The sequence below is a fragment of the Kitasatospora sp. NPDC048365 genome (genome assembly GCF_043200835.1).
GTDB classification, from domain to species: Bacteria; Actinomycetota; Actinomycetes; order Streptomycetales; family Streptomycetaceae; genus Kitasatospora; species Kitasatospora terrestris.
Map to the genome: position 1 here is coordinate 1 of NZ_JBICYJ010000063.1, position 47,472 is coordinate 47,472.

Below are 47,472 nucleotides of genomic sequence, written 5' to 3' on the forward strand. Positions count from 1 at the left end.
GCCGATGGCCGTCTTACGTTTTCAGGTGACACCCGCTACCGGGACGAAACCCCCGGAATGGGTGGAACCCGTACACCACTTCCCTGGACGCAACCCACGGCCGGGGCGCTGGTTCGCGAAGCGATGACATGGTCGGATTCTCTCCTCCCTGGTGCGGGTGCGGTGACCTTCCGCAAATCCAGCTGCTGAAACGAGTCCGGCAGGCCCGGGGTGAGATCCGCACGCCCTCACCGGCGACCGGCAGATGCCCCCGAGCGGCTCTGCTCCGGCGCTCCCCCATCTCCCAGCGGACACATAGCATCGCCTGGGGCCAGGCTGCCGGCACACGAGGCGCGAACGCCGCTGGCACAGGACGCTATCCAGGTCGCGGAGAACCTTTCGTCGACGGGGGCTGGATCCGGTCATGTTCAAGCTGGCGAGGGTGAGACACGTTGGGACAGCCCAGGACCCACGCGGACAACCACGGACAACCATGAACCTCCACGGACAGCGAAGAGGCCTGGCCGAACCCGTGCGGGCCGGGAGCACCTGTCGTTTCGTCAGGGTCGGCTTGCGCCACACTTCCAGCATGCCGAGCTTTCACGACAGGAAGGCGATCGGTGACGCCCACGAGCGACGCGTCACCGAGGAACTCAACCACCGCGGCTGGGATGTCAGCCCCTGGGGCCAGGGAGTCATGGGCGAGCCCGTCCGCCTGGCCCTCCGCAACACCGACAGCTTCCTTCGTTGGACACCCGACCTCATCGCGGCCCGGGACAGGCAGGTCGTCATGATCGACTGCAAGAGCCGGATGACCAGCCGGACAAGCAGTCGGCACGCCATAGAGAACGCCGCCGTCACCGCCCATCTCCAGCTCGTCGCCTGGAGCAGACTGCCGCTGTACTACGCCTTCGACAACCTCGACCTCCTCACCCCTGGCGACGCCCTCGGCACGGGCATCCACGGACCGCGGACCACCGCCGGCTCCGGCGCGCCCTACCTCCTCGTCCCCACCGACCGCGCCCTCGCCTTCGACCACGTCTTCGGCCCTCGGCAGCCCAGCGCGCTTCCGGATGCGGCCTGAGCTCCGCCCGCCACACCCGTCTCCCCGAGTCCTGCCCTTTTCTACCTGCGTGGCAGCCGCAGCTCGAAGTAGACGACCTTGCCGACTGCCTTGCGGGCGGTGCCCCACTTGTCAGCCAGCGTCGCAACCAGGTTGAGGCCCCGGCCCCACTCGTCGAAAGGCTCGACAGGCTCCAGCGAGGGCATGTCGTGGTTGTCGTCGCTGACCTCGACCAGCAACTTGCCCGTGCAGATCAGCTGGAGCTGCACCTCGGTCCTGGCCACCCGGACCGCGTTGGTAACCAGTTCGGAGACCAACAGTTCGGCCCGCTCGGTGAACCCGGTCAGGCCCCAATTCACCAGCTGCTCCCGGACCAGCGTCCTTGCCAGACGGACCGAGCGGGGATGCACATCGAGCCGCCAGGTGGCGACCTCGGTCGGCGGGACGCCGTCGAAGCGGGCCACCAGCAGCGCGGCATCGTCCTGTCGGCCCTGCGAGTGCAGGGTGTTCAGGACGGTGTCGCAGGCCTCCTCCGGGGTCTGCTTGGGATTGATCAGGTTGCCGCAGAGCGCGGCCAGCCCCTCCCCTATGTCGCCGCCCCGCGACTCGACCAGGCCGTCGGTGCACAGCACCAGCATCGAGCCGTCCGTGACGTCGATCTTCTTCGCCACGAACGGCACCCCGCCGACGCCGATCGGCGCGCCGGTGGGGATCTCCAGCAGCTCGCCGCGCCCGTCCGGGTGGACCAGCACCGGCGGGACGTGCCCCCGTGGCCACCGCGCGCATCGCCGAACTCACCGGCCTGAACACCCGCCCGGGCTGGCCGTCCGGGATGCGGCTGCTCGTACGCCGTAGCCGCCCCTCGCCTGACAGGCCAAGAAGCTCACCGACCTCGAAAAGCGCACCGGCTGGCGGTACGCAATCACCGCCACCAACATCCGGCACATGCGGGGCATCGCTGGCTCGCACCAGCCGCAGTGGCTGGACGCCCTCGGCCGGGCCCGCGCACAGGTGGAGGACCGGGTGCGCTGCAACAAGGCCATGGGCCTGCACAACCTGCCCTCCAAGGACTGGACCGCCAACCGGGCCTCGCCGGGGCCGAACCGGCGACGATGCGCTACCGGCTCTACCACCTGCCGGCGAAGCTCACCCGACACGCCCGCTGCCGCTGGCTCACCCTCTCGCAGACCTGGCCCTGGGCAGGCGCCTTCACCACCTGCTGGCACCGCCTCGGCGCCCTGCCCGCACCGGCCTGACCCACCACCCCATCCCGACGAGGCCCAGGAAGGAGGACAACCGCACCCCCTCGGTGCCGTGGAACCCGAGCGCAGCCGCAGCGACACGCGACGGCCCCACCCCCGATCACGAGGGACGAAAGGGGCGAACCGACCCCGCGGTCAGCGGCTCACAAGCCCTGACGAATCGAGGCTGCCGCCGCCGCCACGAGCCGACCGACATCACGAGTTCAAGTTCAGTACCCGCAGCCGGCATCCTCGCTGCGCACCGACCCCGACTACCCTACGCGCACGATCAGTTACCAGTGACAGCACTGCGCGACCGAGCGTGTTGCGCCATCCGGGCGCGCCCGGAAGCGCTTGATCCGCGCACACATGCAGCGAACCGAACCGGCCCAGCCCCGCCAGCCGAGCGGCGAGTAACTTCAATCTATCCAATCACCGAATAAAGCCACTCAGAAAGCCCCGAGCCAGGAATTTCCAATTCGGAATAACTGCCCGCGACGATCCAATCCCCATCCCACGATACCCGCCACTTCTCGTTCCGATAGTTCCAGAGCTCCAGATATGCCTCGCGAACGCCCTCCAGCGAGCCGAGCTCGTGTAGCGCATATTCTCGCGACACAAAGACCGGCTCATCCCCAATTGTTCCCGCACCCGTCCGAGGATTATCAAACCTAATCAACACGTACGGGGACGGGCCACGCCCAAGGTTGGATGGGTTGAGCATCCGAGAAAATCGCTCCGCCGCCTGAGCGGCCGACTCGAAGCCGGAAATCTCCATGGAGTATGCAGGAAAAATTCCCAATACCGCACGATTAAGCTCCGGGTCTTTCGGAAATAGCCGATGCGCCTCGGGGCGAACCCGACCAATCACGTCGAACCCGAACCCTGGCCATGAAAAGCCCGCCACGGAAGCCAGCGGCCGGGAATCCCCGACGAAATCCGGCTCACGCTCCCGGACAAATCGAAGTACGGCCCGACACAGACCCGCATCATACGAATCCATTGTGTTGAGTCGAAACGCATACTTGCGATCCAGACTGACCATTGCCAGGAGTGTGAACCCTGGGGCAGGGCTCCACTCCCACGCCTCAGGAATTCCAGGAACCTCCCTGGCCCCCGGCATCTCAGACAACCTAACCGAAATATCCATCCAACACTCCCAAAATCCACCTACCGGCTATACTCAGGCCCCGTATCCTGGCGATACCGGATGCCACTGTGGGCCATCCTGGATCCGTGAGACGAGTTTTCCGGCCTACCCATTGCCGTCATGCCGCTGACTTCATTATAGAAGTCGTTCCGCTCCGCTCGAGACGAATTATACCCCTCCATGTTCCAGTGCTCTACAACCATTGGAGAATGATCATAGGTAAGATCATTAAATTCAATCACCTCACCGCTCGAGTCACGCCAGGTAAGCTCACTTCTCGGTTTTCTACTTCCATCCGGCCTGGTCGGCCACCCACCAGCCGCGCGCCCCTCATCCGTGAAGCGAGTAACCATATACTCATGAGTCGGCGTGCGATATTGGCTCGGATATTCAGATTCGCGGTTATGTCTAGGAGAACCGCTACTCGGCATAGTCCCGAATCCACCGCTCGCAAGTCGCGGCTGCGCTCCGCTTGCACAAACGCATGTGGTCGAATGGGTCGGGTCTGTTCCACCGCAGTTGTGGACCAGAACTGGCACAAGTCCGGCTAGAACGTAGTAAGTGTGAAGCTCTTCGACAGTAAGGTTGTACAGGTTTGCGGCGCCGGGAATTTGTTCAACCACGACGACCCGAACATGTGCGCCATCGACAGAGATCAGGTCGTGGCCGGGTACAAGATTACCAGCAGGGATCCACGACCGTGTTGTTTCATCCCAGAAGGGGTGTTTCTGGTTGGTGTGGATCGTCCTTTGGGAACCATCAGCCGTTTGGACAGTTAGGTCAATGAGATCATTGTCGTGATTGATCCAGGTTGCATTGACTGTGCGCGGGCCGGCGCTTCGGCCAGTTCCAGGGTCGGCTGCTTCAATCTGGTCGCCAGGTGCAACATTAGCGATTGCCTTAGTGGTGCCATCACCCATGAGGACCGCCGTTTCAGGCGAGAAACTGCACGCGTCGGACCCGGATCCGTTGTTTCCTCCCGCCTGCTGGTGACTTTCTCGCTGGGGGGTGGATGAGCCAGCAGGAGCCTCTACCGATTCGATCTGGCGTGGGCGGTCCGGGCCATCGCCCGGCACGCTTTTGCCCGACTGGCGGGTGATGGTGTTGTTGGCCTTCGGATTATTGGTGTTGTTGGAGGTGGGACGGGGCGAGTTTGGCGCCTGCTTGGCTGGCGAGTCTATTCCCTTGGAACCACGCCAGCCGGTTTCACCGCCATGCGCCCGCGCGGGCGTCGCTCCTGACTTGGGAAGCTCTGGCTCGTTCAGGCTTCGCTCCCAGCGTCCCATTGCTTCTTCGTTGTGTCTCGCCTGCGACCGGGCTGTCTCTACTTCGGAGTCGCGGTGCTGCCGCTCACGCCGCTCGTTCTCGCGCTGCTCAGGGCCGTCTCCGTGGTTTTCGCGACGCGCGTCATGCGCACTGGCCTTCTTGGAAAACTTCTTTTCCTTGGGCGCGCCGAAGAGTCGCTTCAGCCCGCTGCCGCTCTGAGGAGGATTTCCTCCGAGGTAGTCAAGCGAGGTGATCTCGCCGTGGCCACCGTCGCCGCCAAAGCTGGTGTGTCCGGATCTGTCGGTGTTGGTGAGTGGGTTGGCGTCGCCGTAGGCGTAGCGGTTTGCGTGTGCGGCTGTGGTGGGCTCGAGGGTGAGGGTGTCGCGGCTGGTGAAGGCTCCTGCTGTTGGGTCGTACCAGCGGGCGTGGGCGTTGACGAGCTTGGTTGCGGGGTCGGTCCAGTTGTCCTGGTAGCCGATGTTGGTGGTGGGGCCGGTGCTGGAGAGGACTTTGCCCCAGGGGTCGTAGCTCGTGGAGCTCGTGGGGGTGGTTCCGGTGGCGGTGAAGGTGGCGATGAGGTCCTGGTGGCTGTCGGAGAGTGCCAGGACGGGGCCGTTATTGGTGGTGAGAGCGAGGAGTCGGCCGGCGGGGTCGCGGTCGAAGGTCTGCGTGCCGTCGTAGGTGACGTCGTTACTGATTCGGTCGTAGTTGAAGGATCGTCCGGCTGTTTCGGCGAGCCGGCCGAGGGCGTCGTAGGTGTAGGTGGAGCCAGCGGTGCTGGCGAGTTGTTCGAAGGCGTCGTAGGTGCTGGTGGTGGTGCCGGTGGGGGTGGTGGTTGTGGTGAGGGCGCCGCGGGCGTCGTAAGTGTAGGTGGTTGTTCCGGAGGTGATGCGGCGGTCGCGGTCGTCGTAGGTGTAGGTGGTGGTGCCGGATTGGAGGAGGTTGCCGTTGTTGTCGTAGGTGTAGGGGGTTGTGGTGGTGCCGTTCTGCCATGACGTCAGGCGGTCGGCCCAGTCGTAGCTGTAGGTGTTGGTTCCGCTCCCGCTGAGGCCTGTGGTGATTTTGGAGGTGAGGCGTCCGGCGGGGTCGTAGGCGTAGGTGATGGCTGCCTCGGCGGTTCCGGCCGGGTTCTTGAGCGTGTCGGTCTTGAGGTGGTGGAGTCCGTCGTAGGTGAATGCGCGGTTGGAGGCGTTGGTGCCGTAGGCGGCCGAGAGGAGCTGCCCGGTGTTGTCGTACTGGTAGGTGATCCGGGTGTTGGTGAGGGGCTCGTCGATGGTGGTGAGGCGGTCCTCGTTGTCGTAGGCGAAGGAGGCAGCCCCTGCTCGGTCCGACTTGCTGGTCATGTTGCCGTTGGCGTCGTAGCCGAAGGTTGCGCTGCCGCCTGTTCCGGACTGGCTGAGGACGAGGCCGCGATCGTCGTAGGTGAACGAGTTGGTGGTGGTCCCTGCGACTGCCGACAGAACGCGGCCGGCTTTGTCGTAGGTGAAGTTCCGGGTCGCGGTCACTGCTGCGGCGCCGGTTCCGGCGAGCGATGTGAGGTTGCCGCCGGGGTCGTAGGTGTAGGAGGTGGCAATTCCTCCGGGCGAGTTATGAGAGACGACCTCGTGGGCAGCGTTGTACGCGGTGGTGAAGGTCCTGTCCGCAGCGGCGGTTTGGCCAGCGGTCGGGGGTTCGATGGTGGCTTCGGGCAAGCCGAGCGTGTTGTAGGTGTAGTAGACGTCGGTGGCCGCGGCGCCGGTCGTGCGAGTCCGGGTGAAACGGGTCCGGTTCCCGGCGGGGTCGTGGCCGAAGGTGGTGGTGATCGAGGCGGTAGCAGAGGTGGGCTGGGTCTGGCGTATCAGCTCGTCCGCGGTGTCGTACTCGAACGTGGTGGTGTGACCGTTGGCGTCGACAGCGTTCAGTCGGTTGCCGTCAGGGTCGAAGGTGGCTGACGTCCTGGCGAGCTCGGTCGTTCCGTCCGGGGCAAGGTCGGTGGTCTGGATGACGTTGTCGACCTGGTCGTACGTGGTGACTGTCGCGGTGCCGTCCGGGCGGAGAACCCGGGTCTGCTCGCCTGTGAGGTTGGTGGTGTACCTGGTGGTGTTACCCAGGGAGTCAGTCGATGAGGTGAGTTCGGCCGCGGCGTTGAAGGCGGCTGTGGAGGCGTGCCCTCGGGGGTCCGTTGCCCCGGTCAGGTTTCCGGCGTCGTCGTAGCTGAAGGTTGTGGTGTTGGCCACCGGGGTCGGCTGCCGAACGATGGCGGTTGCCGTCATAAGGCGGCCCAGGTCGTCGTAGGTCGCCTGGTTGACCGCGCCTGTGGGGTCGGTGCTGGAGAGCAGCTCGCCGTTCAGGTCGTAGGAGCGGTTCCAGATCGGCGAGGTGCCGTTCACGGGGGGCTCGGTGAGCTTGACGAGGTTGCCGAGCTGGTCGTAGGTGGCTTGGGTGGTGCGGGCGAGTCCGGTCGGGTCGACGGTGGTGGTGATGGGGCGGCCGAGCGTGTCGTAGTCGACGGTGGTGGACGGGCGGATGGGTGTGGCGGTCCCGGGTGCCGTGTAGACGTTCTCGGCGGCTGCGGTTTGCTCGGAGTTGTTGTTGTAGGTGTAGGTCGTGATGTTGCCGTTGGGGTCGTCGACTGAGGTCAGGTCGCCGAAGGTGTCGTACCCGTAGGTGGTCAGCGGGGCGGTCTGCTGCTGGATGTTGCTGCCGGTGGAGGTGTTGTAGACGTCCGTCGTGACGGTGGGCTCGATCTTCTGGGTGAGCCTGTCCAGGGGGTCGTGGACGTAGGTGGTGGTGAAGGCGCCCGGGGTGCCGCCGGCGACGTTGCCGTTCGGTGCGGTCTCGCTGGTCTTGCGTCCGCGCTGGTCGTAGGTGAACGTCGTGACCTGGTTCTGGGGTGTGTTCTTGATCGTGCTTCTGGTGAGGTTGCCGGCGGTGTCGTAGGTGGAGTCGATTTGGCGCGACTCGCTGCCGGCGGCGATGGCAGCTGTCAGGACGCGGTCGTCGGCGTTGTAGGTGTAGGTGGTGGTGCGGTTGAGGCCGCCGGGGTCGAGGGTGGCGCTGGTGGTGCGGCCTGCGGCGTCGTAGCTGGTGGTGACGGTGGTTTTGCCGCCTCCGGTGACCTGCTGGATCAGTTGCCCTGCGGCGTCGTAGGTGTTCTGTTCGAGGACGATGTTGCGCTGGGTGCCGTCGGTGTTGCGGTAGCCGTCGAGGTCGGTCTCGGCGAGGGTGTCGTCGTCGTAGTAGTAGTGGTGGATGGTGCGGCCCATCGCGTCGGTCACGGTCGCGAGGCGGCCGGCCGGGTCGTAGGCGAGTGATTCGAGCAGCTGGTAGCGGGAGGGAACCGGGCTGGTCGGGCTACCGGTGTAGTTGGAGATCCCGGTGCGCAGCTTTCGGCTCAGGCCGTCGTAGCTGTAGTTCCACTTGGTGCCTGTGGGGTCGGTCTTTTGGGTGACGTTGCCGTAGTCGTCGTAGGTGTAGCTGGTGGTGCGGTTGGCGGGGTCCTTGGTGCTGGCGAGGAGGTTATTGGTGGTGTTGTAGGTCCAGGTGGTGGTGCGGGTGGGGTCGCCGCCGGTGGTGTCGGAGACGGTCTGGGTGGTTCGGTTGCCGTCGTTGTCGTATGTCGTGGTGGTCTTGCGGGTGTGGATGGTGCCGGTGACGGCGTCGGTGGCGGCGGGGTCGGTCTGGGTCAGGGCGTTGCCGAGGCCGTCCCATGTGTAGTTGGTGGTGACTGCGTTCTGCCCGGTTCCGCAGTTGGTGCAGTTCTCGGTGCGGGCGGTGAGTCGGCCGAGGTTGTCGTAGGCGTAGGTGGTGACAAGGCCTGCGGCGTTGCTGGTCCTGGTGAGGTTGCCTGCCTTGTCGTAGGCGTAGGCGATGGTCTGTCCACCTGGGGTGGTGGTTGTGGCGGGAAGTGCGCTGGGCTGGTTGCCGCTGGACCCGACGGCGGGTTCCGTTCCGGTGGTGTAGGTGCGGTTTGTGGTGCGGCCGTTGGTGAATCCGGGCGTGGCCGGAAGAGTGGTGCTGGTGGGGTTGCCGGTTTCGTCGTAGGTATAGGTGGTGGTGTAGGTGGTGTCGTCGGCGTTCTTGGAGCGGGCGTCGCTGGCGGTCAGTTGGTGGTCGTTGGCGGGGTTGAAGGGGTTGGCGGTGTCGAGGGCGTAGGTGGCGTAGGAGGTGTGGCAGTCGGCGGCCGTGGTGCAGGTGGTGGTGGAGACGGTGTTGCCGCGTTCGTCGTGGCCGGTGGTGACGGTGTGCCCGTTGGGGTCGGTGACGGTGTAGAGGTAGCCGTGGGTGTCGTAGGTGTAGCGGGTGTAGCCGCCGGTGGTGTCGTAGGTGGTGATGAGCTTGCCGGTGCGGGTGTCCCAGCGCCAGGTGGCGGTGCGGCCGAGCGGGTCGGTGATGGAGGCGAAGGTGACCTTCGTCCTGGCCGCGGCGCTTCCCATGGCCCTGTAGTGGGTGCTGACGGTGTCGTCGTTCAGGCGGCTGGGGTAGAAGGCGACCTCGGCGATGGAGCCGGTGAAGCGGCCGTCGGTGTTGGTGGGGTGGTTGGGCCAGCCGCCTTCGGCGGTGCCGGCGCCGATGTAGGCGTAGGCGGAGCCGTTGTAGTAGACGGTCCGGGCGGTGGTGCTGACGGCGGCCTGGGCGCCGTCGAGGTAGAGGGTCTGGCCGCTGTCGTCGCCGGCGAGGACGGCGTGGTGCCAGGTGTTGTCGGTGACGGTCTTGTTCGAGGTGATGGCGTTGGCGCCGTCGCCGGTCCACAGGGCTCCGTAGAGCTTGCCGTCGGTGCCGATGTAGAGGGCGGGGTTCCATCGGTCGACGGCGGCGGTGTGGGCGCTGCCGAGGGCGAAGGACTGGTAGGCGTAGAGGACGCCGGGCGTGGTGGTTTTGAACCACAGCTCGATGCTGTTGGGGCCCTTGATGGGGGCGGCTGTGGCGGGGAGCTGCAGGGTGGAGGTGGTGCCGTTGAAGGTGGCGGCGGTGGCGTCCCAGGTGTCGGTGGGGCCCGCGGTGCCGAGGGTGACGTTGTTGTAGGTGCCGTGGTCCTGGTTGGGCAGGGCGGTGCCGAGGGTGTCCTGGGCCTTGGTGGCGCCGGCGGGTTCGTCCAGGCGCCAGTAGCCCTTCGGGTTCTGCAGGGTGATGGCGGACCGGTAGTTCGCGGACTGGGAGACGCCTTCGCCGGGCGGGGCGGTGGCTTGGGTGTAGTGGCGGCTGATGACTGTGGCGCTGAGGGTGGAGTTGTAGAAGGCGAAGTCGGCGATCTGGCCGTTGAAGTGGCCGTCGGTGTCGGCGGGAGCTGAGGGCCAGTTCTTGGCGGTGCCGGCGCCGAGGTAGACGTACTGGTCACCGTTGTACTTCGTGTCGCCGACGAGCGGGGCCCCGCTGGCGACGCCGTCTACGTACAGCTGCTGGGAGGAGCCTCCGGTGTCGACCACGAGCGCGGCGTGGTGCCAGACGTTGTCGTCGACGGTCTTGTCGGAGACGGGGGTGTTGACGGAGGAGCCCGTCCACATCTGGCCGTGGAGCTTGTGGTCGGTGCCGACGTACAGGCCGGGGTTGTAGTTGCCGCTCGTGCCGGAGCCGAGGGGGAAGGACTGGTAGCCGTAGATGACGCCGGCGCTCGCGGTCTTGAACCAGACCTCGATGGTGGCGCCTTCACCGGTGCGCGGCACAGCGGTCGCGGGCAGCTGCAGGTTGGAGGTGGTGCCGTTGAAGGACGCGGCCGTGGTGCCGCCGCTCGAGTAGGGTCCGGCGGCGCCGAGGGTGACGTTGGTGTAGGTGCCCTGGTTCTGGGCGAGGGCCTGGGAGGTCAGGTATTCGGTGGCCTGGTTGCCGGTGGTGTCGTTCAGGCGCCAGTAGCCGGAGGGGCGGGCATCGACGACGGCGGCGTCGTAGGCGGCGGCACCGTTGGCGGCCTGCCGCCACAGGTCGCCGACCTTGTCGCCGTAGTAGAGGCCGTGGTCGAACGCGGCGACGCCTGCGATCTGGCCGGTGAAGTGGCCGGAGGGGTCGGTGGTGGGTGCGGCCGGCCAGCCGGAGCTGACCGTGCCCGCGCCGACGTACACGTGGGCGTCGCCGTTGGGGATGATCGCCGCGTTCAGCGTGCCGGCGGCGGTGCCGTCGAGGTAGAGGGTCTGGGAGGTGGGGTTCTCGGAGGACAGGGCGGCGAAGTGCCACTTGCCGTCGGTCACGGTGGCGGCGGAGGCCAGAGTATTGGCGCCGTTGCCGGTCCAGAACTGGCCGTGGAGCTTGCCGTCGGTGCCGACGTACAGGGCGGGGTTCCACTGCTGGCCGGAGACCGGCGCGGCGCCGATCGGCATGGACTGGTAGCCGATTAGCACACCGGCCGTGGTGGTCTTGAACCACAGGCTCAGCGTGCCGGAGCCCCCGGTCGGGGCGTAGGCGGCGGGGATCTCCGCCCAGGACGTCTTGCCGTCGAAGGTGGCGGCGGCGGAGCCGGTCATCGGCCCGGTGGCGCCGAGGGTGACGTTGGAGTAGGTGCCGTTGTTCGGGGTGGGCCGCGCAACGTTGATCATGTTGACGGCCTGGCTCGCCGAGCTCTCCGCGAGGCGCCAGTAGCCGGCCGGGCGGGAGCCGAGGACCGCGCTGCGGTACTCCTGCTCCGAGCCGGACACGGTCGGCGCGTTCAGCTTCCACACGCCGCCGTTGGCGTCGGTGACCTGGGTGGCCCGGTCCTTGAGCGTGTCGTAGGTGACGGCGAGCTTGGTCTTGCCGGACGGCAGCGCCAGGTTCGTCAGCTCCGAGGAGGCGTTCTGGGACGCGGCCCACTGCGCGGTGACGGCGGGCGCACCCAGCGCGTGCTGATAGAGCGCGACCTCGGCGATCTGGCCGGAGAAGCGGTTGACGCCACCCGCACCGGCGGCGGGCGCCGCGGGCCACGGGATGCCCTGGGTGTAGCCGGCGCCGATGTAGGTGAAGTCGCAGTCCAGGTGGTCGATCGCGCCGCCCAGGGTGCCGACCTGCTGGCCGTCCAGGTAGAGGGTCTGGGTGTCGCCCGCGCCGGACAGCACGGCGTAGTGCCACTTGCCGTCGGTGACCGCGGTGCTGGTGGTGATCGGGTTGAAGCCGATCGCGGGGCCGTAGAACTCGCCGCGGAGCTTGCCGTCGGTGCCGATGTACAGCGGCTGGGAGGCGTGGGAGGGGGCGGTGTCCAGCTTCTGGTTCTGGTAGCCGACCAGGACGCCGGGGGTGGTGGTCTTGAACCACAGGCCGACGGCCAGGTAGCTGTTGCGCAGCGAGCCGTCGGGCAGCTTGAGGGAGGAGGTGGAGCCGAACCCGGCGGTGGTGGTGGCCGATCCGGTCAGCGGTCCGCCCGCCGTCCCGAGAGTGACAGCGGTGTAGGTGCCGTTGTCGGCGGCCTGGTTGTCGATGATCTCGCTGCTGGCGGTGGTGCCGGAGGCTTCGCCCAGGCGCCAGTAGGAGGCGGGGGCTGCGTCGAGGACGGCACTGCGGAAGTGGGAGCCGGCGGTGTAGCCGTAGGTGGTGCAGGGGCGGGTGGTGTTGGTGCCGGTCGGGGGTGTGCAGACCTGGTTCAGCCGGTCGGGGTTGGCACTGTCGTAGGTGTAGGTCCAGGTGAGGGCGGTGGCCTGATCGGTGCCGGTGACCGGGTCGGTTGCGACGCTCGCGATGTGCCGGTTGTCCGCGGTCCAGGTCAGGTGCAGGGCGCGGCCGGAGGCATCGTCGGTGACCGCGGTCAGTTTGCCCGAGGTGTAGGCGAGGCTCTGGCTGTGCTGCTGCCGGTCGGTGATCTTCGACAGGAGGTAGCCGGTGCCGGAGGGCTGGCTGAAGGTGTAGACGGTGCCGGTCTTGTCCGCCAGCTGCCAGCCGCCGGCTGCGGTGCTGGCGAGGGTCTCGAACTCCCCGGAGGGGGAGGTGTAGAGGGACATGCCGGTGGTGGTGCGGGCCGCATCCGACCACGGCGTGGCGCCGGCGCTGTGGTACAGGTACTGGACGCCGGTGGCCTTGGCGACCGCGATGATGTCGCTGGAGGCATCGCCCGGTATGCCCTTGAGCGCGGCGAGGTCACGCATGCCGGACCAGCTGCCCGGGGTGCCGATGGTGCTCGGGCTGGCGAGGGAGGAATTGCCGAGCGTGGCGTTGCCAGTGCCAAGGTAGCGCAGCAGGTTACCGCTGGCACTCTGCACGGCAGCGATGTCGCCCTTGCCGTCGTTGTTGAAGTCGCCGCCGACGATGTCGGCCATGGCGTTCCAGCCGGAGCCGAGCGAGACGGGGTTGTTGATGGACTGGCCGCCGCTGTTGATGGGGAAGGCGTAGAGGAATCCGCTGGACTTCTCGATGGCGACGATGTCCTTGCGGCCGTCCGCGGCGAGCGGCGGGGTGACGGTCAGGCCCGTCATGCCGTTCCAACCCGACGCACCGATGGTCACCGCGTCGCCGAAGCCGCCGCCGGCCTTGCCGGGGAACATGCGCAGCGAGCCGTTCCAGTTGACGACGGCGATCACGTCGCCGATGCCGTCGCCGGTGACGTCGGCGCCGGTGACTTGGGAGACGCCGTTCCAGCCTTCGCCGAGCAGGCGGCGCTTGGTCTGGGAGTAGTCGGGGCCGGGGTAGAGCCAGAGCTTGCCGGTGGCGTAGTCGACCGCGACGACATCGTCGATGCCGTCGCCGGTCTGGTCGCCGATGCCTGCGAGCTGGGTGAGCTGGAAGTCGTTACGGCCAAATCGCTCGGTGCGGCCGCTGGCGGTGGTGAGGACCACCGATCCGCTGGTGTCGCCGTCCGGGACGACGCTCATGTCGTAGGCGGAGGCCCAGCCGGCTCCGAAGAGAGTGGAGGTGCGGGGGTCAAGCGAGTTGTAGGAGCGTGCGACCTCGAGGTCGGGTCCCACCGCAGAGACAGATGCATCGGTGGCGCTTGTGGTGTAGTTGCCGACCTTTGCGTCGAACGACCTGCCGGAACTGTCACTCGCGGTCTCTCCGAGGCGCGAGGTGATCAGCGGTTGCTGCACGGTGGTTGTGAACGATTTGAAGGGCGTGAACGCGCTTTCGGTCCCGTGGTCGCCGACCTTCACGGTCCACAGGTAGGTCGTGTTCCAGCTCAGCTTTCCGGCGGGAACTGTCCACGAGGTGTTCGATTGCCATCCCGACTCGACGACCAGCTGCGGGTCGCCTGCCTCGGGGACGCTGTAGACCTGGAAGTCGTAGTCCAGGCCGGTGCCCGGGGAGCTGTCTGGGTCATGCCCGAGTGCGTACAGCTGTGGCGACAGGACACCGACCACGGTGCCGTCAGCGGGCTCGAACGTGTCCACCTGGGGTGGGGCGTTCTGGGAGGCCACGGAGAAGCAGTTCTGCCAGGGGACACCGTAGTTGTCGTGGAGTGACGCTGTGCCGCCGACATAGCCGTCCCAGCAGAGGGAGAAGTTCTGACCTGTGGGAAGGGGCGGGATGATGCCGGTCATGGTGACGGATTCACCCGTCTTGACCAGCCCGGGGACGCCGGTCAGCGGCCCGCTGGCGACCTCCCGGATCTGCGAGTCGTAGATACGTGCCTTCAGCTGCATGCTGGAGGAGTTCCACCAGTTCGCTGCGACGTTCGTCAGCGTGACCTGCTGGGATCCGCTGGTGGTTGCCGTGGGTGAGACGTAGCTCCCGGCGAGCCCGATGTTCGCCGCCCAGTCGGTGTAGGTGACGTACAGGTACGGGGGGTAGCTGGAGTTGACGCTGGAGAATTTTTTCCACGAGTTGGAGTCCCAGGTGCTGGCGGTGACTGCGAGCCCGTAGTTGGCTCCGCCGTGTGCCCAGCTGTTCACCAGTTGGGAGCCTGCAGCCGAGGGGTCGTCCCCGAGGTCGATGTTCTCCCACGAGCTTCCGTTGGAGCAGCCGGTACCGGCGCCGAAGCTCCCCTGCCCGACGACGCCGCCGGCGAGGTTGACGCCTGGATAGGTGTTGATCGTGCTGGGGTTCCACGCGGAGGTGATCTGCTTGACGTAGACGTCGTGCCGGCCGCAGTCGTAGGACCAGATGTTGTTCATCGCGAGTCCGGCGGACAGGACGTAGTCGTTGTAGAGGGCGGATGAGACAGCGGGGAAGTAGAGGTAGCTGTTGGCGATGTGGCTGCCGCCGTCGTAGGTGCCGACCTTCAGTTCCGCGTCCGAGGAGTAGTTCGCCGTGAACGGAGACATCACGTAGGTCGACTTGCCTGCGTTCACGGTGGTGTTGGTCGTCGGGTCGACCTTCACCGGGAACACGCGCTGGGGGTCGTGGAGCCACGTCTGGTCCAGACTCACGACCAGCGCCGGCACGCCGTCGACCGTCGTCAGCTGGTAGGTGACCGCGTCGGAGTGGGCCGCCTCTCCCGACTTCGGGTCGACGGCGGAGTCCTCCATGTAACCGCGCGGAATCGTCAGACGGATGTTGCCCTCGGCGTCGGTGAACTGGGCGTTGCCGCTGCTGTCCAACGACGCGGTGAGACCGGTGAGCGCCAGCGGGAAGGTCCACGTCGAAGGGGCCGACGCGTCGTGCAGGATCAGGGTCTCCTTGATACCGACCGCGTTGCCTTCGTACAGCAGGTCGGCGCCCTTCATCGCATCGCGGAAGGTGAGCGTGTTGCCCTTCGCCTTGCCAACGGCGTTGCGGGCTCCCTTGAGGCTGTAGGACACCTGGTGGTCGGCGTCCACGGTCCACCTGGCCAGCGCCGGCTCGTCCGCCTTCCGCGCGAACGACGCCATCGGCTTGTTTGCAGCCTCGTGCCAGCGCTCGTCACGTCCCTGCGAGAAGGCAGTGTCGATGTCGTCCCACGAGCCGTCGGCCTTCTTGTAGTGAACCGGCCTCGTATACATGCGGACGGTCTTCGTGCCGTCAGGATTCAGAAAGACGGACGAGGTCTCGGTCCGTTCGGCGGGGATCTCCGTGCCGGCCGACGGGGGGCCCTGGACGGTGGTCGCGGACTCTTCACCTGCGCTCGGACCGGTCTTCTCTTCCCGGAACGTGTCCTTTGCCCGCTTCGCGCCACTCTCGTCCATGCGCCGGGTGGCGGCCTGAGGTACATCGACGCCGTGGACAGGCATTTCCTGTCCGAGACTGGTCGAGGGACGCTCTCCCGAACTTCCCGGCGCGTCAGACCTCTGGGGCTGTTCCCCAGGAGCCGGAACGTGTCCCCGGCCGGCAACGCCAGCGCCCTTGGCCTTGGCCTTGGTGGCATCCGACGGGACCTGGGCAGGCCGGCCGTCTGCCGAACCCGAGAGCTGCTTGGGCGTACTGGGCGTAGCCGCCACCTGAGCCTGGAGCGCCGTGAAGGCCCAGGCAGGCTCCGTGGAGAGCGGGACGAGGACCGCGACAACCGCCACCAGGGACCACAGGCGCGTGGCCAGAACGGAACGGTGACGCGACGACGACCGAGGCACGGTCAACTCCTTGGCAGGCAAAGCGAGCCCGGAACGGGCTAGGAACACGCAGATCTATCCGGTCTGCCTGCTTCAGCGCAATGCAAAGTACGAACCAAGACTCTCCCTATTAGGTGACTTCGCTACGGACACGCCCGATTTGGTCCATGACAGCAGGCAAAGATTTTAGAGAGTCGTGTCACGATCTATACGATTCCGTTACACAGAGCCAGGAGTTGACCAGCCGCGACTGCGCATAGAATCACCGGGTCGCGCAGGCGCCCTGAAACCGGCTCCACCCCTGCCGCGCAGGCGACCTCCAGCGATTGACTGTCGCCGCATGATTTGCTATGTCATTGCGTCGCGCTGGCGATCCATCGGCCAACTCTTGCCCGCTGCAAAGAAAGGGAGAAGTCGTGCCCTCCGCCAAGCATCTGTGGCACCGACGCAATGCCCTGGCAATCGTCCTGATAGTCCTGGCAGGCATCGCGCTGGCCACCTTCTTCCTAGACTCGGACGAGAAGAACCAGGTGAAGGTCGATGATGTTTCCGGGCGTGGCCTTGCATGCCTCATCACCGACCCGGCGGAAGCGACGACAAGTAGCGCGGGCGACCTGACCTGGCAAGTGATGAGGGAAGAAGCACCAGGTCAGAAGGCTAACGTTCAGCGACTCGACCTCCCACTCGAAGGGCCCGCATCTCCGCACGTGGCGTCACTTCTCAACCGGAGATGCGACCTCATTATCTCCACCGGCAGCAGGGCCAATTCTGCGGTTAGGGAATCAGCAGAAAGAAACCCTACCAAGCGATTCGCTGCCGTGGACCCGTCTGGCGCCGGGTTTCCTTCCAATGTTTCAGCGATCTCTGGGGATGCCGACGCAATTCGCCGTGGGGTCCGCGACCAGATCAAGCTTCTGCATGCCAATGGCTGACCAGAGAAAATAAAACAAGCACCGGGGTTGATGGCTATCCCCGCCAGATTCAGTCACTTGACGCCTGCCGATCCGGCATCACCCGATCACTGAAAAATGATGAAGAGGCGCGAGAGACTCGATCAATCCTCTACCTGACGCACACTCACGCGTAGAGTGCCCGAGGACCCGTCAAGTCCTGGGAGGGTCGTAGGCTGACGGACAACCAAAAGTGCGACTTGGAGAAGGAGATGTCCACTATCACCCTTGGCGGGCATCGGTCCGACCAGCCGAATCTGGTGATCGCAATGGGATCCCCGGCCAGCGTGCCTGACATACCGTCACGACAATATGGAACGCGGTGTCAATTACCATCGGCAAAGTGAACCGCTCCGAAGCGTCGGCCGCCCCGCCCCATGGCGCCTTCACCCAGGAAGGGCCCGCAGAGCGGTCATGACCTGGCTGGAGGCCTGCAGGCTGAATGAGGCGATTCGACGGACCCAGTAGGCGTGCGGCTTTCCCCCTCTGCGCCCGATCGGGTCGAGGCCACCCTGCTCCGTCGAATCCAGGACCGACTGCTGCCATACCCGGCGAGCGCGGCCGACTGACGGCAAGCAGTCCAAGCGGCCGGCTGAAGCACCCGCTGGCCGACGGGGACGCTCGGTCACGCCCGGACCCGGGTCAGGTCCGTCCTGCGGGCCTCCAGCCTCGGACCTCGAGGTGCGTGATCACGGCATCTGGTGCGAGTCGGTGGGTGGACACGAGCCACGCCTTGACCGCGGCGGCGACGTCGCCGCCTGCCGCGTCCACACGGCCTTTCCACTCGGTGGCGTCGAGGCCTGCTTGCCCGGGGCCGAGGCCGGCGCCGTAGGAGCGTTCCTCCGTGCCGTCGGCGCGTTGGACCACGCCTCGGCGAAGTCCCGGGGAGTCGTCGGGACTGCCCGCGTCGTAGACGAAGGCGCTCCTCTTGGCCCGGACCGTGAAGGCGACGCGGCCGCCGACCTCGGCCTGCCCGGCGATGACCGGGCGCAGGCGGGAGGCGCCGGAGGCGATGTGCTGCTTTCCGGCGCGGGCCAGGCTGCTGCGGTGGGTGTCGCCGACGACGTTCTTGGCGCGGACCCTGGCGTTGCGGCCGGTAGCGGTGGTGCGGCGTTGGACCAGGGTGTCGACGACGGCGTGGAGTTCTTCGGGGGTGGTGGCGGCGCCGGTGTGCATGGCCTCGAGGGCGCGGCGCAGCGCGGGTACGAAGGCGGCGCCTTTGCCTTTGGTGAAGAACTGGGAGACGAGGCTGGGGTCGCGGCCGAGGATCTGGGCGACGTGGCGTTTGGTGTAGCCGGCGTCGAGGAGTTGCTGGGTGAGCTGTGCGGCCTCGGTCTGCTGTGGCTGCGCTGCGGGGGTGTTGCGGTCTCGGCGTCGGCGGTCGGGCACGGGGGCTCACCTTCTTCCGGTGGAGGCTGTCGGTGTCGAGGGTGCGGGGGCGGGGGTGTTCGTGGTTTCTACTGTGGGGCGGGTTCGGTGTCGTGGAGGGCGCGGCCGGCGGCTTGCAGGGTGTAGAACGCGTCGTCCGTGGTGGGGGCGGGGACGGGTTCGGGGATGCGGCCCTTGAGGAGGTATTCGCCGGGCTGTCCGTGGTAGGGCCAGTTCGGTTCAGTAGTGGTGTAGATGGCGTCGGTGCGGAACGCGATAATGCTGCCGGGCGGCAGGTGGAGGGCGCCGACGCTGATGTTGTCCTCGCGCATGCGGGTGGAGAGCAGGGCGGCGCGGGCGGCGGACCAGACCCCGGCGGCCCATTCGGGGTGGGCGTTGGGGTCGCGGGAGAAGCCGGAGTTCTGCTGCCAGGTGACGTGGGTGTCGGTGACGCCGGTGATCTGCGCGCCGTCGGGGACCTGGTGCTCGGAGCCGAGGGGGGTCTGGCCGGTGATGATGCGGGGACGCTGGGCGAAGCCGCCGATGCCGAACAGCAGGATGCTGCGCACCGCGCGGGCCGCGAGGGCGGCAGCCTGCCGCTGCCGGGGGTCGGTGTGGACCTCGGAGATGGAGCGCAACGCGTTCCAGGCGTCGCGCAGGTGGGTGGACCACTCTCGCAGGGGGGTGCTGCTCTCCCACAGGAGGCCGTCGAGGATCTCGATGCGCCAGGGTTGGAGGGGGTTGCGCAGGGCGAGGTTGACTTCGGCGCCGCCGGCCCAGGTGGTGAAGGTGTGGCCGCCCTGGGCGGGGTAGGCCCAGGCCTTGTCGCCGGTGATCGGGGCGGGGAGCAGGCCGACGTGGTTCCAGCCGTTGGGGACGGTGACGCGGATGTGCCAGTGGGAGGGGGCGAAGAGGGCGTTGGTCTGTTCCTTCTCGCTCCAGGAGGCGAAGGTCGCGGCGGTGACGCGCTGCGGTTCGCCGACGCCGGAGGCCCAGCAGTGCTTGGCGTAGGCGAAGGTGCGGTCGAGTTCGACCCAGCGCGGGAGTTGGGTGGGGACCGTGGGCGGGGTGAGGAGTTCGGTGCGGCCCTGTCCGGCGGTGGCGTGGAGCAGGCCGCGGATGTCTTCGCTCATGACGGGGTATCCGTCGGCCCACTTGGCGCCGGTCTTGGCGGGGATGGTGCGGGTCCACAGGTCGCGGCCGGTCTGGGAGGGCGATCCGAGGAGGACGACGTCGTGCCAGTGGTGGCGCAGGTGCTGCCACAGGAGGACGAAGGCGTCGCGGACGGTGGCGGGGTCGGCTCCGGCCGGGTCGAACCACTCCCCCACGGACCGGATTTCGCAGTGCTGGTTGCCTCGCTGCCACCGTCCGACCGGGCGGCGTTCGTGGACGAGGTGGCCGGCCATCCGGTCGCGGGTGCGGCTGGTCTCGACCGTCCAGCCGTCCGGGAGGGGACCCGAGAGCCAGGCGGCGACGGCGTCGCGCAGGAACGGGTGCTGGTCGGCGTCGCGGTGCCAGGGGTCGCCGGCGGTGACGTAGATGCGCTCCACCGAGGCGGGCACGGTCGCGTAGACGGCGGTGATGATCTCGGCGACGGTGCGGGTACCGAGGTCGAGGCGGACCTGCTGGTCCCGGTGGACGAGGACGCCGGTCTCGGTGTCGAGGAACGCCATCTGGCGGGGCTGGTGGGTGAAGTTCGGGCGGGTGGAGACCAGGCCCGCCGTCGGGCGGGTCCAGCCGTCGCCCTCGGCGCCGTCGGGGATGGACGGCAGCTCCCTCGGCGCCCCCGGCTTCGGCTGCCCGGCCGCCGCAGGGGGCCGGGCGCCGTCGGGCGCGGCCGGGCCCGGGGCGGACGGCTGCGCCTCCACTGCCGGCGGCGTGGCGGGAAGGTGTGCCACGGTGCCGGGCTTCGGCTCGGCCGGCTGCTCGGGCACTTCGGGTGCCGCGCTGGCGGCGGTCGGCGGCGCGGTGGGGGCGGTGTCAGGGGCGAGGGCGGGGGCGAGCGCGACGATCTGACCGACACTCAGGCCCGCTGCGGGGGCGAGCCGGTCGGCGTTGGCCTTGGGGTAGGCGGCGAGCGCCTGGATCCGCCGGTCGCGGTCGGCCTCGAGTTGGGCGAGTTCCTTGCGCAGGGACGCGATGTCGTCACGCTTCGCGCGCAGCTCGGCCAGGCCCTGGTTGTAGGCCTTGCTGTCCACGGCGTGTCCTTCCTGGACGGACGGGAGGTCGGGTGGTGCTGGGGGTTCAGTGATGCGGCTTCTTGAGGTGCAGGCGCAGGCCGGCCGGTGCGCCCTTGTAGTCGCAGCCGTCCGTCGGGCAGGCGTGCCACCGTCCTTGGCGGACGGCTTCGTCGGTGACGGAGCGGGCGGGTCCGAAGCCGTGTTCCTGGAGCAGGCGGGGCACGGAGCCGTCGAAGCGGACGGCGAGGAGGGCGGCTTCGGCGATCTTGTCGTGGCCGCGGGCGAAGAACGCTCCGATGGCGGCTTCGGCTCCGCAGCCGCACCAGCAGGTGCCGGTCGGGACCAGGCGCGGCCGTTCCTGTTCAGCACTCATGCCAATCAAGATACAGCTTCTTGATTGGCATTCAAGATGCAGGGCCTGGACGGCAGTGCGGGGCGTGGCGCGGTGCGCCTCCCCCGGGGCGGGCCGCCCGGGCTTCCGGTGCGTGCACCGTGGCCGTGTGGCGGGGTGTCGTCGCTGTCCGTGGGTCAGGTGGCAGGGGCCTTATCGTCGTCATCGTCGTCCCAGGGGGGCGGGAACCAGAGTGCGTCGGTGAGCGGGTTGCCGTCGGTGAGGCGGCTGATCCGTCCGATGACCGCGGCGGGCTGGCGTTGCAGGGCGGCGGCGATCTGTTCGATGTCCGCCCCGCTGCGGGCCATGTCCGCGATGGCTTCCTCTTCCTCCGGTGTCCAGGGCAGGTAGGCGCGGGGGTGGTCGCGCATGACCTGGGCGCGGTGGGAGTTCGGGTCGGCGGCGGGCTTGCCCTGGCGAACGCTCAGGGGCGGGAGGAGTTCGATGGGGAAGGGCTCCAGGTGGAGCTTGGCGAGGTGGAAGCGTACGGCTTTGGCGCTGCGCCCCAGGTGGGCCGCGATGGCCTCGGGCGCGGCCCCTGCGGCGGCGTAGCAGTACGCGTCCTCCTCCGGCGTCCAGGCCCGGGCCCGGCCCGGGACGCCGCCCGGTGTCCGGGGCGGCGGGATCGCGGACAGGGGCCGGGGCCGGGCGCCCGCGTCAGCGCCGCGCGGGGCGGGCGGCAGCGGGTCCGGGCCGCCTTCGAGGAGTTCCAGTACGCGCCAGGTGAGGGCGAGGCGCATGCCGTCCTCCAGTTGCACCTCGACGGCGCTGGGGTCCAGCAGGCACGGGCCGTAGAGGACGTGCAGGCGCTGGCACGCGAAGGCCGTGGAGCCACCCGGGCGCGGCTGGTGTCGCAGGGTGCCGGTGCCGGGGTGCCCGTCGAGGGTCTCGGTGTCGGGGTCGCCGTGCCAGCGGCCGGCTTCGTCCTGGAAGGCGTAGAGGAGCAATGGGTCTCCCGGTCAAGGTGGTCGGTGGTCAGTGGGCGCCGGAGGCGGTGAGCAGGCTGTTCAGGAGGGCCGGGGCCGCGGGGTCCTCTGGCTGCAGGCAGGCGACGAGGTCGGTGTAGTCGGCCAGGGCCGCGTAGCCGGCCGGCTGGACGCCTCCGGGCCGCCCGCCGAGGGAGAAGCTCGCGGGAGCGTCCTTCGGGTGTTCGCGGGCGATCACGTGGAACACGTCGGGGCTCGGGGCGCTGTAGAGGACCAGGTGGGGGGTGACGGCGAGTGGGAACAGGAGCGTGGCGCGGGAGGTGATGAGGAGTTTGCGGTGCAGGTTCGCGGCGGCCCGCGCCAGAAGTTCCTCACGCGCGTAGGCCGCCCAGCCGGGTTCGCCCTCGGCGGGTTCGAGGACGGCCGCGGCCTCGGTCTCGGCGATCGCGTCGAGGACGGCGAGGTCGACCGGGTCGGCGTGCTCGCGCATCCCCAGGAGATCGGCGAGCATGCGCGCGGGTTCCGGGGCCGCATCGCGCCGGTGCTCGGTGCTGACGCCGGTCCTTTGGAGGACCGCGATCTGCGCGTCCCGCAGCCGCTCGTACCAGGGCACCAGGTAGGGCTTGCCTCCGTCCGGGCACAGCCATCCCTCGAGGGGCCTGACCTCGATGCGCTGGGCGGCGTAGGCGACGGCCGCGGTCGGGTACCAGTCGGGGCCGTCGCAGGGCCGGCCGTCGGCCGTGAACGGGACCGGCATCCGCTCGTCGTGGGGGAAGCCGGACAGGTCGACCAGCCACCGGCCCGCCCTCTTGCGGTCGAAGGCGGGGTTGTTGAAGTGCCTGGGCTGCGCGACGGGCAGGCGCGTGTCCGACGAGGCGGCGTTGACGAACGGCAGCGTGGTGCGCAGCGCGACGACGACCGAGTCGCGTTTGAGTTCCCTGGTGCTGGGGGTGCGGGCCCACAGCCGGACGCTGCCGCGGGCGGGTCCCGGGAAGGGGTCGTGGAGGTGGTTGGCCGCGAGTTCGGGGCGGGTCAGGCCCATGAGGTCGACGCCGCAGTGGGACGGGGGTGCGATGGGCGGCATGACCCGTGCGGTGTATTCGCCGAGCATGCGGGCGGTGTGGGTGGGCGAGGGCAGTTCGGCGAGGGCGCTTGCGGGGGGCGTCCAGGGCAGGACGAGCAGTTGCAGGCCCACGCTGTTGGGCAGGCCGAGGTGGCTCCAGGCGCCGACGGGGCGTCCGGTGCCGTCGCGGCCGGTCCGGTCGAGGATCTCGGCGGCCGTGTCCTGGTGGGTGCCGTGGCAGGTGGGGGGCAGGCCGAGGGCGTGGGTGGCGCTCGCGGTCAGGGCCAGGACGGGCGGGAGCTTGCGGTCCGATCCCTTGATTCCGTTCGTCGCCGCGCTCCACGGGGTGAGGCCGAGCTGTGCGGCGAGGTGGGGAAGGTCCTCGGGGCGGGTGAGGGGGCAGGGGCCGCTGCGCCCGTCGGGCAGGTTCACCGTGAACTCGCCTGCGGCGGCGGACAGGACGGCGACCGAGCCCGTGTGGCCGCGCGGAAGGGTGGTGTGGCGCGGCACCGGAGGCGGAGCGGGTTCGCTCCACTGCGGCAGGGCGGTCCACGGCACCGCGGCCGCCACCGGGCGGGCAGGGGCTGCTGCTGGGGGCGGCGGGGCGCTGCGGGGCGCGGGCACGACGGCCGGCGGGCGGACGGGTGCGGGGGCGGCGACGGCGTGGGGGTCTGCCCGGCTCTCCAGGTGGTGGAGCAGGTGGCAGTAGACCCGCCACTCCGGGCCCTGGCCCCGCCGGCCGCTCTCCCAGTTGCGGACGCTGGTGGAGCTGACCTTCAGCACCTTGGCGAACTCACGCGCCAGGTAGCCGGCCCCCTCGCGGATTCCCCTGGGATTTTCGGGGAACGTCGGCGGCGCCGGCAGATCCCGTTTGAGTGCCGTTTCCACGAACTCGGACAGCGTGAGCTCGAACAGCGTGGGGGTGCCCTGGTCGGTCACATCGGATTCCTGTCGACTAGGCGGCGTGCGGCGCCCGGCTTGGCGCGCTGCGCAGCAGTATGACCCGACGGCCCGTCAATTCGCTTTCTCGAAAAGTGCTTTCAGAACCGTTTCAGCAGCGTTCTACCTGCGGCGGCGCGACATCGGGGCGGGGGCGCGAATCGGCCGGCGCACTCCGCTCGCGTGCGCCTCGGACTTCCATCGATGGTCCGTGTTCGATTTTTCTGGCTTTCGGCCGTCTGTGTGGATACGCCATGGTGGTGTTCTTCCGCCCGGCCGCGGATCTTCCTCCGCCGCACGTGTTCGGCCTGCCGCGGCCACGTGCGGTCGGAGCTGCGCGCTGCGCGGCTCGGCCGGGGCGGGGATTCCTCATTGCTGACGGGTCGGAGGGCCTGCTGATGGCTGTGCTGGTGGAGGCGGAGTTCCTGGACCGCGCGGGGAGGCTGGTGAAGGCCCCGGCGGGCACCCTGGCGGGTGAGCCGCTGGAGGAGCGGGGCCCGGTGTGGCGGCCGGCCGCGCACCGGGGCAGCCGTGCGACGACCACCCTGTGGGCGACCACGGGGAAGCTGGTGGGCTTCGCCGGGCTCGAGCGCGAGCGCGTGGCGGTGGAGCTGGACTTCGACCGCTGCGTGGTGGCGTACTCCGGCGCCCCGGTCCGGCTCTCGTGGACGTGCGCGGGCCGGGAGGAGACCGTCGTCGGCGACTTCGTCGCGCGGGAGTCGAGCGGGTCGCGGCTGCTGGTGGTCTGCCCTCCCGCCCGCACGGCAGGCCCCGAGGACCGCTGGCGCGAGATTGAGGCGGTCCTGCGGGATGTCTGCTCTGCGGCGGGATGGCGTCTGCGTCTTCCCGTGCCGAGCAGCGCCGTGCGGACCGCGAACCTCTTCCGTGCCGCGCAGTTCCGCCACCCGCGGCACTGGGACGCCGCCGGCGGGCAGGCGCTGCTCGCCGCGTTCGCGCGGCCGCGGCCGCTGCGCGAGGGGGCCGCGGCGGCGGGCCTGCCCCCGATGTCCGCCCTGGCCCGGGCCTACCACCTGGTGTGGAGGCAAGATCTGAGGTTCGACTGGGAGACCCCGCTGGTGCCGACCAGCGTCGTGTCGGCCGCCGGGCGGGCCCGGTGAGCGCCCCGGCGGCACTGCCGCAGCAGCGTGCCTTCCACGAGGAGCTGCGTCTGGGCGACCGGGTGCGGTGGCGGGACCGGCCGCACCTGGTCGTCGAGATCGCCGGGAGTGCGGTGACCCTCGTCGACGAAAGCCCGCCGCCCGGCGCGGACGACGAGGCGATCGACGGAGAGGCCGCCGGGCCGGGCGCGGAGTACACGGTGGTGCTGGCCTCGTACCTGCTGCGCTCCCCCGGCTTCGAGGTCCTCGGCCGCTCCGCCCGCACAAAATCCCTTCTGCCGCTCTCCCGGCTCCAGAACGTGCGCCCCGAGGTGGCCGCCCGGGCGCGGGAGTGGGAGCAGCACGTCGTCGAGGTCCACACCGGTCTCCACCCCCACGCGCCCGCCGGGAGCCCGCCCCGGCCGGAGTACGACCCGGCCGTGCGCACGCTCGCCCAGCGCTACGAGGCGAAGGCGGCCGAGCTGCAGGCGATGGGCTGGCAGGGTGCGTCGGCCGGGACGGTGGAGCGCAAGCGCCGGGCGTGGCTGGCGCAGGGCCTGTGGGGGCTGGTCGACGACCGCAGTACCCGTGCCCGCAGTGAGCTGGGCCGCGCCGATACCCGGGTGGTGGAGCTGCTGCTGAAGCTCGTGGAGCGCTCCCGCAAGCGGCGGGAGTCGGTCGGCAACGCCATGCGGCTGTACGAGCGGCTCAAGACGGCGTTGAATCGGCAGTTCCCTTCGCTGGCGCGCGAGTTGGTTCCGCCGGTGTCCTCGTTCTACGCGCTGCTGAAGAAGCTGGGGATCCGGGTCAAGGACCTGACGGCGCCGCGCCGCCGGCAGGACGACGAGGCGAACCGGCCCGAGCCGCCGTTCGCGACGATCGTCGCCCAACTGCCCGGCGAGCGGGTGGAGATCGACACCACCGGCCTGGACATCGTGGCCCGGGGCGAGGACGGCCGCCCGGTCTCACTGGAGCTGACCATCGCGATCGACGTGGCGACCCGCAGCATCCTGGCCAGCATCGTCCGGCCCAGGTACAGCAGCGCGTACGCCGACAGCACCGCCCAGGACAAGGGCAAGGGCGGCCGCTCCGGGCGGCGGGGCCAGCGGCGTCGCCGGCGTGGCCGGGCCACGAAGGGTGTGGACGCGAGCCTGCTGCTGGCGCAGATGCTGGCGCCCCAGATCGCCGACCGGCACTGGTCGCCGCTGGCCCTGGCGGAGAACAGCGACCTGCCGTACGCGCAGCTGCTGGAGGCCGACCCGCGGATGGCCGGCGCGGCCGCCCGGCCGGTCATCGTGCCGACGATGGTCGTCATCGACCACGGGAAGGTGTTCACCAGCCAGGTGTTCACCGACGCGTGCGCGCACCTGGGCATCAGCGTCCGCCCGGCCCGCACCCGTACGCCCACCGACAAGGCGATCGTGGAGCGGACCATGGCCGCGATCAAGTCGCTGTTCTGCCAGTTCGTCGCCGGGTACACCGGCTCCGACCTCAGCCGGCGCGGCAAGGACGTGGAGAAGGGCCGGCTCTGGCGGATCGACGAGATCAACGACCTGCTGCAGCAGTTCATCAGCCTGCACTGGCAGCAGCGGCCCCACGAGGGCCTGCGCAACCCCTTCCACCCGGCGATGCCGGCGCTCACCCCCAACCAGGCGTACGCCGCGCACGTCGCGGCCTGCGGCCACCTGCCGCTTCCGCTGTCCGACGAGGACGTGCTGCACCTGCTGCCGACCGCCTGGGCGCGGGTCACCGACAAGGGCATCCGCCTCAACCGGCGCACCTACGACGGTGCACGTCTCAACCCGATGCGTGGGGTGCCGTCCGGGCTGTGGGGCCCCAACCGGATGCGGTGGGAGGTGCGCTACCACCCGTACCAGCCGGAGACCGTGTGGCTGCGCGACCACCGCAGCGACGAATGGATCCCCGTCGACTTCATCCACAAGCACCTGATCGCCGACCCGTGGACCGAGTGGCTGTGGGAGGAGGCCACCGCCGCGTTCCAGGAACGCGGCGGTGAGGCCGACGACGAGGAAGCCATCGCCCGCGAAGTGTCCGCACTGCGCCGCAGGGCCGCGCGGCCCCCGGCCGTGACCGACCGCCAGGCACCCGCCCCCGCGGAGGCGACCGTGCGCGTCCCCGAACCCGCGCTCGTCGACCGCTACGCCAACATCCCGCGCATCGACCCCGCCGGCGTCGCCGCGCGGCGCACCCTCGACGGCGACCCGGCCGCCCTGTTCACCGCTCCCCCGCCCGACAGCACCGCCCCCAACGCCTGCGACACCGCCCCCACCCCTGCCCCCGCCCCCAACGCCAACGCCGGCGTCGGCGTCGGCGTCGGCGTCGGCGTCGGCGTCGGCGCTGTCCCGCTCCCCCGCCCGCCGGCCGCCGAGCCGCGCGCCTTCGTCGCCCGCACCCTGTCGGACGCCGCCCACACCCTCTTCGGCGGCCTGCGCGTGCGCCGCTCACCCGCCACCGACACCGCGGAGACCGAATGACGTTCAACCTCGACACCCTGCAGCACGAACCCGCCCCCGGCCCGCTCCGCAGGCCCGGCAGGCTGACGACAGCCACCGGCTGGAACACCTTCGTCAACCGCGTCGTCACCGTCCCCGAGCTCAAAGCCGGTCCGCCGGACACGCCCGTCCTCGACGACGACCCCCGGATGCTGTACCACGCGGCGATGCGGATCGTGAGCACCCCGGCCGTCGAGAGGGCCCTCGCAGCGTGTTGGCAGCTGCTGCGGGCCAGCGAACCCCGCAGCGAGGGACAGCTCGGACTGATCATCGACGGCGAGCACGACACCGGCATGACCGTGGTACTGCGCATGCTCGGCCGCGCCTACCAGGGCCGCGTCGCCGCCCGTCGCCCGAAGGACACCGGCTTCGTGCCCGTCGTGCACCTCAACGTCCCTCCGTCGATCATCACCCCGGCCGACTGGGCGCTGCTGTTCGCCGACTTCTTCGAGATGCCCTACACCAAGAACCCCGAAGCCGTGCCGACCCGCGTCCCGGACCTGACCGGGCCCGTCCGCTTCAGGCTGGCCAAAGCGCAGACCCAACTCGTCCTGATCGACGGCATCAACCGGCTCAGCGACGCCAACACCGCCTCCGCGTTCTCGTTCCTGACCTGGCTGCGCGACGAGCTCGGCCTCACGATCGTCTACTGCGGCTCCGGCGCCCGCGACATCGTCCAGGCTGGCCTGCGCGGCAACCGCATCGCCGCCCGCGCCGCCAACTACCGCAGCCCCTACCCGGTCATCACCACCAACCCCATCCCGTACACCGAGGACGACCCCGAGACGTGGCTGACCGTCCTGCGCGCCTTCGACAAGGACCTGCGCCTGTACCACCACAAGCCCGACACCTTGCTCGACCTCGCCGCCTACCTGCACCAGCGCACCGGCGGCTACATCACCACCCTGTCCTACCTGATCTGCGAAGCCGCCCAACTCGCCATCGAGACCGGCGAGGAAGCCATCACCCGCGAACTGCTCGCCTCACTCCTCGTGGGCCGCAACGACGAAGACGACCCCTACTGACCCGCACCACCGCGACAGAGCCAGACCCGTGACCGACAGCGCCACCCCGCCGATCCCTCCCCCGGACCCGTCCGAGCCCGCTGTCCTCCCCTCCTTCCCCACCGCGCAGCTGGCCCGCGGGCGCCCGTGCATTGGGGAATGCCTCTCGTTCGCCGCCGCCTGGGCCCAGGCCGGGATCCAGCACGACGCCCGCTACGAGGACGGCTGCTCGCGCTGCGACGAATGGTGCTGCATCCAGTGCGGCCGCCAAGAAGTCCCCGGCCACCCCGACATCTGCGGCGACTGCGTCGAGGACAACACCTGGGAGCCCGAACTCGACGGCTGCCCGCGCCCCTGCAGCCACCCCAGGTGCGCCACGAGCGACACCGCCTGACCCTCCGCCCCACAGACAAGGAACCGCGCCACCATGGCCACTCGCACCAAGACCCGGACCACCGCCCCCACCACCATGATCGTCGACGCGACCCAGGTCAGCTCCTGGAGCGGCTGCCTCACCCTGCGATGCGGACCCGTGCTGCGCCACGTGGCATCCGCCTGCGTCGCCCTGCCCGTCAACGGGTTCCCCGACCTCCCCGCCCGCCTTCGCACACTGGCTCTGGCCGCCGAACCCGAGTACCGGCCCCTCGCCCACCAGGTCTTCTCCACCGTCCCTAGCGGTAACCCCCTCGCCCTCATCCAGGCCATGCAACGCCACCTGCGCGGACAGGACTGGGACAGCGCCGCAGCAGCGGCGCCCGACAGCGAGCTCCTGCTCTTCCACCACAGCGGCCACGTCGTCCTGCAGGCCCGCGCCCCGTTCAGCCGGCGCCCCGTGCGCCTGATCCTCGACCCCTTGCAGCTGCTCCGCCTCCACGCCACCCTCGAAGCCGCCGCGGCGGACGCCCGCCGCCAGCACGACGCCCACCCCGCCCTCCCCCGCGACCAGCGCGCACGCACCGCCCTGGCCCATCTGCGGCACGCCCCGTGGGCGCCGCATGACACACCGGACCCCACCCCTGAACACGTCGAGGAGGTCATGGGGCGCCTGCAGGAAGACTTCCTGCGACGCGTCCCCTACCAGCGCAGCCGGACCGACGAGAACACCGCGCCGCCCACCGACACGCACTGGACGCCGCTGCTCCACCCGTGCGGCTGCACCACCTCCTGGGGCTGGGACAAACGCGAGATGGACCCCGCCATGTTCATGGACTTCTGCCTCCGCGCCTTCCCCAGCCCCTGTCCCCTCCACATCGACCGCGGCAGCGCCGCCCCTGCCGTACAGCCGCAGCACGTCCAGTGCCCGGCCACCAACCGCCGTGTGTGGACCCGGCCAGCCACCGGCGACAGCATCCCCCTCGGCGCCGAACTCGCCCGGCAGCTCACCACTCTGACCGCGACCGTCGCCGAGACCGACCCGACCGAACTCGCCGCCCGCCTGCCCCAACAGTGGCACGACGCGGTCGCCCAGAGCGGCGACGACCCGGTCCGGGCCTGGATCGAGCAGCGCCTCCTCGACATCCTCCTCAACCACGGCGGCGACACCATCGCCTCCATCACAGACGCCCTCAACACCGTCGCCTCCCGCCCCCGCACCGAGAACGAGGCCGGGGACCGCTGTCAGACCTGTGCCACAGCACACGCCGCCGGCGGACTCCTCTGCGAATGCGGACACGATCGGACCTGCCACCCCGGCAAACCCGCCAACAGCGAACCCTGCTCCCACTGCAGCGCCGACATGCGAATGGCTGACCCCACCTCCATGTGACCGCCCGCCCTTCGAAGCAATGAGGACCGCCGCCCGGCCCCGGGTCCCCGCTGCCAGCCCCACAGCGGCGCGGCTCCCACACGCAGGAGCTGCGGGCCGCGACCCCAAAGGTCCGGGTGACCGAAGAAGCTCCCGACCGCCTCCTGGCCTTCGAGAACGTCGAACTGTGATACGAATCAGGCCCGTTGGCTCAATTGGAATCGCGAAGGAGGACCCGGATTGGTTTCTGGGCAGCGCCTGGATCCGGAGCAAGCGCGGCAACTGATGCTCCGCAACGGCTGTATACCGAAAGGTGCCTTCACCAAGGCCAGAGACAAGTGGCCAAGCACCTGCGCCCGATGCGGTGCGGACATCGCCCCGACGTACGACAGCATCGCCCAGAAGGCCAAGAAGGAGGGCGACGCGCCACGTGGCTGCCGCGACTGTGCTGACCGTGCCTTGGCAGATAGGTACCGCCTGGGCGAGGAGACGCTCGCACATACGATCGCCAAAGCGAACGTCAGGTTGCTCGAGCCCTACGCCAACAACTCGACACGGGTCCAGGCCATCTGCCTGAATGAGGGCTGCCCGCGCTGGCCGAAGCCGATTGGGGTGCTGATCAAGACGGTCCGCAGTGGGGCCATGGCGTGCAAGTACTGCGCGAGACGAGCCATCGACCCTGACCACGCGGAGGCGGTCATGGTGCGGCAGGGGCAGGTCCAGCCCACTGCCCCCTACGCCCGCGTCGACGAGCCGTGGCCAGGAGAGTGCCTGCGCTGCGGCAGAGAGGTGTCTCCGCGTCTCCACGATGTCATGCAAGGGCAGGGGGGATGTCTCCACTGCGCCTCCAACGCTCCGCTCAGCAAGGAACAGGCATGGGCGCGGGCGCTCTCCTATCGGTTCCTGCCTGACGACCCCGCTGCTTTCAAGAGCACAAACACACCGTGGTCGGGAACCTGCATGAACTGCCAGGGACCGGTCAACCCTTGCCTGGGCAACCTGTACCGCGGCCAGGGCGCTTGTAAGAAGCGATTCCCAAACCGGAGGACATGGCTGTCGCTCGAACTTTCGCGCGCATCAGGCTCGTTCGGGTGATCAGTTCGCGGCCGGCGCATAGAAGAAGGGCCTCTTGCACGGTTCGGTGATGTCGAGTCAACGAACAACCAGGAGGCCCTCGTGCTCCACTCTGGCGTGCCCGCTGCGTCCGCGTCCAGCTCCGGCATGTCGTGCGATTGCCTCGCACACCGGCTCGGGAACGCCGCCGACCAGCCGGACCGGGCCCGCCGCTACGGCTCCGATCTCACCGACGCGGAGTGGGCGATCGTGCGGCCGCTGCTGCCGGTGCCGGCCTGGATGAACGGGCAAGGGGGCCGCCCGGAGGGCTACTGCCACCGGCAGATACTGGACGCGGTGCGCTACCTGGTCGCCGAGGGCGTGCGCTGGGCCAGCCTGCCCGCCGACTTCCCCAAATGGCGGGCCGTCTACAGGTTCTTCCGCCGCTGGCGCGACAACGACTTCACCAAGGAGCTCTACAGCCGCCTGCGCAAGCGCCTGCGCGAGCTGGCCGGAAAGAAGGAGGAGCCCACTGCCGCGATCATCGACTCGCAGTCGGTCAAGGCCGACGCCACCGTCGGTGCGGCCACCCGGGGCTACGACGCGGGCAAGAAGATCAACGGCCGCAAGCGACACATCGCCGTGGACACCCTGGGCCTGCTGCTCGTCGTCATCGTCACCGCCGCGTCGGTCAAGGACAACGACGCCGGCCGCGACCTCCTTGAACAACTGCGCGAACAGCACCGCCACATCGCCCTGGTCTGGGCCGACGGCGGCTACACCGGCTGGCTGGTCGCCTTCGCCACCAACGTGCTGGCCCTCGCGCTGACCGTCGTCAAACGCAGCGACGACGCCAAGGGGTTCGTGGTGCTGCCGCGCCGCTGGGTCGTGGAACGCAGTTTCTCCCACCTGATCCGGGCCCGCCGCCTCGCCCGGGACTACGAGACCCGCATCGACACCGCCGAGGCGATGGCCTGGTGGGCCGCGAGCATCCCGGCCACCCGCCGCCTGGCCCGCTCCGGAACCCCCGCGCCCCGCCGCGTCACGCGGTCCGCGGCCTGAACAGCCCCGGACGCTCCTCGGCCAGCCAGCCCCGCTCGACCAGCCGCTTCGCCCGAAACCGCGCGGCCTGCTCCTTCGCATCACTCGCCGGCCAGCCCAGATGCCCGCGCATCGCCCGGGCCCGCACGCCTTCCCCGCCACCGGCCGCGTCGCGCTCGACCAGGGCCACGATCCGCGCGCAGTCGGGCGGAAGCACCTCGATCCCCAACCCATCACGCCAGAACGGCACTTCGACCCGCGGCCCGGCAGATCCCGCGGTCGGCTCCACCACCGGCCCGCCGGCTGGCGCCTCGGGCACCACAGCTTCATCGGCCAACTCGGCCAGGGCCGCCACGGTCTCCTCCCGGGCGATGACCGCGCGCCGCGCGGCCTCCTCCGCCTCCACCACGGCGGCCTGAAGCCGCTCCAACTCCGCCCGCAACTCCTCCGCCCGAGCCAGCGCCACCAGCTCGCGCATCTCCAACACCCCAAGCACCGACGGCATCCGCCACCTCCGAGCACGCCCCGCACCGACACAGCGGTCCGAGCATGCCGACCGAGCGGCAGCCATACACCTCACCTGCGAAAACGTGACCCTACCCTCGGTTTGGGAATCGCTTCTAACTCCAGGGCGTGCAAGAGCACCGGTTTCAAGGATGACCGGCCCGCTCTCGTCTACCTCCTGCAGAGCGCCTCCGAGCCGTTGAAGGCAAAGATCGGCATCTGCGAGGACTCCGAGCACAACACCCGCCTCGCCGTCCACGCCAGCAACGGCTGGGAGCAGGTCTACACTCGCCCGTTCGCCGTGGGACTGCACGCGCGGCTCGTGGAGGCGGCGGTCAAGCGGCTCTGGTTCGAGGAGAGGGGTTGGGAAGACGGCCGCGCCCGTGGGGAGAGCCGAAGCGACGGCTACACGGAGACTGTTCTGCTTGACAACCCCGGGCGCTCTGGCCCCTGGAGCGTGCTGACTCCGTTGTCCCTGTGGACCGATGTGCTGGTCGTCGTCGAGCAGCTTGGGTTTCTCTTGGACGAGGAGCTCGCTGTCGAAGTCGACGGTGGGCGCACTTTCGCTGCGGCTGGTTTGGTGCCGACGGGTAACTGGGACCGGTGCCGGGGTGGCGGTGGCGCGGTCGCTCTGGCAGCGGAAACATGACCTGCCCCCGGGCGCGATGGTTCTGCTTCTGAGTTGCGGGGTCAGCCTGGCTCATGGAGACGAAGACGGTCACAGATGATCAGTCATGTCAGCTCCTGGCAAGGCGAATTGGGTGCTGATGTGGTCCACAATGGGATGATGGACTACGACCTCGACCGGCTGGGAAGCCGGGAGTTCGAGCATCTTGTGCAGAGCCTGGCCAAGTGTGTCCTCGGTTCCGGGACCCGCGTGTTCGGAGATGGGCGGGACGGCGGGCGCGAGGTCTCGTTCCGTGGTCGGGTGCCCTTCCCTCATCTCGGGCAGGAGTGGAACGGGTACGGGGTGGTCCAGGCGAAGTGCCGTCAGCTGTCCAGAATCCGGCCGTCGGATAGCGCGTGGTTGGAACAGGCTGTCCGGAAGGAGTTCGAGGCCTGGGCGTCGGCAGACTCCAGACGTGGCGAGGTGCCAGAGTTCATCATCTTCGCCACCAACGTGCGGCTGACGGCCGCACCCGGGGCTGGCGGGATCGACCGTATGGAGAGGTTCATCGCCCATGAGTCCGCGCGTCTCGGGATCGCACTCAAGGGCTGGGCGGTGTGGCACCGCGACGAGATCTGCCGGTTCCTCGATATGCACCCTGGTGTTCGCCGCAGCTATCGTGCCTTCCTGACGGTGAGCGATGCGCTCGCCGACCTCATGGACGAGCGCTCCTCGCTCAGCTCCCCGGCCGACACGGCGGCCATGATGCGCGCCTATGCCGCGGGAGAACTCGTCGCCGACCAGTGGCTGCGTCTGGGTCAGGCCGGCGCCGAGCCCGGGTCCGGAAGGATCGGGCTCGGACCGGTGGCGGTCGACCTCGAAGCGCAGTGCGCGCCGTCTTCCACTGGGTCGCGGACTGTCCTGGCGGGCCGTCATGTGATCGAGCGTGGGGACAGTGTCATGCGTCTGTCCGGGCAGTCGGGCGAGGGGCGGCCGCACATCCTGCTGGTCGGTGGCCCCGGCCAGGGCAAGACGACTCTCGGCCAGTTGGTCTGCCAGGCCTACCGGGTGGCGATGTTCGACGACGGAGATGTGCTGCTGACGGCAGAGGCAAGAGGCGTGCTGCGGTCGTTGCGTCAGGACCTCTCCTACATGGAACTGCCGGTTCCGCGCTGCCGCCGCTGGCCGGTGAGGGTCCCCTTGCACGCGTATGCCCGAGCAGTCGCGGAGGTGGACCCACCCAGTCTGCTGCAGTTCGTGGCCCGTCAGGTGAGCCGCCGCACCGGCGGTGTCACCGATGCAGTGCTCAAGCAATGGTTGCGGGACTCGCCCTGGCTCCTGGTCCTCGACGGCCTGGACGAGGTCGCGCGGCCCGCACGCGAAGCAGTCATGCAAGGAGTTGCCGACCTCATCTTCCTGGCCCGGTCTCTGGATGCCGACCTGCTGGTGGTCGGCACCACCAGGCCGCAGGGCTACCACGGTGAGTTCCACCCGGAGGACTTCGAGTGTCTGAGGCTTGCCGACATGTCCGAGGAGGACGCCCTGCGCTACGCAGGCCGACTCGCACGGGCGCGCCACCAGGGCGATCCAGAGATGTACGCGACCGTGGTGGAGAGGATCGCGGTCGCTGCCGGGAACCCCACGACCAGGCGTCTCATGCGCTCTCCGCTCCAGGTGACAATCATGAGCCTCCTGACGGAGAAGCGCCTGAGGATGCCGCAGAACCGATACGAACTGTTCGAGGCGTACTACGCCACGGTCTACACCCGCGAAACCGACAAGCCCGGGCCCGCGGGGCAACTCCTTGCCGAGAACCGCAGCCACGTCGACTGGATGCACCAGTACGCTGGACTCACTCTCCAGACCGACGAAGCAGTCACCGAACCCATCGACGAGGTCACCATGCCGATGGGCAGCCTCAGGGACCGCCTGCGCGCCCGGCTGGTACAGGAGACCGAGGACCCGCGGCAGGCCGACGACCTGTCGGCCGCCCTTGCCGAGGCCGCCCTCGACCGACTGGTCCTGCTCGTATCCCCACAGGACGGCGCCATCGGATTCGAGGTGAAGAGCCTCCAGGAGTACTGCGCCGCATGGGCGCTCCTGGAAGGGCCCGACGCCCGCATCGTTCCCCGCCTGGGCACGCTCGCGTCCGACAAGACCTGGTACCAGGCCTGGCTACTGGCCGCAGCAGGCCTGTTCAACAAGCGCCGCCACCTCCGCGGCGACCTCCTTGCCGCACTACGCGACCTGGACGGAGGCAGTGCCGCTCACATGCTGCTGCTCCCCGGCGCCCACCTGGCCCTGGCGATGCTCGACGAGGACCTTGCCCGGCAGCATCCGAAGCACCACACGCTCCTCGTGCAGCACGCGGCCGAGCTCATCACCGCACCCACGACGTACGAGTGGGACTATGCGCTGACGCTGGGGCAGCCCGGTATGGCGCGAACACTCGCGCAGGCGGCCGGCCGCAGTGAACAGGCCCACGCCCGCCTCGAGAACGCGGCACGGGTGGCACTCGGCGGCCAGGGACTGCGTGCGGTCTTCTGTCTGCGGACGCTGGCCGTCTGGTCGAGACTGGACGGCTGCCTGGGATCGGTGGCACGGCAGCTTCTGGGCACCGCAGCCCAGGGCTTCCAAGGCGAGCAACGGGCCGCCGCCGAGCTCTTCCGGCGCGAGGAAGCACGCGGATTCACCGAGGACTGGCCCAGTGCCTCGGATTCCGGCGCGTACACCCTCGCCTCGTTCGTGCCGAGGGCCGGAACTCCGCCTGGGAACGCCTGCGCTCCCACCCCGCCGCAGGAGGCCGTACGGTGGGTCGCAGATTGGGCCGCCTGCATCCCGGTCACCGACGAGCTCGTGGACGGCGTCGCCGTCCCGCTCGTCGACCGCGACGCGTTGAGCGTCGGACCGGTGATCACTGACAGCCGATGGGACGACGCGTGGCTTCCCGAAGCCCAGCGTCTCCTGGCCGAGACTGCCATGGCCCAGCCTGCTACGAACTGGAGCATCGCCCAGGCATTGGTAGCGGCCCTGTACGACATTGCCTCGTGGGAGTACGCCCCGTTTCCCATCACCGTGGCAGGCATCAACAGCTGATCGTCCCCGGCCCGGGCGGCCCACGCCAGTCCGCCGCACCGGATGTGGCCCGCTGGTACACGCCCGTGCCGGGATCAGGGCGGACGCACGCGCCGTCCTCGACCATGAGCGTCCCGTGCTGCCTACGGAGTCAGGCGGCGTGTCCTCTTGCCCTGCGGCGGGCGCAATCCACCGGAGGCGGGCGGCTGCCGCAGTCCGCGGCTGGAGTACAGCCGCCGGTTGTGGCAGGTAGCTCTCAGGGCGAAGACAGGTTCGGCCGGGAGGGCACGATCGGAGCGTCCGATCTACACGAGCGGGGAGTTAACGCGAATGGAGTCTTCGACCACGCCGGGGTCAAGCTCTGCGGCACGATCCAACAGACGCCTCTGCTGCGCGGGGGTCAGGCCAAGCTCCTCGTCGAAGGCGAGGCGTTCGAGGGCGGCGGCGACGTAGCCGGGCGCGGCTGCGGCCAGGGCCTGACGCATAGCCTCGCCGTCAACGTCTACCGCGGCCAGTCCGGCAGCGTAGTGCGCGGCGATGCCGTATGTCTCCACCGCCCGCGTGTTGATCCGTTCCAGGGCGGCCTGCGCGTTGGCGTCACTGTGGTCGGCACGCAGGACGAGGCCCACCTGGTCGGGGCGGTCGGCGGCGGTCGCCGGCCGGAGGCCAGTTGCAGTGGGCTTCTCAGGGGCGACCTCCTGCACCGCGTTGGCGGCCGGGGTGTTCTTGGGCGGGCGTCGCAGCTTCTCCTTGAGTCGGCGCAGCCCGTCCTCGATGTGCGGGGTGGCGGCCTCCAAGGCGGTGACCGTCACGGTGTGAGCGATGTTCACCAGAATGTCGGTGGCACAGTTGACGAGGAGGTTCCTTAGGCCGTCCCTGTAGCCGTCGCCGTACCGGTCGTCAGCGTCGAAGAGCTCGACCTGAGTGACGAGCGAGTTGTCCCGGTCACTGCGGGCGGTGCCGCGCATCCCGTTGGAGGAGGCACGGGAACGGTCGAGGTGGGTGTCGGCGGGGTACACGACAAGCATCAGCCTGCGATTCGGCTGCGGCGGTTGGTGGTTAGACATGACGGAACTGTAGGGGGCCGCACCGACAGCGCGACTTCGCCGACGCCCGCGGCCTGAAGGCCTATGCGGGGGCCTCACCGGTCACCCGTGCCTCCGGCGAGAAGTCCAGCATCACCAGGCGGTGGGTGAAGAGCGACCGGCTCAACCACGCCGGGCTACCTCTGGGCCTTCATAGCCCTCACCGCTTCACCCGGCGCCAAGACCCACTACCGGCGACGCCGCGACACCGGAGACAGGCACGCCGTCGCCCGGCGCAGCCTCTTCAACCGCGTGCTCGGACAGCTCCACCATTGCCTCACGAACCGCCAGGTCTTCGACGAGCAGGTCGCCCTCCCGGCCCTGCAAGGGCTTGTGGAAGCGGCGGCATAGGCACCGAAAGCAGGTTGGGTCCTGCTGTCACCGGTCAACGGCACACTGCGTGCATGAGCTCTGATCGTCATGGTGCTGTCCGGAGGCCCCTCGACCTGACCTGGGTCGAGTCGATGGGTGGCCCGCTGATGGCCGTCCCGGTGTCCGTGCTGCAGCGCTGGGGTGGGTGCACCGAGGGCGGCATGATCGTCGGCGATGGCAGCCAGCCGGACGACTACGACCGGGCCTGCGCGGTCGAGGACCTGGCCGAGGTGATCAGCCTGGCCGGCCACGGCACCGCTTCCGCGCTGGTGCTGGGCGACGAGCCTGCCACCATCTGTTACGTGCCGGAGCTGAGAGCCTTCGTGCGCTGGCTCGCTGCCGACTCCGACGCCGAGTTGGTCGCCGCAGCCGAATCCGCGCTGAACGACCCGGCGACGCCATGGGAGGAGTGCGGCTCTTGGCAGACCGACGGCCCGGCGGTTCTCATGGACTCGGCCGAGGCCGGGCGGCACCTTGGCATGCCCTACCCGGACGGCCGAGGCCAGCCCTCGCAGGCCCCGGTCCCCGTTCCCGGAGGGTGCTGGAGAGTCCGCGCCGTTCACACCTGGGCCAACGAGTCCACCTCGGTCGGCGTGGTCCAACTGCTCCCGGAAGATGCCGATACTCGGCCGACATCGGTTTCGTGAGCTGGAGGCTTGAACACCGAACCTGCACCAGCAGCCCGACTTGACCTCTTGGCACCGTGAGGTGTCTTCACCAACAAGGCACACCGCTGGTCGACCTTCCTCGCACCTGACGGGTACTCCGACGATGTGCTCGAGGTGCATGACCGAGTGGCAAGCCTGGTCGCCAGGGACATCGCACCCAGCTGGCCGATGCTCACCGCAGGAGCGTTCGATGGCGACGCGGCCAAGGCATCCGCTGCTGCCCAGCAACTTCGGGCCCAGCTCGCCGGACCAAACAGTTGACCGCGGCCGATCGATGTTGTCCTGCCCGGCGTCTAGGCTGTGCGTGCACCATCGCTCAGCGAGTTCTTCGGGGGAACGTCCGTGGCCTACGTCCAGCATCTGTCCGTCCGCGTGCCGTGGCACGACACCGGCTGGACGGGGACCGTGTGCGGTGACCCCATGGCCAACAGTTCGTGCGTCATGCTCGACACCATCGGTCTCAGCCGGAAGCCGCATGCCGAAGCCGCCCAAGCCGGTCAGCCGTGGAGCGATCTGGACGCCGACGAGCTGCCCCCGTGTGTCATGGAGCGCGGCGGGTTCTTGAGCGGGCGGGATCACGAGTACCGGCGCAAGCACCCGTACCGCTACTTTGACGCTCTGACCGGGCTGAAGGAGTCCGTGGTCCAGCTGCCCGCCTACTCGGTGCACGCAGTCCCCTACTTCTGGCTTCACGGTACGAACGTCAACGCCGTGCTCGAGGAGCGGCCGATCCCGGGGTTCGACCCCGGTGCCGAGGTGCGGGCCCGCAAGGTACTCGGCGACTCGAAACTGCAGTGGGTACTGCACGGGGACAACCAGAAAGCTGTGATCGAGGCGTTCTTCCGGAACGTGACCGACGGCCAGTCCCTGGTGTTCTTCTACCTCAAGCACTCTCCCTTCGAAGGCCAGCCGCGTCGGATGCTGGTGGGTGCGGCATGCGTCACTGGTCGCACCCCGCCAGGACGCTGGCCGGGCTCGAACGACGCGGTGTTCCCCAATCACATGTGGGAGACCGTCCTGCGCCACACGCTTCGCCCGGACGGGACGGGCGGCATCTTGCTGCCGGTACAGGAGCTCGCCCGGCTGGCGGCCAAGGGCGTGGATGTCACGGCCACACTCGCTGCCGCCCCGGAGACCGGCCGCAACTTCTCGTATGCGACCGAGCACGTCTCACCCGACTCCACAGTTGCCGCTCTGATGGAACTGGAACGGGCAGTGCAGGCGATCATCGACCTGGGTGAGCCGTCCGCGTCGGTTCCTGAGGCGTCCCGGCGGTGGCTGGACCAGCAGCTGCGTCGTGCGTGGGCGCGTCGTGGCCCCACGCCGGGGCTTCCCGCGGTCTTGGAGCATCTGCGTTTCCTGCACCCCACCTTCGCCGCCCATAGGATCATCTCCGAGGCCGGGGAGAACAATGATCCGTGGCCGCTGCTTGAGCGCATGTTCGAAGGCAGTTCGGCCGACGGTGAGCTCGGTCGTCTCGTTACTGGCACCGCGCGCAAGATCTGGGCCAATAAGACAGCGCAGGAACGGCAGATGCTGCGCCTGTTGAGCCGCTTCGACCTGACGTCGTCGATGGCCGACAGTGTCCTGGCGGGGACCACGCAGGTGCCGATCGGTGCGGAGGACCTCCTCGCCAACCCGTACGACCTGGTGACCTGTACGGTCGATGACGGGGAGCCGATCCCGTTCGAGACAGTCGATCGCGGGTGTTTCCCCGATCACCAGATCACCACGCATCACCCGCTCCCGGTCGACGAGCCTCTTGACGACCCCAACGACACCCGGCGCATCGACGCCGCGATGACCAGCGTGCTGCTGCGCGCCGAGGAGGACGGGCACACCCTCTTGCCGCTCGAGCAGATGGCACAGCGACTGGAGCAGCTGACGGTCACGGTGCCCTTCGACACCGGCGCCAGTACGCTCGGCCCGCTCGGCCTGCTTCCCGCTTCTCTCGAGCCGTCGACTGAGGAGTCGGGCGAGTTTCTTCAGCTGCGTCGGGTCGATCTTCCTGACGGGGACAGTGCCTACAAGCTCCTCACCGCCGCCCACCGCCGTGACTTCATCCGAGGGCGTCTGAACACGCTCCGCGATGCGCGGCCCCATGTCCTTCCTGCTGACCTGTCGCGCACGCTGGATCGCGTATTGGACGCGATCTCCGCTCCGGACGGGGCGGACCCCGCTACGGAGCGGCGGGCTCGTAAGGAGAAGGGCGCCGCGTTCCGGACGTTGTACAGCAGCCGCCTGTCGGTGCTGAACGGGCCGGCTGGAACCGGTAAGACAACGCTGGTGAAGGCACTCGTCGACCGGCCGGAGGTGCAGCGCAGCGGGATTTTGCTGGTCGCTCCGACCGGGAAGGCCCGTGTGCAGCTGCAGAACAAGGTCGGCTGGGACGCGTTCACGCTGGCCCAGTTCCTCGCGGGGAGGAACCCCAAGCGCTACGACGGGGAGGGGCGTTACCGGACCCCTGGCGGGGATCGTTTGAGGGTGGGGACCGTCGTCGTGGACGAGGCGTCCATGCTGACCGAGCAGATGCTGGCGGCCCTGCTGGACGCGGTGGAGATTACCCAGCGTCTGGTGCTGGTCGGTGACCCGCGGCAGTTGCCTCCGATCGGCGCCGGGCGGCCGTTCGTCGACCTGGAGCGGCGGATGCAGCCCGAGGAGCCGGTGTGGCCCCGTGCCGGACATGGTTGGGCCGAGCTGACAGTGACACACCGTCAGCACGGCCACGAGCGTGATGACCTGGCCCTTGCGCGCTGGTACAGCGGAGACGACCTCGATGAGAGCGCCGATGAGGTCTGGGAGAAGCTGCGCCTGGGGCAGGGCAGTGACACTCTGCGGACGGTGGCGTGGGAAGGACGTACCCCGGCGGAGGTCTTGGAGCAGGTCCTGCGGGAGGAGTTCGGGGTCACCGATCACCTGACCTTCGCCCGTTCGTATGGGGCGGTGGTCAAGACCAGCAAGAAGGGGAAGGTCTATCCCGACTTCACCAATGCTGTGGCAGGGTGTGACCGTTGGCAGATCCTGTCGCCGGTGCGAGGCAGGGCTCACGGCACGGCCGACCTGAATCGCCATCTGAAGAGCGTCTACCGGGAAAGGGCCTTTGAGGAAGCCACGTCCAGGCGGCGCTGGTCTCCCAAGCCGTTCGGGCCGGAGCAGATCGTCCTGGGTGACAAGGTCGTCAACAACCGCAACCAGTACCTGTACGCGCAGCCCAAGCCCCAGGGGAAGGACGACCCGCGCCGGTACGTCGCCAACGGCGAGTTGGGGGTGGTGACCGGTGACATCGACTTCGCCAGCCCGCCGTGGGCCACGAAGGTGGAATTCTCCTCACAGCCGGACTGGAAGTTCACCTACCGCAAGGGCGGCGACGACTCCCCACTGGAACTGGCCTGGGCTCTGACTGTCCACAAGAGCCAGGGCAGCGAGTTCGGGACGGTCGTTCTGATGCTCCCGGAGAACGTCCGGGGCATCTCACGTGAGCTCCTGTACACCGCGCTCACCCGGCAGACCGATCGGATCATCATCTGTCACGAGGGCAGCTTGGAGGACCTGATGGACCTCGGGCAGCCGACCGCCTCGGACGTCTGCCGCAGACTGACCGACCTCATCACCCCCTCCAGGCCGGCCCTTGTGCGCAACCGCAAGGGCGAGCCCGCAGGGGTGGTCGACCGGAACTTCTTCCCGCACCTGTCCCGCACCGGCATCCCGGTGCGGAGTAAGAACGAGGTCATCATCGCCGACCTCCTTCAGCAGCTCGCACCGAACATGTGGGAGTACGAGCGCCCTCTGCGCGGGCGTGACAGCAAGAAGATCAAGCCCGACTTCACCATCGACACCGACGACCCCGATCGGCCCATCTACTGGGAGCACCTGGGACGACTCGACAACGCCAAGTACGTCAGCGATTGGGAGTGGAAGCTCAACTGGTACGCCGAGAACGGCATCCTTCCCGCACCGGACGGAGGCCACCGGGGCATCCTCGTGGTCACCGACGACCGGGGCGGCGTCAACGAGCCGCAGTGGGAAGCCCAGTTCAAGGCCGTCTTCACCACCGAGGTCGGCATCCAAGCCCGCACCGTCCAACGCCGTCCACGCCGGCCCCGCCCCGGCTCCCCCACCGGATAACGGCATTGCTGTCCCGTCATTTCGCTACTGCGCGTACTCCCGGAGGGGGCTGCTCCCACAAGGCTCACTTGGGGATCTCCAGGACGTTGGCGTCGTCGAGGAGAGTGAAAAGGTCAGCGATGAGCCCATTTCGGGCATCAGGTGTGGTGGTGGTGACGATCAGGCGTTGCCGCGCCCTGGAGAGGCCTACGAAGAAGGTCGATCGGCCTTCGGCTGGATCCTGTCCGTAGGCCCACCACTGGTTCTCGTCGAGACCGAGGAAGAAGACGGTGTGGTATTCGAGGCTCTTGCTGCGATGAGCAGTGAGCAGGACGACGGCGTCAGCGGCCTCGAACTCCTCAAGGGCATTACTCCAACCCACTGCGTCGTGGGTGACCGCGTTGAGGCGGGCTTCGAAGGCGTCAGTGATGAGGTCGAGGTCGAGGGAGGGCGTCGTCGCCTTCACGTACCGGCGTAGTGCGGGCTCATCGATGAGGCCGAGGAGGTACGCGACGGTGGTGCCGGCCGCGGTGGCTGATGGCGGATTGGTCCGCAACCAGGTGCGCAGCTGGGTGGTGAGGTGGGCGAGGTGTTCGCCGACGTGGCGTTGGATGGCTTCGTCGCCGCTGGATCCGTTAATGCGGAGCATGACGGCTGAGGTCTCGCGCCAGACGGCGGCCAGGCCGTCGGGTTGGTCCGCGAGGCGTAGCAGGCCAAGGAGGAGGCGGGCGATGTCGTCCTTCAGCAGATCTTGAAGGGACAGTACGCCGACCTTGGCGTCGTCATTGCGCAGCCGGATGCCGTGGGGGGCGAGGGCGTCACGAAACCACGGTTCGATCGTTTCGACCCTCTGTCGTGCGATGAGGGCGAAGTCGGCCGGTGTGCGGTGCGATTGGGCGATGTCCCGTGCAATCCAGCGGGCGATGTGGTCAGCCTCCGCGCGTGGGTTGGGAAAGGTCCACAGCTCAGCCGGGGCGGGGATCTCTTCGGCGGTGGCTTTGGAGACGGCTCGTGTGCTCCCGGGGGCCAGGTTGTCGGCGATGACGTGCTGCAGTTGGACGAGTGGCTCAGCAGAGCGGAAGTTCCACTCCAGCGGGTAGGTGCGGGCGTTGAAGGTGGTGCTGAAGCGTCCGAGTGCGTCGGGCAGGGCGCCGGCGAAGCCCATGATCCGCTGTTTGCCGTCGCCGACGGCGGTCACCGCCGTGTCGGTGCCGAAGACGGCGGCCAGGAAGGAGAACTGTGCGCTGGTGGTGTCCTGGAACTCGTCGACGAACACGATGGGGTAGGTCAGGCGCAGGGCTCGCCCGATGGCCGGAACGGTGCGGACGAGGAGTTCGGCGAGGCGGTTGATCATGGTGAAGTCGAGGAAGGCAATGCCGGACCGCAGGTGCCGTGCTCGCCACCACTGGTGGGCGGTGTAGGCGGTGGCGTCTGCGGCGCTGTCGTCGGGTGGGCCTGCGGGCAGGTCCCATCTGCCGATAACGTCAGTCATGAAGCGCTTGGGCTGCATGCTGGCGATGCGCGTACGCAGCCTCGCGGGTGCGGATGCGGCCATGTCGTTGAGGAAAGCACGCGCCTCCGCGTCTTTGACGTAGCGGATGTCGTAGCCGTCGTTCATGCGCCAGTAAGGCGGCAGGGCTGCGGCGAACCGGTCGACGAGGCCTTTGGTGAACGCGTCGAAGGTCATCGACTCGAAGCGGTCGGAGTGTTCAGGGACACGGGCAGCGACTCTGCGGCCCAGGTTGGCCGCCGCGTCGCGTTTGAAGGAGATCGCCAGGATGTGCTGGGGCTGCGGGCAGATTCCGGTCTGCAGGAAGTAGGCGGCGCGTTGCGCGAGGAACTCGGTCTTCCCCGCGCCCGGTCCGGCCGTCACGGCGACGTTGCCGGTGTCACGCAGGGCCTGCCAGGCCGCGGGTTCGAGGTCCGGGATGCCGCTGGGGCGCCAGCCCTCGCGTGGGACGGGGCGGGTGGTGCGCGGTGTGGGGTTTGGTGCGCTGCCGTCCGTGCTCACAGGTGTGCCCTGTCGCAGACGTGGTCGATGAGTGCGGTGAGGAACTCCGGTTCGCCTTGGGTGAGTTCCTCGTCGGTGAGTCGGCTGAGCGCCTGGAGGTGGCTGCCGGGCTTGGAGTCGTTCAGGAACAGGTAGCGGTACCAGCGCAGCAGTTCCACCTTGTCAGGGGTGTTCCAGAAGTCTGGCCTGGTGCCGCCGTCCTCGCCCAGGACGGCGAGCATGATGGTGTCCGCGGAGGTGCCAGCGCGTGGGCCGCGGGCGCCGGCGGCGAGGTGGATGTAGGCGCTCTTGAAGTTCCGCAGCATGGCGTAGTCGAGGTCGAGCGGGGTGGCGTAGAAGACGCCGAAGCTCCGCAGGTGCTTCACGATCACCTCGATCTGGGCGACTTCGAGGTCGTCGTGGATTTCGTCGGGCTGCCCGTAGCCCTCGATGCCGGCCAGGGCGTCGATGCCGTTCGCGGCGAGCCGGTTGCAGGCGTCGCGCAGCCGGGCCGGGCCGGACCCGTCTTTGCCGTAGTCGAGGTCGAGGAGGGTGGCGTGCGGGATGTCCAGGTCGTTGAGCAGGCGCCACATGTGGTTGGTGTGGCGTCCCCCGAGGGGGACCATCGCGATGAACGAGGGGTCGAGCTGGATGCCTCGGGCTTGGGCGATGCGGGGGATGACGAGTTGTTCGGTGTCGCCTTCGCCGAGGATGACGAACCTGGCGAAGTACAGCTCCGGGTGGGCGTGGACCGCCTCACGCACGTACTTGCCCGCGTCGCTGTCGGCGTCGGGGAGGGTGATCTCCCGGACTGCGGAGGTGGCGGTGTCGGGGTCGGTACGGAAGTAGCGGATGTGTTCAGGGTGGATGCGGGTGAGTGTGCTGGCGGAGTGGCTCGACACGAGTGCCTGGGCCTGCGCGGTGGCGCTGATCGTATGGAGTTGGTTGACGATTCGGGACAGGAAGAACGGGGAGAGGCTGTTCTCCGGCTCTTCGACCGCGATCAGGGTCAGGTTGGGCAGGCGTGTGGTGTCGAGGGTGAAGTCGTCCTCGTGTCGGCCGTTGTAGACGGCGCTCTCGACGTCGAGGGTGGCGGCGACCAGTGCCAGGTGGAGCAGTGAGCGCTGACCGTCGCTCAGCAGGCGTGCGGGCCGGGCCCGTCCGCTGGGGTCGGGGCTGAAGACGAGCTCGGAGTCGCGGACCAGGTGGTTGAAGTCGCCGTCCAGCAGCCGCATCCGGGGCTCCGCGTGCTGGCCCGCGCCGTGCAGTTCCCGCCAGCGGTCCGCTAGTGCTCCCTCGATGGCCTTGACGACCGGCTCGCCGGAGAACTGTGCGGCGACCTCGGTCGCGTTCGCACTGGCGAGTTCGCGCAGCCCTGCCGAGAACTGGGCGGCGCGCCACAGCCGACCGCGCAGGAACGCGGTGACCTGGCGGGCCCCGTCCCGGGAGGCCGGGATGTAGATCATCTGGATGCGGCTGCGCTCGGCCGGGGTGAGGAGGGTGTAGTTGTCGCCGTAGTCCTGCTCGAAGGTGCTGACGATGTGCCGGGTCTCGGTGACGGCGCCTTCCACGGTGCCGTCGTCCGTCCACTGCGCGGTGAGGACGATGCGCACCTTCAGCCGGCCGTCCTCTACGGCTGCCATGCGGCGGAAGAAGTCCGGGACGGCACTGCGTGCCGCTTCACGGGTTCCGGGGCCGGACGGGTCGGCCGGGGCTTCGGGCTCGCTGTCCGCGGGGGTGTCGTCCTGGTCGAGTTCGGGGAAAGCCAGCACGGCTTCGATGGTCAGCTGCCGCTCGGCCGGCGGCGCGCTCTCACCCTCGGGGACGTGGAAGTCGTCGGCGCGCACCGTTCGTTCCTGACCGGTGACCGCGAACAGGCGCAGCAGGGCCTCGCATGCCGCGGTCTTGCCGGAGCCGTTGGCGCCGATGAGTGCGGTCGTTCCCTCATCGAGGCGGATGCTGGTGGGTTCCGGTCCGAAGCACTTGAAGTTCTCCAGCACGAGCTTCTCGATGAACATTCGTCACTTCCGGGACAGTCAGGACGTGTCGCAAGATCGTGCCGGTAACGTTAGCGGAGCGGAGCGGCCGCACGCGGATAAACGGCTTGGTCCGCTGGTGGGCTCCCGCCGGCCTGGACGCCTTTGCCAATCGGGATGGGGCTGCGGTCGCAGCGCTAGGGATAACTGGCTGATCTGCCTGAACGTTTCGGTACTGGTGCGCGCCCCCACTCTGAGGGCGGGATGTGAGCTGATGTCCGTTTCGCCGCTGTGGAGGACGTAGTCGTCACCGGACTACGGTCGTGGCAGAGTGAACAGGCCTGGCTCTGGCTCGGTCAGGATGCCGCGGCTGGTCAAGCGCTTGAGCTTCATCGGACGTTGTTGATGTTGTTCGGCGCCAGGTCCAGATCATCGCCTCGCAGACGCCCCGCGCGCGAAGCGGGCCGTCTGCCTCGGCGAACACCGCCATGATCTCCCGGTAGGCCGCCCCGCCCGGAAGCTCCGGGGCGGACGCCGACGGTTCGTGCGGGGCGGGGTCAGGCAGCTCCAGCAGGATCTTGCGGGTGATCCGCACCTTCTCGGCGGCCCGGCCGAGCTCGTCCAGCGCGGCGGTGAGTCGCGTGATTTGCTCGCGAGTCTCCTCGGCCTGCGCGGTGATCTCTCGTTCCCGCTCCTCCGGTTGCGTCCAGGGAAGTGGTGTACGGGTTCCACCCATTCCGGGGGTTTCGTCCCGGTAGCGGGTGTCACCTGAAAACGTAAGACGGCCATCGGC

At 68.8% G+C, this 47,472-nt stretch carries 26 protein-coding genes and 2 pseudogenes; 15 read left to right on the forward strand and 13 right to left on the reverse strand.

The window, feature by feature from the left end; genetic code table 11:
• Window positions 1-568 precede the first annotated feature (568 nt).
• Window positions 569-1,063, forward strand: a complete 495-nt coding sequence (locus ACGFX4_RS37760) for a hypothetical protein (protein WP_393084938.1) — start codon at window positions 569-571, stop codon at window positions 1,061-1,063.
• Window positions 1,064-1,104: 41 nt separating this feature from the next.
• On the opposite strand, the gene ACGFX4_RS37765 is transcribed toward ACGFX4_RS37760, so the two are convergent.
• The gene (locus ACGFX4_RS37765) at window positions 1,105-1,794 is read right to left on the reverse strand and encodes a SpoIIE family protein phosphatase (RefSeq protein WP_393084941.1); all 690 of its coding nucleotides are present in this window, start codon (window positions 1,792-1,794) and stop codon (window positions 1,105-1,107) included.
• A gap of 360 nt (window positions 1,795-2,154) precedes the next feature.
• Here ACGFX4_RS37765 and ACGFX4_RS37770 point away from each other — a divergent pair, with 360 nt between their 5' ends.
• A complete protein-coding gene (locus tag ACGFX4_RS37770; protein ID WP_393084943.1) occupies window positions 2,155-2,298 on the forward strand; it encodes a hypothetical protein in 144 nt (47 codons plus the stop codon).
• Window positions 2,299-2,707: 409 nt separating this feature from the next.
• Here ACGFX4_RS37770 and ACGFX4_RS37775 read toward each other — a convergent pair whose 3' ends face one another.
• A complete protein-coding gene (locus tag ACGFX4_RS37775; protein ID WP_393084946.1) occupies window positions 2,708-3,328 on the reverse strand; it encodes a hypothetical protein in 621 nt (206 codons plus the stop codon).
• A 125-nt stretch (window positions 3,329-3,453) separates the two neighbouring features.
• Window positions 3,454-15,486, reverse strand: coding sequence for a LamG-like jellyroll fold domain-containing protein (locus tag ACGFX4_RS37780; RefSeq protein WP_393084949.1), 12,033 nt, complete (start codon window positions 15,484-15,486; stop codon window positions 3,454-3,456).
• Window positions 15,487-16,445: 959 nt separating this feature from the next.
• On the opposite strand from ACGFX4_RS37780, the gene ACGFX4_RS37785 reads away from it, so the two are divergent.
• Complete coding sequence (locus ACGFX4_RS37785; protein ID WP_393084952.1) at window positions 16,446-16,961, forward strand: hypothetical protein; 516 nt, start codon at window positions 16,446-16,448, stop codon at window positions 16,959-16,961.
• A gap of 660 nt (window positions 16,962-17,621) precedes the next feature.
• On the opposite strand, the gene ACGFX4_RS37790 is transcribed toward ACGFX4_RS37785, so the two are convergent.
• The 5 genes from ACGFX4_RS37790 to ACGFX4_RS37810 all read right to left on the reverse strand — a co-directional run bounded on the left by ACGFX4_RS37790 (window position 17,622) and on the right by ACGFX4_RS37810 (window position 23,846).
• Window positions 17,622-18,368 (reverse strand): helix-turn-helix domain containing protein, encoded by a 747-nt coding sequence (locus tag ACGFX4_RS37790; protein ID WP_393084954.1) that lies wholly within the window; start codon window positions 18,366-18,368, stop codon window positions 17,622-17,624.
• 68 nt (window positions 18,369-18,436) lie between these two features.
• Window positions 18,437-20,545, reverse strand: a complete 2,109-nt coding sequence (locus ACGFX4_RS37795) for a Mucin-19 (RefSeq protein ID WP_393084957.1) — start codon at window positions 20,543-20,545, stop codon at window positions 18,437-18,439.
• Between the two features lie 46 nt (window positions 20,546-20,591).
• Window positions 20,592-20,900 carry a hypothetical protein gene (locus tag ACGFX4_RS37800; RefSeq protein ID WP_393084960.1) on the reverse strand — a complete coding sequence of 103 codons (309 nt, stop codon included), beginning with the start codon at window positions 20,898-20,900 and terminating at the stop codon, window positions 20,592-20,594.
• 155 nt (window positions 20,901-21,055) lie between these two features.
• On the reverse strand, window positions 21,056-21,865 hold the full coding sequence (locus ACGFX4_RS37805) for a hypothetical protein (RefSeq protein ID WP_393084963.1): 810 nt from the start codon (window positions 21,863-21,865) through the stop codon (window positions 21,056-21,058).
• Between the two features lie 28 nt (window positions 21,866-21,893).
• Window positions 21,894-23,846: a hypothetical protein gene (locus ACGFX4_RS37810; protein WP_393084965.1), complete on the reverse strand. Its 1,953-nt coding sequence runs from the start codon at window positions 23,844-23,846 to the stop codon at window positions 21,894-21,896.
• Between the two features lie 398 nt (window positions 23,847-24,244).
• On the opposite strand from ACGFX4_RS37810, the gene ACGFX4_RS37815 reads away from it, so the two are divergent.
• The 7 genes from ACGFX4_RS37815 (at window position 24,245) to ACGFX4_RS37845 (ending at window position 32,319) form a co-directional block, all read left to right on the forward strand.
• Window positions 24,245-24,964, forward strand: a complete 720-nt coding sequence (locus ACGFX4_RS37815; protein ID WP_393084968.1) for a TnsA-like heteromeric transposase endonuclease subunit — start codon at window positions 24,245-24,247, stop codon at window positions 24,962-24,964.
• Entirely contained in the window at window positions 24,961-27,438 is a 2,478-nt protein-coding gene (locus ACGFX4_RS37820; RefSeq protein WP_393084971.1) for a Mu transposase C-terminal domain-containing protein, read from the forward strand. Before ACGFX4_RS37815 ends, ACGFX4_RS37820 begins: the two co-directional genes overlap by 4 nt.
• Window positions 27,435-28,481: an ATP/GTP-binding protein gene (locus ACGFX4_RS37825; RefSeq protein ID WP_393084974.1), complete on the forward strand. Its 1,047-nt coding sequence runs from the start codon at window positions 27,435-27,437 to the stop codon at window positions 28,479-28,481. Before ACGFX4_RS37820 ends, ACGFX4_RS37825 begins: the two co-directional genes overlap by 4 nt.
• A gap of 28 nt (window positions 28,482-28,509) precedes the next feature.
• On the forward strand, window positions 28,510-28,854 hold the full coding sequence (locus tag ACGFX4_RS37830; protein ID WP_393084977.1) for a hypothetical protein: 345 nt from the start codon (window positions 28,510-28,512) through the stop codon (window positions 28,852-28,854).
• Window positions 28,855-28,887: 33 nt separating this feature from the next.
• Entirely contained in the window at window positions 28,888-30,225 is a 1,338-nt protein-coding gene (locus tag ACGFX4_RS37835) for a hypothetical protein (RefSeq protein WP_393084980.1), read from the forward strand.
• A 219-nt stretch (window positions 30,226-30,444) separates the two neighbouring features.
• The gene (locus ACGFX4_RS37840; RefSeq protein ID WP_393084983.1) at window positions 30,445-31,299 is read left to right on the forward strand and encodes a hypothetical protein; all 855 of its coding nucleotides are present in this window, start codon (window positions 30,445-30,447) and stop codon (window positions 31,297-31,299) included.
• 81 nt (window positions 31,300-31,380) lie between these two features.
• Window positions 31,381-32,319, forward strand: a complete 939-nt coding sequence (locus tag ACGFX4_RS37845) for an IS5 family transposase (protein ID WP_393084986.1) — start codon at window positions 31,381-31,383, stop codon at window positions 32,317-32,319.
• On the opposite strand, the gene ACGFX4_RS37850 is transcribed toward ACGFX4_RS37845, so the two are convergent.
• Complete coding sequence (locus tag ACGFX4_RS37850; protein WP_393084988.1) at window positions 32,300-32,776, reverse strand: hypothetical protein; 477 nt, start codon at window positions 32,774-32,776, stop codon at window positions 32,300-32,302. The genes ACGFX4_RS37845 and ACGFX4_RS37850 overlap by 20 nt on opposite strands.
• A gap of 129 nt (window positions 32,777-32,905) precedes the next feature.
• Here ACGFX4_RS37850 and ACGFX4_RS37855 point away from each other — a divergent pair, with 129 nt between their 5' ends.
• Window positions 32,906-33,451, forward strand: a complete 546-nt coding sequence (locus ACGFX4_RS37855; RefSeq protein WP_393084991.1) for a hypothetical protein — start codon at window positions 32,906-32,908, stop codon at window positions 33,449-33,451.
• Window positions 33,452-33,589: 138 nt separating this feature from the next.
• On the forward strand, window positions 33,590-36,505 hold the full coding sequence (locus tag ACGFX4_RS37860) for an NACHT domain-containing protein (protein WP_393084994.1): 2,916 nt from the start codon (window positions 33,590-33,592) through the stop codon (window positions 36,503-36,505).
• Between the two features lie 284 nt (window positions 36,506-36,789).
• Here ACGFX4_RS37860 and ACGFX4_RS37865 read toward each other — a convergent pair whose 3' ends face one another.
• Complete coding sequence (locus ACGFX4_RS37865) at window positions 36,790-37,551, reverse strand: hypothetical protein (RefSeq protein WP_393084997.1); 762 nt, start codon at window positions 37,549-37,551, stop codon at window positions 36,790-36,792.
• Window positions 37,552-37,565: 14 nt separating this feature from the next.
• Between ACGFX4_RS37865 and ACGFX4_RS37870 the strand changes: the two are divergent.
• The 3 genes and pseudogenes from ACGFX4_RS37870 to ACGFX4_RS37880 all read left to right on the forward strand — a co-directional run.
• Window positions 37,566-37,920 (forward strand): annotated as a pseudogene (locus ACGFX4_RS37870) (transposase); the annotation flags it as partial.
• Between the two features lie 53 nt (window positions 37,921-37,973).
• Window positions 37,974-38,588, forward strand: coding sequence for an Imm21 family immunity protein (locus ACGFX4_RS37875; protein WP_393085000.1), 615 nt, complete (start codon window positions 37,974-37,976; stop codon window positions 38,586-38,588).
• Window positions 38,589-38,951: 363 nt separating this feature from the next.
• Entirely contained in the window at window positions 38,952-42,734 is a 3,783-nt protein-coding gene (locus tag ACGFX4_RS37880) for an AAA family ATPase (protein ID WP_393085003.1), read from the forward strand.
• Window positions 42,735-42,798: 64 nt separating this feature from the next.
• Here ACGFX4_RS37880 and ACGFX4_RS37885 read toward each other — a convergent pair whose 3' ends face one another.
• From ACGFX4_RS37885 to ACGFX4_RS37895, 3 genes and pseudogenes are all read right to left on the reverse strand, one after another.
• Window positions 42,799-44,724: a UvrD-helicase domain-containing protein gene (locus ACGFX4_RS37885; RefSeq protein ID WP_393085006.1), complete on the reverse strand. Its 1,926-nt coding sequence runs from the start codon at window positions 44,722-44,724 to the stop codon at window positions 42,799-42,801.
• Window positions 44,721-46,721: an ATP-dependent endonuclease gene (locus ACGFX4_RS37890; RefSeq protein WP_393085009.1), complete on the reverse strand. Its 2,001-nt coding sequence runs from the start codon at window positions 46,719-46,721 to the stop codon at window positions 44,721-44,723. Before ACGFX4_RS37890 ends, ACGFX4_RS37885 begins: the two co-directional genes overlap by 4 nt.
• A gap of 265 nt (window positions 46,722-46,986) precedes the next feature.
• A pseudogene (locus tag ACGFX4_RS37895) lies at window positions 46,987-47,472 on the reverse strand (hypothetical protein); the annotation flags it as partial.

Coding starts and splice junctions, on each gene's coding strand:
- ACGFX4_RS37760 (WP_393084938.1), top strand. CDS start 569: ATGCCGAGCTTTCACGACAGGAAGGCGATCGGTGACGCCCACGAGCGA.
- ACGFX4_RS37770 (WP_393084943.1), top strand. CDS start 2,155: ATGCGCTACCGGCTCTACCACCTGCCGGCGAAGCTCACCCGACACGCC.
- ACGFX4_RS37775 (WP_393084946.1), bottom strand. CDS start 3,328: ATGGTCAGTCTGGATCGCAAGTATGCGTTTCGACTCAACACAATGGAT.
- ACGFX4_RS37780 (WP_393084949.1), bottom strand. CDS start 15,486: ATGTATACGAGGCCGGTTCACTACAAGAAGGCCGACGGCTCGTGGGAC.
- ACGFX4_RS37800 (WP_393084960.1), bottom strand. CDS start 20,900: ATGAGTGCTGAACAGGAACGGCCGCGCCTGGTCCCGACCGGCACCTGC.
- ACGFX4_RS37815 (WP_393084968.1), top strand. CDS start 24,245: ATGGCTGTGCTGGTGGAGGCGGAGTTCCTGGACCGCGCGGGGAGGCTG.
- ACGFX4_RS37825 (WP_393084974.1), top strand. CDS start 27,435: ATGACGTTCAACCTCGACACCCTGCAGCACGAACCCGCCCCCGGCCCG.
- ACGFX4_RS37835 (WP_393084980.1), top strand. CDS start 28,888: ATGGCCACTCGCACCAAGACCCGGACCACCGCCCCCACCACCATGATC.
- ACGFX4_RS37850 (WP_393084988.1), bottom strand. CDS start 32,776: ATGCGCGAGCTGGTGGCGCTGGCTCGGGCGGAGGAGTTGCGGGCGGAG.
- ACGFX4_RS37860 (WP_393084994.1), top strand. CDS start 33,590: ATGGACTACGACCTCGACCGGCTGGGAAGCCGGGAGTTCGAGCATCTT.
- ACGFX4_RS37865 (WP_393084997.1), bottom strand. CDS start 37,551: ATGTCTAACCACCAACCGCCGCAGCCGAATCGCAGGCTGATGCTTGTC.
- ACGFX4_RS37875 (WP_393085000.1), top strand. CDS start 37,974: ATGAGCTCTGATCGTCATGGTGCTGTCCGGAGGCCCCTCGACCTGACC.
- ACGFX4_RS37890 (WP_393085009.1), bottom strand. CDS start 46,721: ATGTTCATCGAGAAGCTCGTGCTGGAGAACTTCAAGTGCTTCGGACCG.